Origin of the sequence: Arthrobacter sp. AK01 (genome assembly GCF_021109375.1) — a bacterium.
In the GTDB taxonomy this organism is placed as follows: domain Bacteria; phylum Actinomycetota; class Actinomycetes; order Actinomycetales; family Micrococcaceae; genus Arthrobacter.
On record NZ_JAJOHP010000012.1, the window covers coordinates 1 to 57,318 of the forward strand.

Consider the following 57,318-nt stretch of genomic DNA (forward strand, 5'->3'; position numbering starts at 1 on the left):
CGGGGGGGCGCCGCCCCCCGGGCGGGGGCCGGCCCCGCGGGGCGGCCCCGGGGGGGGGGGCCTCCCCCCCCCCCCACACCCCCGCCCCGGCCCCCCGGGGGCCCCCCCCCCCCCCCCCCCCTCTTCCCATACCTGCCGAAGGAATCAGGCCTTCAGCTTCGGCTTCACGTCCTTGGTGTAGATGCCCTCGAGGGTCTTCTTCAACTCGGTCATGGTTGCTTGGACGTCGCCCCGCTGCGTCAGGATCTTGGCTGCGGCCTTGGCCATTTCCTGGTCGGCGCCCGGCAGGAACACGCGTGCGTTGTCCTGGACCTTGGTGACTGAGAGTTGGTCCATGGCGGTCTTGATCTGCGGTGTGGCGGCGAGAACGGCCGACATATCGGCTGACAGCCGTGTTGGCATGTATCCAGTTGCGGCGGAGAACGCGGCCGTGTTCTCCGGCTCCGTCATGAATTTCAGGAACGTTGCCGCTGCCAGCTGTTCCTCCTTGGTGATGCCGCTGGGGATGCCGAGGCCGGCGCCGCCGGTGGGGCAGACTCCGCTGGGCGCCTCGGGACCGCCCGGAAGGAAGCCAACGCCCACATTGAACGTGGCCGCCTTCAGGACACCGAGCAGCGAGCCGGTTGAGGAGATGGTGGACGAGGTGATGCCGGCGGCAAAGTCATCGGCTGCTTCCTTGGAGGAAACACCTGCCCAGGCGTCCTTGTAGATGGAATCCTGTGCCCATTGGAGTGCCGCAACGGACTCTTTGGAATCGCACGTGATGTCCCAGTCCTTGGACCAGCTGCCGCCCCAGCCCCACAGGTTGTTCTGCAGGGTCCAGCCCGCGTAGCCAGCGAGGGCGGGGTAGATGTACGCGTACTGGGCGCCGGACGTGGCCTTCAGCTTCGGGGCCCAGTCGGCGAATTCCTGCCAGGTTGCCGGCGCACGATCCGGAAGGCCGGCTGCCTTGAAGTGATCCTTGTTGTAATAGAACAACGGTGTGGAGCGGCCATAGGGGAGTGCCCACTGCTTGTCGTCGTACTTGTAGTCGTCAACCAGTGACTTCTGGAAATCGTCGATCTTGATGTCCAACTGCTTTACCAAACCATCGATGGGGATGATGCTGCCGTTGGAGAAGTAGCGGAACCACCACACGTCCGAGAGGACCACCAGGCCCGGCAGGCCGGTCTTGGCTGCCTGGGATGTCTGGAACTTCTGGGCAATTTCCTCGTAGTTGGCGCCGGCCGTGACGAGCTTGACCTTGATGTCCGGGAACTTGGCGTGGAACTTCTCAATGATCGCCTTCTCAACGTCCTGGGACTTGCCCGGGTGGTTCGTCCAGAAATCGATGGACGCAGCGGGTTTCACTCCGGTGAAGTCGATGGTTGCAGTGTCGACGGCGTCTGCCGTGCCCGCCGTCGAGGGCCCGCCACAGGCGGCCAGGGCCGCTGCTCCGGCTCCAAGGCCTGCCAGCCCCAGGAAATGGCGGCGGTCAAGGTTGGTACGCATGGTGCTTCCTCTCAATAAGTTACTTCGATGCGAATAGTGCGGGTGGAGAAAATCAGCCGGTGACGCTGCCCTGGGTCAGCCCGGCAACGATGTAACGCTGGAGTGCGGCGAACACCAGCAGGATGGGGACGATCACCAGAACGGCTCCGGCCATGAGGATTCCCCAGCCTGCCCCGTTGCCCTCGGAGTTCTGCAGCAACGTCAGGCCCACGGGGAGCGTCATGGTTTCAGGGCGGTCCGTGATGATGAGCGGCCAAATGTAGTCGTTCCACTCGCTGACCACCGTTACCAAAGCGACCGTGGCAATCGACGGAACAGACACCGGCACGATGATCTGCCACAGGCGCCGCCAATGGCCGGCGCCATCGATTTCGGCCGCTTCAAGGATGGCCGGCGGCAGTGTAAGGAAGTGCTGCCGCAGCAGGAAGGTCCCAAACGCCGTGCCGAGGCCCGGGAGGATGATGCCCCACAACGTGTTTTTCCCGCCCATTCCAGCGATGAGGATGTAGTTGGGAAGGATGGAAACCTGTGCCGGAACCATGAGCGCCACCAGGATCAGCACGAAGATCACGTTCTTGAACGGGAAGCGCACGAACACCAACGCGTATGCCGTCAAGATGGCCAGGATGACCTTGATGGAAGATCCCACCACGGTGACGATCAGGCTGTTGGCGAAGAACTGCGCAAACGGGACGGTGGTCATCGCTGTGGCGTAATTCTCCAGGTTCAGGGACTCCGGCAGAATCTTCAGATCCATGGTGACGATTTCCCCAGGCTGCTTGAAGGAACTCAGCAACATCCAGAGCAGGGGCAGGAACACCACCAGCGTGGCGATGATCAACGGGACGTAGCCGGTGGCCACGGTCTGGAGCAGGTTGGCACTGGAGAAAGGGCGCGGAGGCTCGTGCTGTTCGCTCTCCTGCGAAGAAACCACGACGGCGGCTGGTGACGGTGCGCTCATGAATAGTGGACCTTTCGCTCAACGAACCGCAGTTGGATAACCGTCATGATCAGCAGGATGGCGAAAAGGATCACCGAGATCGCAGCCGAGTAGCCTGCCCGGTTATAGGCGCCGAAGGCTTGAAGATACGCCTCGTAAATCAGCGTGCTGGTGCCATTGCCCAGCGGAGTCATGATCCTGATGAGGTCGAAGGCCTGCAGCGAACTGAGCATGGTGGTGATCAACAGGAAGAACGTGGTGGGGGATAGCAGCGGCAGGGAGATGTTGAGGAACCGGCGTACTCCGTTTGCCCCGTCCAGCGCCGCAGCCTCCATGACGTCGCGGGGAAGGGACTGCAGGCCGGCCAAGTAAACCACCGCGCAATAGCCGAGGTTCTTCCAGATGTACACAATGATCACCATCACCAAGGAGAGCTGTGGATCGTTGATCCACTGCGGGCTCTGCTGGCCCAACCCACGCAGGATCCAGGCAAGGACTCCGTATCCGGGATCGAAAATGAAGAGCCACACCAGTCCGACTCCTACTCCCGACAGCACATATGGCGCGAACACTGCAGACCTCGCGAACGTGGTGCCGCGAACCTTGGAGTTCAGCGCCAGGGCAACCAGCAGGCCGAGCACCATGGAACCGCCAACGGTCACCAGCGTGAAGATGGCAGTGGTCCCCAGAACCTTTGGCGCATCCTCGCCGGTGAAGAAGATGACGTAATTCTGGAGCCCGACAACTGTGGCCGAGGCCGAACCCAGCGTCCAATCCAACGTGGAGTAATAGATGTTGTTGATCAACGGCCAATACGTAAAGGTGCCGATCAGCACCAGGTTGGGCAAAGCCATGGCAAGGAAGACCAGGAAGTCCTTCCGGCTGCGGCCGGACCAGCGCCGTCTCTCCGGCTGGGGCTGTTCTGCCGCGGCTGGCGGGACCGGCGGCGCGGGGTCCGGCATGCCTGCAGGGGCGGTGCTGCTGTGAATCTGTCGGGTAGTCATGGGTCACTTACGGTTTCGGGCGAACGTGAGGTGCCAGCTCCCGGACCGGGGCGGCGAAGACAGGCCTAGCTCACCACACCCAATGTCCCTGTTCGGGCCAAAACAGTGCCCCGTAGCGATAGTTGTCTTACACTTCCGAACCCGTTTACTCGGCGTTACTCGCTTGTTCGTATTTGAGGCTCGGCTCCCACTTTGCCTCGGTCTGCGCACCGGCGGGCCTGCCGGCACGCCGCGACCCTCGGCGCGCTCGGTCGTGCCTCCCTTAGACGCGCGCTGCCGGGTCCCGGCGCACCGCCAGTTCGATCGGCTCCCGGCGGGGCGGGTGGAGAATGGAGCCATGAATTCGATCACCGATGTTGCCGGCATGCGGGTTGGGCATGTGCAGAGGGTAGGGGAGGGGTGGCTGTCCGGGGTGACTGTCGTCCTTCCTCCGGTGGGGACCGTGGGGTCTGTGGATGTGCGTGGGGGAGGCCCAGGGACGCATGAGACCGACGCACTGGATCCGACCACCCTGGTATCAACCGTGGATGCCGTGGTGCTGACGGGTGGAAGCGCGTTTGGCTTGGCCTCGGCTGGCGGGGCCCAGCTGTGGTGCGAGGAGCAGGGCAGGGGGTTCGCTGTTCCGGGGACCGTGGTGCCGATTGTTCCCGCTGCGGCCATCTTCGACCTCGGGCGGGGTGGCGACGTCAAAGCTCGGCCCGGCGCCGACATGGGTTACCAGGCGGCCGCCGCAGCGTTCACCTCAGGCGACCATGCCGCCGTCGAGCGTGGAAATGTCGGGGCCGGCGCTGGTGCCGTCATAGCGCGCGGGCATTTCAAGGGCGGGATCGGTACCTCGTCGATCACTCTCGAGGGCGGGGTGGTTGTTGGTGCGCTGGCGGTAGTGAACGCACTCGGGGCGCCGGTGTTTGGCCGGGTAGACCTGAGGCCCGCTGCGCGTTCGGCCGTTCCTCCGCAGGGGCTCAATACAACGCTCGTAGTGATTGCGACGAATGCCGTGCTGGATGTGGCCGAGTGCAAGCGGACTGCTTCTGCCGGACATGCCGGATTGGCCCGGGCTTTGGATCCGTCCCATACTTTGGCCGACGGCGATACCGTGTTCGCGTTGGCGACGGGCGCCGTCGTGCTTGACCGCAGTACTGAACAAGCGCGGCAAGTCTCTCTGATCACGCTGCAAAGCGCCGCGGCGGAAGTGGTCCGCCTGGCGATTCTGGACGGTGTGACATCTGCTGAAAGCGTCACCACAACGGCCGGTGAATTCCCTGCCTTCCAGCCGGCGGGGGAGTGACGGCGGCGGACGCTTGCGCTACCATGGACGGATTTAACTTTCCGGCCTCATTGGCGTAGAGTTATTTGTTGGTTGTCTGTGCAGCCACGCCCTTTTTAGTGTCGTGGTTCAAGAGAGCCAAGCAAACAAAAAACGTCCGCTGGATCTTCGGTGCCTAACTGAAGGACGGTGGCAAACAACAGTTAGCGGAGGATATGGCCAAGAAGGACGGGGTCATTGAGATCGAGGGCGTTGTGACTGAGGCGCTGCCCAATGCGATGTTTCGTGTTGAGCTCACCAATAAGCACGTCGTTCTCGCACACATCTCTGGGAAGATGCGACAGCACTACATTCGAATCCTCCCCGAGGACCGGGTAGTGGTGGAGCTGAGCCCATACGACCTCACACGTGGTCGTATCGTCTACCGCTACAAGTAAATTGCTGGGCGGCAAGGCAATAGTGCCTAAGCCGCTCCAGCAGATCAACTGCAAAACACGCAAAGGAACGCCATGAAGGTCAAGCCGAGCGTCAAGCAGATCTGCGACAAGTGCAAAGTGATCCGCCGTAACGGCCGGGTCATGGTGATCTGCGAGAACCCGCGCCACAAGCAGCGCCAGGGCTAATTCCCCTTTCGGGAATCAGCGCCCGCAAGGGCAAACCTGGGCTGCTAGCCCACGCAAGTAAATAAAGGCAGCACAAGCTGTGCCAGGACTGCACTACAGAGCCTGGTCAGCGAACCCCCGGTCGGAGGCTGGGGCCACACTGAACGTGTGGGTGTACTGCCTACGACCTCCGGTTTATTCAAGGAGTACTGCCACTATGGCTCGTCTCGCTGGCGTAGACATTCCCCGCGAAAAGCGGTTGGAAATTGCGCTTACTTACATCTACGGCGTGGGCAAGACCCGTGCACACGAAACCCTGGCTGCCACCGGCATCAGCGCTGACGTTCGCGTCAAGGACCTGACTGACGCCGAGCTGGTCCAGCTGCGTGACTACATTGAAGGCAACTACAAGGTTGAGGGTGACCTTCGCCGCGAGGTAGCCGCCGACATCCGCCGCAAGGTAGAAATCGGCAGCTACGAAGGCCTGCGCCACCGCAAGGGCCTGCCCGTACGCGGACAGCGTACGAAGACCAACGCTCGTACCCGCAAGGGCCCGAAGCGCACCGTCGCCGGCAAGAAGAAGGCCGGACGTTAATCCCTCGGGATTGATCCGGTTTTCCCCCGATAACTTTCTGTAGGAGAAACAATGCCCCCGAAGACTCGTGGAGCGGTTCGTAAGCCGCGTCGCAAGGATAAGAAGAATATCGCGCTTGGCCAGGCGCACATCAAGAGCACCTTTAACAACACCATCGTGTCCATCACGGACCCGAACGGTGCTGTCATCTCATGGGCTTCCGCCGGTGAGGTTGGCTTCAAGGGCTCCCGTAAGTCCACTCCCTTCGCCGCCCAGATGGCTGCTGAAGCCGCTGCAAAGCGCGCTCAGGAGCACGGTCTGCGCAAGGTTGACGTATTCGTCAAGGGCCCGGGATCCGGACGCGAAACCGCAATCCGTTCGCTTCAGGCCGCTGGCCTCGAGGTTGGCTCCATCCAGGACGTCACCCCCAGCGCCCACAACGGTTGCCGCCCGCCGAAGCGCCGCCGCGTCTAATTAGGTCTTCCCTGCCTGACCGGCCGGGCCTGCTATGGATGGTTCTGCCCTCCATCAGCATGGCCCGGCTGGTCAGGCTGGAAACCGAAGCCGATTTCCACCACCTGTGTTGCGTCATATAGCGGATGCTCGCCGAAAGGAAACCTAAGTGCTCATTGCACAGCGCCCCACCCTGTCCGAAGAAGTTGTATCCGAGAACCGCTCCCGTTTCATCATTGAACCGCTGGAGCCGGGCTTCGGTTACACCCTCGGAAACTCCCTCCGCCGTACCCTGCTCTCCTCCATCCCCGGTGCCGCTGTAACCAGCATCCGGATCGATGGCGTGCTGCACGAGTTCACCACGGTTCCGGGTGTCAAGGAAGATGTCACCGAGATCATCCTGAACATCAAGAACCTTTCGGTTTCCTCCGAGCACGATGAGCCGGTTGTTGCGTACCTGCGCAAGCAGGGCCCCGGAGTCGTCACCGCCGCGGACATCGCTCCGCCGGCTGGCGTCGAATTCCACAACCCGGATCTGCACATTGCCACTCTGAACTCGAAGGGCAAGTTCGAACTCGAACTGACCATCGAGCGCGGCCGTGGCTACGTTTCGGCAGCTCAGAACAAGTCCGGCGACTCCGAGATCGGCCGTATTCCGGTTGACTCGATCTACTCGCCGGTCATGAAGGTAACTTTCCGCGTGGAAGCTACCCGTGTTGAGCAGCGCACCGACTTCGACAAGCTCATTGTCGACGTCGAGACCAAGCAGGCAATCGCCCCGCGCGATGCTGTTGCTTCCGCAGGCACCACCTTGGTGGAACTGTTCGGTCTGGCTCGTGAGCTGAACACCGCAGCTGAAGGTATCGAGATTGGCCCGTCGCCGACGGACGCTGCCCTGGCAGCTGACATGGCTCTGCCGATCGAGGATCTGGACCTCACCGTCCGTTCCTACAACTGCCTCAAGCGTGAGGGCATCCACACCGTGGGTGAACTCGTTGCCCGCTCCGAGGCTGACCTGATGGACATTCGTAACTTCGGTGCGAAGTCCATTGACGAGGTCAAGGCAAAGCTCGTGGAACTGGGTCTGTCCCTCAAGGACTCCCCTCCCGGTTTCGATCTCGCAGCCCGCGCCGCAGCCATCGAAGAGGACGACGCCGCGTTCAGCGACGACGAGCTCTAAACAGCAGATCTTGGCCGCCGGGTCCAGCGATGGACCTGACCGGCTTACATAACAGGAGAAATAACTATGCCTACCCCCACTAAGGGTCCGCGCCTCGGAGGCGGCCCGGCTCACGAGCGCCTGATGCTCGCGAACCTGGCAGCTGCTCTGTTTGAGCACAAGCGCATCACCACCACGGTCACCAAGGCCAAGCGCCTTAAGCCGTACGCAGAGCGTCTGGTCACCTTCGCCAAGCGTGGCGACCTCGCTTCCCGCCGCCGCGTTCTCGGCCTGATCAGCGACAAGGGCGTTGTCCACGAGCTGTTCACCGACATCGCCGGCGCCGTTGCCAACCGCGATGGTGGCTACACCCGCATCACCAAGATCGGCAACCGCAAGGGCGACAACGCTCCCATGGCTGTCATCGAGCTCGTTCTCGAGCCGGTTTCCGCAAAGCAGGCCGTTGTTGCTGAAGCAACTGCTGCCGCTGCCAAGGCTGCTCCGGCTGCCGAGGAAGAGGTCGTTGAGACCGAAGCCGTAGAAACCGAAGCTGCTGAAACCGAAGAGGCTCCGGCCGCTGAGGCAGAAGCTACTGAAGCTGAAGCTGCTGAAACCGAAGAGGCTCCGGCCGCTGAGGACAAGAAGTAATTCACTGAATTCTTCACAGTAGACTTAAGTCTATGAACGAACGAAAACCCGCTGCCCCCGTTATGGGGGGCGGCGGGTTTTTGCGTGTCCGGCTTGATCTTTCGTACGACGGCGGCCCGTTCAGCGGGTGGGCTCTTCAGCCTGGTCTCCGAACCGTCCAGGGTTCATTGGAAGAAGCGCTGGCGCTCCTGTTGCAACGGCCGGTCCGCGTGACGGTTGCCGGCCGGACTGATGCCGGCGTCCACGCCCGCGGGCAGGTAGTTCACCTGGACCTGACGGAAGCTGAGTGGCTCTCATTGCCGCGCGGGCACGAACTCGACCCCGGCGTCGCGCTCTTGCGGCGTCTCCGTGGCGCTTTGAGCCGGATACTCGGTGACCTCACCGGGTCGGTGGAAGTGCACGACGCCGGTCTGGCGCCGGAAGGATTCGACGCCCGCTTTTCAGCGTTGTGGCGCAGGTACAGTTACCGGATTGCCGACGGCCCGGAACGGTGGGATCCCGTTCTGCGGGGAATCACTTTGTGGCACAAGGCGGACCTGGATGTTGCGCTGATGAACGAGGGCGCTTCTTCCCTTCTGGGTCTCCAGGACTTCCGCTCCTACTGCAAGCCCCGGGAAGGTGCCACCACCATCCGTGAGCTGCAGAAGTTCTCGTTTGAACGAGGTAGCGACGGGGTCATTGTTGCCACCGTGCAGGCTGATGCTTTCTGCCACAACATGGTGCGGTCCTTGGTGGGATCTGCACTGCGTGTGGGGGAGGAGCTGGAGTCCCCGGGCTGGCTGCACTCGCGCCTCCTGGAGCGTAAGCGGGATGCCAAATCCGTGCTCGCTGCACCGCACCCGTTGGTGTTGGAGGAAGTCGCGTATCCGTCGGATGCCGAGCTGCTGGCCCGCGCTGAGCTGACGCGGGCGCGGCGGGCTTAGTCTCGCCGACTTGTGCGGACGTGGGAGGACCCCCTCCCGGCTCTGGGTACCGGAAGGGGGCCGTTGTGGCACTTCGTGGTCTGGGATCCGCGAAGTGCCGGTCTATCTCCTGGGGGAATATCAGCTGAAAGCCTCCATGATCCTGATGCCCGCCGGGCCCAGAAGGATGATGAAGAGCACGGGAAAGATGCAGAAGAGCAGTGGAAATAGCACCTTCACGGGGAGCTTCATTGCTTTCTCCTCCGCGTTCTGACGGCGTTTGACGCGTGCTTGTTTGGCCTGGGCCCGGAGTACGCTCGCGATGCCGATGCCATACTTGTCAGCTTGAATCACGGCGAGCACAAAGCTTCGGACATCGGTCACGGTGGACCGCTCTGCCAGGGCCTCATAGGCATCCTGGCGTGGCCTTCCCACCTGGATGTCTTGAAGCGTACGCACGAGTTCCTGGGCCAAAGGACCCGTACCTTGAGCCGAAGCCCGTTCCATTGCCGACTCGAAGCCGAGGCCAGCCTCTACGGAAATCAGCATTTGATCGAGCGTGTTGGGGAATTCGATCTTGATTGCTTCCTGCCTTTTGGCCCCTTGGTTGTAAACCAACAGGTCGGGGATGAAGTACAGAAAAACGGTGAGAAAGAGCCCGAGGGCCACAACTGTAGGGCCGGGATTGCTCGCGAACAGAAGGATGCCGAACAGGGCACCGGATGCTGCCAGGATGGGCTTGATGGCAATGAGTTTGGTGAGCGGCATTGACCTCGGGCGGCCGGCCAGGGCCAGCCACTGGTCGAGCTTGGCTTCGTAGGTGCCGGGCATCAATTTCCTGGCGACGCCGAGCAATAGGGGAGCGCGTTGGATGGTGACACCGGCACCTTGCGCGAACCCGGAGCCAAGATTGCTATGAATAGCCACCATGCCTTTACGGTCAATAGTGGCAATGGACCAAACGAAATAGACCAGCGGAAGTACAATCGTGGCGATGATTAGCCATACAAAGGGACTCATGACCCATAGCTCCTAGAACTTGATCTTTACGGTGCGGTTCATCCAGAAACCTCCAACGATGAAGAGGACAAGACTCAAGACCGTCAAAGCAATCCCGACTGGATGGCTAATGAAAACCCGCAAGTAGCCCGGGTTGATGATCCCGAGCACCATACCTACTCCGACCGGCAATGCCATGAGGATTACTGCTGACATCCTGCCTTCTGCGCTCAGGGACCGAACATGGCCTTTGATTTCACTACGTTCACGGATGGTGCCGGCTACTTGCTCAAGAACCTCAGCCAAGTCTCCGCCGACCTCGCGGTTTATTTGGATCGCTTGGCCAATCCACCGAAAATCCTCGCTGTCCATGCGAATCGCGCAGTCTTCGATTGCCTGACGGGCGTCTTTGCCGATCCTCACTTCGTTGACGATCCTGGCAAGTTCTTCCGAGGTAGGCTCCTGGGATTCCTGGGCGGCCGCTTCAAGTGATCGCATGATGCTGTGGCCTACCCGGAGCCCGCCTATGAGCATCTGGATGGTATCGGTCAACTGCCCTTCGAATTTGGATCGACGCTTTTCGGTTCGAAACACCAGAACCACCTTTGCCGCGAACGGTGTTGCCACAGCGACCAAAATGCCGATCATTGGATTAGCCAGCAATATGCCAAGGATTCCCAGGAGCACTGTGGCAATTGCCACCAGGACTGTGAAGTCGGCTGGCGACTGTTTGACGCCGGCGTTGTAGAGAACGTCGCGGTTGAAGGGCCCGCCGGATCGGCCGAGGGCAGAATCGACTACCTGGACAGCCGATTGGGATACCCGTCCCAGCGCCGACTCGTCGGGGGTGAATCCAAAGCGGCGCCTTTCCAACGGAATACTGCTGCTACGAGGTTTCAGCACAACCAGAACGAGAATCAGCAAGGCGGCAGCACAGGCGCCAACAGCTAGAAAGAACCACACAGGCGTATCCATGGCTATCGCCTCACTGACGGGACGGGGGCGGCTCCAAAAACGGAAGGAGGAACGCTGATGCCAAGTTCGGTGAAACGGTCCAGAAACCGGGGGCGTATTCCCGTAGGAAGTGCTTTGCCCAGAAAACGGCCTTCGGCGTCAAGGCCGGCCCCGTAGTCGAAGAGAAAAGCATCTTGGAGCGTCACCACGTCGCCTTCCATCCCTTGTACTTCGGTGACGTGCGTTATGCGCCTGCTTCCGTCGCGTAGGCGGGTGACCTGGACGATGAGGTCGACTGCTGAGGACACTTGTTCCCGGACTGCGCGAAGCGGCAGGTCCATGCCGGCCATCAGCACCAACGTTTCCAGACGGGCGATCGCGTCTCGGGGAGAGTTCGCGTGCACCGTCGACAAAGACCCGTCGTGCCCTGTATTCATCGCCTGGAGCATGTCGAGTGACTCGCCACCACGTACTTCTCCGACAATGATCCGATCGGGCCGCATACGGAGTGAGTTGCGCACCAAGTCCCTAATGGTGACGGCACCCTTACCCTCGATGTTCGGCGGGCGACTCTCCAACCTGACCACATGGCGTTGCTGCAGTTGGAGTTCCACAGCGTCCTCGATGGTGACGATGCGGTCGGATTCCGGGATGAAAGAGGACAGTACGTTCAAGAGCGTCGTCTTGCCGGTTCCTGTTCCACCAGAGACGATGACGTTCAACCGGGCGCGCACACAGGCACTGAGCAGTTCAGCCATTTCATGGCTCATTGATCCCCATTCGATGAGATTTCGAACCGTCAAGGGAACATGACTGAATTTCCTGATGGTGAGCGACGGACCGTTCACGGCCAGCGGGGGAATGATCGCATTGACTCGCGAACCGTCCTCCAGTCGCGCGTCCACCAGCGGGGATGATTCATCAATGCGACGCCCCACTTTGGAAACGATCCGTTCGATGACCTTCCTGAGGTGGTTATCTGAGCTGAATTGAAGATCAGTAAATGCCAGATGTCCGTGTCGCTCGACGTAAATCTGGTCGAAGCGATTGACCATGACTTCTGTTACCGACGGGTCCTCCAACAGCCGTTGAAGCGGACCGAACCCCATCACTTCGTCGGCAATTTCGCGTATCAAGCGTCGGCGCTCTTCCGGCGTGAGGGGAACTTGTTCGTCATCAATCACGGCTGAAAGTTCCTCAACAGCGAAGGACCGCAGTTCCTCTTCAGATGAGGAAGTATCGCCAATCCTGCTGCCCATGCGTTCAAAAAGTGCCGATGCAGCCCGTTGCTTCAAGCCAGCCAGGGCATCGACGGCCGGCGTAGACGGCGTGCCTCCCAGCATGGGTGCGCTGGTGGGCGTAACGGCCTGTGCCGGTGTTGCTTCATCGGCTGCGTCCGGGCCTCCGACATCGCGGGCCATGACTTCAGCTATGACGTCGGGGTTCTTTTTCGAGAGCCGTTCGGAAAGCTTCACGACACCACCACCCTTCGGTGCAGTTTGTTTTGCGGGGTTGATTCCAGTCGAGGATCGAAGCGGCCAACGAGCTTCCTTAGACCCTTAGCGGCCGAATCGCGTGTGGTCCCTTGGAGGACCGGTACTCCGCGGTTTGTTGAGAACGGAAGGTTTCGTGAACGCGGAATCACAGTATCGATGGGCACCCCAATGGTGGCTTCCACATCCTGGACCGATATGCCACTTTTCCTGTCCGCAAAATTCAGCACGGTATGCCGGTTCTGCGGCAGGAGCTGAAGCTCCCGGAGGACGCTGAAGCATTTCCTCAGGCCGCGGATGCTTGGCACATCCATCCCGCAGACCCAGACACCATCTGTCGCGAGCTCCAGCGTGGCGAGGCAGTGCTCGCCCAAACCAGGAGCGGTGTCGACCACCACATACTTGAATTCTGTGGCAAGTTGGTTGATCAACCTTGTGACATGGTCGGCGGTAATGTAGTCAGACTCTGACGGTTTCTTGGGGGCGCAGAGAGCGTAAATACCTGAAGGATGTACGGTAAGGAAGGCCTTGAGGACCATGGAGTCCTGGGCGGCAGAGCCATGGACTGCCTCGGTAATGGAATGCTCAGGCTCCAGCAGGAGTCCAGACGCCACATCGCCAAATTGCAGGTCAAGGTCAACAATGACGACTCCCATGGGTGCAACCGCACCAAGCCCGACGGCAAGATTCGTGGCCACGGTTGTCTTACCAACTCCGCCCTTGGGCGACATTACGGCTATGACGCGTCCCCTTTCCTGGCCGGATTCGGAAACGGATTGCATTCCACGACGCCTGCTGGCCGCGGCCAAGCAGGCTCTTTCCATGAGTACCCGCAGTTCGTTGATGTCGATCTCGGGCGTCACGACATCCCTGATGCCGGCGTGCATTGCCCGGAGGATGATGTCCGGGCTGGGTTCTGCAACCAGGAGGAGACTGATCTCCGGAAATTGGAGATCGAACACAGTTGCAAGTTTCAGGGCATCATCCGGGTTCACGCCCGGTCCCAGAATCATGACTTCCGGCGGGGCACCCGTCAGTTGCTTGAAGACGTCATCTGTTCCTGCCTGCAGGACGTCGGGCGAGAGCGTTTGCAGGTCACCATGCAAGGCTCCCGAAATCGCTTGACGAACCCGACCTTCAAAGTCGCGGACGGCAGTGATGGCTACGAAGCGGCTCATTGGACCAGCCCTCCAAAATTGGTAGTGGGAGGATCAGTCTTCACGGTCTTGTCGGTCTGCTTGGAGAGCCAGAGCGTGCCGAACTCAGCGCCAAAGACCATCTTTGCGGCGTTCGCATCGCTGAGGGCGACGGTGACATAGGCGGAACCATTCGGCAGCGCTACGCCTTTGTCTGATCCCGCCGACTTCTCGGCATCAGGTGCGGCCTGTTGGACTGCTGTCACCAAGACATCGTGATAAAGGAGCTCCGTGAAGTCTTTCCACCCTGTCATACCGGCCGGGAGGTTGGCTCCTGCCGGCACGGCCTCATCCAACTTGAACGATGCGAAAACTGTGACAGTGTCGCCGGCTTCAATTCTTCCGCCGAGGATTCTCTCGGGGGCAAGGACAAAGGTAGCTTCCTGCAGACCTTCAGGCACGGGCACGGTCCCAGGCGCCAGCTCCTTCGGATCCACGAGCTTGACGCCCAACAACTGCTCGCCGGGCTGAAGGTCGGCCGAAGTGACCTTCCCCTTCTGGTCATTGAGCGCCTTGATGGTGCCAGGCGCTACTGCTGTCTGCGGAAGGGTTTCCACCCGAACCTTTGATTCAAGCTCCTCTACCTTGGTACCGGCTGGAACACGTTCTTTGATGACCAGAACGTTTATGGGATCGAGCCCTTGCTGCGCCCGCTTGTCTGCTCCCTGAACGTAGGTGACCAGTAGAACGGTGCCAATGACTGCCAAAAGCAGTGCTGCAATGCCTCCCAGTAGGCGTGTCTTCACTTTTAACTCCTTTCGAGTTTTTGGTGATTCTTTGTGTGATGCTGTGCGCAGTTAATCGGTCAGTGTGACCACGGACGCTCCGTAGTTGGGAACTGTGCCGCTTATCTGCGATCCCTCTTCGAGTGATACGAAGCGGGAGAAGTACCCCTGAAGTCCCCGGCAGTTTCCATTGCAGCTAGGGGCAAGAGGGTCAAGGACCGCTCCTGACCCGCTGAACTTATAGCCGGTGACCTGAAAGGCTGCGAAGCCAATCAGTGTGTACTTTGCATTGCTTCCGTTGCCGGCAGCGGTCTTGAAAAGTGGAATGAGAGCGGGCTCATCCATGATGGTGGAAAGAACAGCGTCACAAGCCGCTGCGTTGGGGAAATGGTTGCCGGGTTGCCCGTTGACAGTCGCATCGAGCGATATGTTCGTGGAGCAACCTGTATTGGTGACGAGCCATCCAAAACCACCAGGCTGGTAGCCGTTTTGTGTAGCGCAACCCGGAACGGTGGGAGCATTCTCGTCGTAGCGCAGCAGGATGTGTGTCGGAGTCGGGTCGCCTGAGAAGTTGCCGGTGGAGTTGAGCGATGCCAGCTGCGTAGGTGAAAGGTACTTTCTGAAAACGCACTCACTCACCGTCCAAGGCAAGGTTGTCGCCGCCGCCGGGGCACCCCATTGTGCTTCTGCGGCCGCTTCCACGGTCGCGGTGTCCATACCCAGAACCCTCGCGAAGTATAGGGAAAAGCTGTTCGCCCCTGAATCCCCATCGCGTGCATTCGTAACAACACGGACGGTAGTGGAAGCTGGAAAAGACACTGCAGAGCCGCTGGAACCATCATTCGCGTTGCTATTGGCGAAGCTGTTTGCCGTTGCGGTGCTGTCTCCGCAGTTACCATTGGCGCAATCGGTGGCGATCGCCAGGGCTGCGGCGTCGGCGCCGTTCTGCAGCTGGGCCTTCTCGGCATACAGGGCTCCGACATCGATGGCAAGGGCCGCAAAGCCCAAAAGCACGACCATCAGCCCTGCGACGACTATGGTTGCCGCCCCTCGTTCGTGGGACTCGACGCGATTGACTTCGCGCCTGACCCAGAGTTGCCTCAGCCGCCGCATCTCATCACCCCAACCCCGGTCATGCTGAGTGGGAAGATGCCCGGTGCTCCGAAGAAGCCGGCATCCAGGAAGCCTGACATGGACGGCAGCGAAACGCTGGTGGTGACTTCGACATTGGAGCCAGGAGCGCAACTGGAAGCGTTGTCGCTAACACTTACACCCAGGCCCTCCAATGAAGGCGCTGCGGACAACGCTGTGCCGGCCACGTCCAAACCACCATCTTGATAGTGAACTGCGGCGTAGCGTGCGCCCTCCCGAGCCGCTTGCGTCAGTGATACTTGGACGTTGAGCACTCGACCAAACTCGATGATTCCAATGAGGACGAGAAGCAGCAGTGGCAAAAGGATCGCCATTTCGATTGCAACCGCGCCTCGTTCTTTCCGATCCATGTCGATTCCCCGACTTTCCCAGATAGGGCTGAAAATGAAACTATTCGGAAAGCAGTTTGGCTCCGGTGGAACGACGCCACCAGAGCCAAACTGCGTTTGGGGTGATGATGCCTAGATGGCGGCGTCCACACGAGTGAAGAGGTTTGCGATCTGCGGCCCAAGAAGGGTAACGGCCGCAAGCACCAGGAGGGCGATGAAGGCGACCATGATGCCGTATTCAACCATCGTCGCTCCCTTCTCGTCCTTGGTGAAGCGGTCCTTGACGCCGGCAATGTACGAGGTAATGGTGAAAATAAAAGCAGACATTGGAATTTCCTTCCCAGAAAAAGCATTTGCGAATTGGGTTATAGGTCCAGCAAATTATCGGAATTTGCTTCGACTCCCGAACTACCCCCATGGTGCCTTTAGCGGTCCGGAATTCGATGAGATAAGAATTCACCCTGGAAAGCGGCTGCGACAATGCGTAGCCGTACTCGACTTGGGGAGGGGGGTGCTACTCGCCGGCGCGAGCGGAGGGCAGGAAGTACTCGGTTTCCGATGAAAAGGGGGTCGAAACTACTTGGTTTCGAAAGCTGCCTTATTAATTGGGGAACGTGTGCCGGGGGAGGTAAGTGCGTACTAAGCCGGACTAGCTCATGACCAGGACGACGCCAAGGGCGGCGATGACCATTGCCGGGCCATGGGCCGTTTCCGCAGGCTTTTCCGCGCGTCGCAGGCGCAACATCACTACCGTGAGCACCCCGCCCACCACAAATCCCAGTAGTCCCCCGAAGAGTACTTGCTGCCAACCCAAGTACCCCAAGTACATGCCAACGGGTGCTGCGAGCTTCACGTCGCCCATTCCGATGCTGCCAGGCGAAAAAAGTCCGAGAATCAGGTAGCCAAGGAAGAGGATTGCCCCTGCGGCGAGGGCCCGGAAGAGCTCGGGCCACCCGGGGGCGAGGACGGCGGGCAGCGCCAGGAGCAGCAAGCCGCCGCCAAGCAGTACGGCAATAAGGGCATTAGGCAGTAGATGCAGCGTGAAATCGATCCGCGAAAGCTGTACGCCAATTAGTGCCAGTAAAAGAAATGCCGGCAGTTCCAAAGAGATGCCGAACCGCCACGCGAGCAAGCCAAACAGCAGCGCGGTGACTGCCGCCGTCGTGATGCGGACCTTGGGGGAGGGAAGCCCGCCAAATAGCGGCAGCCGCCACGAGATGAGCCACTCTGCGGCCGGGCTCAGCAGGAGGCCGGCCAGGGCGACGATGAGCGGAAAGGCGGGCCCGTCGGACATGTACTCTCCCTCAATCAGTGCGCGACCCCCGGGGGCGGATACCCCATTTTGACCCGGACGCCCCGTTGGCGGTATTGTTTAGAGTCGTTGTGCGTGTCCTATCTCGATGACACATGCCTTGCGGGGGATCCAGTTGCAGGATCGCTAACTCCTGAGGCATTTCGAGATCTTGGGATGACTGGTACATAGAGCCCTCACCTCTGCTCCGGTAGCGCATACATAGTAGGTACACGCCTTATTGCGTGTCGCCTAAAACATGAACGCCAGAACAAGAACGAGGCAAAACCGTGCGTACGTACACCCCGAAGCCCGGCGATATCAACCGCCAGTGGCACGTCATTGACGCCACCGACGTTGTCCTTGGTCGTCTTGCCAGCCAGACCGCAACACTGCTGCGCGGAAAGCACAAGCCGACCTTTGCGTCCCACATGGACATGGGCGACTTCGTCATCATCATCAACGCTGAAAAGGTTGCCCTCACCGGCGCCAAGCTGGAGCAGAAGCGGGCATACCGCCACTCCGGTTACCCGGGCGGCCTGACCTCCGTCAACTACGCCGAGCTGTTGGAATCCAACCCGGTTCGCGCTGTTGAGAAGGCCATCAAGGGCATGCTCCCCAAGAACTCCCTCGCCGCTCAGCAGCTGGGCAAGCTCAAGGTCTACGCAGGCCCGGAGCACCCCCACGCTGCACAGCAGCCGAAGACTTTCGAAATCACCCAGGTCGCCCAGTAGTCCTGGCCACCAACCAACTTTTCATTACAAGGAGAACCGTGGCTCAGAACGAAGAACTGACCGCCGAAGCCGTCGAGGCCGAGGAAACCCTCACCAGCTACACCTCGGAAAGCACGTCTGCTGAAGACGCGCCGAAGAAGGAGCGCCCGGCGCTGACCGTTGCAGGCGCAGCAGTTGGCCGCCGCAAGGAAGCCGTTGCACGCGTTCGCGTTGTTCCGGGTTCCGGCAAGTGGACCATCAACGGCCGCACGCTGGACAACTACTTCCCGAACAAGCTGCACCAGCAGGACGTCAACGAGCCCTTCAAGATCCTTGATCTTGAAGGCGCCTACGACGTCATCGCCCGTATCCACGGCGGTGGCATCTCCGGCCAGGCCGGTGCGCTGCGCCTCGGCGTTGCTCGCTCGCTGAACGAGATCGACGTCGACAACAACCGCGCCACCCTCAAGAAGGCCGGCTACCTCAGCCGTGACGCCCGCGTCATCGAGCGTAAGAAGGCCGGTCTCAAGAAGGCTCGCAAGGCTCAGCAGTACTCCAAGCGTTAATTCGCTTCACCCCAAATCGCTGGGGTATCGAAAGCCCGTTCCGCCGTTTCGGCGGGGCGGGCTTTCGTCGTTAACGCCGAGGGTCAACAGCGCCGGGAATGGCTCGCATGTGACGCTCCGACACGCCCCCTGAACTGCTGGTGTCCTGTCGTCGTCTAAACTTGAGCCGATGTCTAGATTATTTGGAACAGATGGCGTGCGCGGTCTCGCGAATGGATTGCTCACCGCAGAGCTGGCTATGCAGCTCGCCCAGGCCGCCGCCGTCGTACTCGGCCATGACCGCACAACCAACGGCAAGCGGCCGCGCGCCGTCGTCGCCAGGGACCCCAGGGCGAGTGGTGAGTTCCTTGCCGCCGCCGTGGAAGCGGGGCTTTCCAGCTCCGGCATCGACGTCTATGACGCCGGTGTTCTTCCCACACCTGCGGCCGCCTACCTGGTGGCAGATCTCGACGCCGATTTCGGCGTTATGTTGTCGGCCTCGCACAACCCCGCTCCGGACAACGGCATCAAGTTCTTCGCCCGGGGCGGCCAGAAGCTCCCGGACCACGTCGAGGACGCCATCGAGGCGCAGCTGGGCAAAGAGCCGCAGCGCCCGATTGGAGCGGACGTTGGACGCATCCAGCGGTTCTCCGACGCTGAAGACCGCTACATCGTGCACCTGCTGGGCACGCTTCCCAAGCGCCTGGATGGCCTGAAGGTAGTCCTCGACTGCGCCCACGGCGCGGCGAGCGGTTGTTCACCCCAGGTATTCAAGGATGCCGGCGCGGACGTCGTCGTTATCGGCGCCGAACCGGACGGCCTGAACATCAACGAGGGCGTGGGCTCCACCCACTTGGGCCCGTTGAAGGAAGCTGTGCTTCAGCACAGCGCAGACCTTGGCGTGGCCCACGACGGCGACGCCGACCGCTGCCTTGCCGTGGACCACGAGGGCAACGAAGTGGATGGCGACCAGATCATGGCCATCCTGGCATTGGCTCTCAACGACGCCGGAAAGCTCAAGGACAGCGTCCTTGTTGCGACCGTCATGAGCAACCTCGGGCTCAAGATCGCCCTTAAGGGTGCCGGTATCACCATCCGCGAAACCGGGGTGGGCGACCGCTACGTGCTCGAAGAAATGCGCGACGGCGGCTACAACCTCGGTGGCGAACAGTCGGGCCACGTGATCTTCTCCGACTACGCAACCACAGGCGATGGCGTCCTGACCGGTTTGCAGCTCGCAGCCCAGGTAGCCCTGACCGGCCGCAGCCTCAAGGATCTTGCGACGGCGATGACTAAACTCCCGCAGCTGATGATCAACGTCAAGGGCGTGGACAAGGCCCGTGCCGGTACTGATGAAGGCGTTGCCGCTGCTGTGGCTGCAGCGGAACTCGAATTGGGCGAGACCGGCCGCGTGCTCCTCCGCCCCTCCGGTACCGAGGCATTGGTCCGCGTCATGGTGGAAGCCGCTGACATGGAGACGGCTGAGCGAATCTGCAGTGGTCTTGCTGCAGTGGTCAAGGAGCGTTTGGGCGCTTCCAGCGAGATGGCTGTCTAAGAAGTCTGAAAATGGCTTGGGGGGGGGCCCCCCCCCCCCGGCCGGGGGGGGGGGGGGCGCGGGGGTGGGGGGGTGGAGTGGGGGGGGGGGCGGGGGGGGCCGCGGGGGGAGGAACCCCCCCGGGGGGGGGGGGGCCCCGAAGCCGTTTAAGGGCTAAAGGTAGTCGGGTGCCGCTTCGAGCCCGAAGTACTCTTCCAGCGTCGCGATGCCGCGCGCCGACATATCGGTGGCAGCCTCCACACCGATGTAACGCAGGTGCCAGGACTCATAGAAATAGCCCGTGGTGTCATGGAACATCCACGGATAGCGGACCACGAAGCCAAACTTGTGCGCGTTGGCTTTCGCCCACACTGCTGCGGGCTGTTCGGCAAAGCATGGCTGGAAGCTGCATGCCCCTCCGCCGTCTCCGATGTCGAAGGACCAGCCCGTCTGGTGTTCGGAATGCCCCGGGCGGGCTGAGGCGCGGTCTGCTGCCGCTTGACCCGTGCTGGCCACGTACCCGCCATACGTGGCCACTTGGGTGGAGTAGGAGCGGTAGCCCGAAGCCAACGTCATGATGACGCCCCCCGCCGCAGCGGCCGCGAAGAGCTTTTCTGCGGCAGCCGCCGTCGTGCTGTTCAGCAACGCAGCTTCGCCGCTGACCGCGAGGCGGATGTTTGGCTGGACCAAATCTGCCGGGACGAAGTCCTGGGGGTTGAGTGGGCGGTGTTTGTTGACAATGACCCAGGGGCTGGTGGGGTCCGTCAGCGAATGCTGCGGTGCAACGGCGCTGGAGGGGGCAGAACTGGAAGGCGCGGCACTGGGTGATGGCGTAACAGCGTCCGGGGGTACCGTCGCCGGAGCCGTAGTAGAGGCGCTGGAAGCGATCCCAGAGGGCACGGCAGGGGTTGAAGCAGCCCCGCTTGCGGCATTGGCGGCGACGGGGGAGGGGACAGCGTTCTCGGGCGTGCACGCAGCCAGGGCGGCCATTCCCGCGCCGGCCGTCAGCATGGCCGCGAAGGTACGTCGGCTGGGCAGCGGCGTCGGATCGGCCACGCTAGACCTTCCTCAGCAGCATGCGGCGGATGGAGTGGTCGGCGTCCTTGGTGAGGACCAGTTGCGCCCGGCCGCGGGTAGGCAGCACGTTTTCCTCGAGGTTGGGTTCGTTGATGCGCTTCCAAATGCCGCGGGCGGTCGATTCGGCGTCGTCATCGGACAGCGTGGCATAACGGTGGAAGTAGGACTCCGGCTGCGCGAAGGCTGTGGTCCGCAGCTTCCGGAAGCGGTCCACGTACCACTCCTCGATGTAGGAGGTCTTGGCGTCCACATAAATGGAGAAGTCGAAGAAGTCACTGACAGCCAGTCCTTGCTTGCCGTCCATGCGGGGGCGGGCGGGCGCGAGGACGTTCAGGCCCTCCACGATCAGGACATCGGGACGCCGAACCACCACTTCCTTGCCCGGAACAATGTCGTACGTTACGTGGGAATACCAAGGTGCCCGAACCTCTTCGGCGCCACCTTTGACTTCCGAGACGAAGCGAAGGAGCCCGCGGCGGTCATATGACTCGGGAAATCCCTTGCGTTCGAGCAGGTGCCGGCGTTTGAGCTCGGCCAAAGGATAGAGGAAGCCATCCGTGGTGATGAGTTCCACGTTGGGGGTCCCGGGCCAGCGTCGGAGCATTTCCCGGAGCACGCGGGCGATGGTGGATTTGCCGACAGCGACGGAGCCTGCGACGCCGATGACGAACGGCGTGCGTTGGGTTTGTTCGCCCAGGAAGGTGGTTGTTGCCGCGTGGAGCTGGTGCGATGCCTGGACATACAGGTGCAGGAGCCGTGAAAGCGGAAGGTAGACCTCCCGGACTTCCTTCATGTCCAGGGGATCGCCGAGGCCGCGGAGACGGAAGATGTCCTCTTCGTTGAGGGGCTGCTCCATCTGCGCTGCAAGCCTGGACCACGTTTGGCGGTCCAGCTCTACAAACGGGGAAGCGCCGTCGCCATTAGCTTCGGTGCGTTGCAAAGTCACGCTCATGATTCTGCCCTCCACGCGGCGGATCAGGAAATGCGCGACGACGGGAGGGTGAATTGTGAGGGTTGGACATCATACTGGCAAGAGGAGGAGCTGGGATGTCCCACGTCAGTTGTTTGCGCTAGCCGTTAGGCTTGTACCCATGTGTGGAATCGTAGGCTATGTTGGCAATTCGTCTCGCAAGGCAGCTGGTCACAGCGCCCTTGACGTCGTCGTGGAAGGGCTGCGCCGTCTTGAGTACCGCGGCTATGACTCCGCAGGCGTCGCAGTGGTGGCTGACGGGGCAATCTCGTCCCGTAAAAAGTCCGGCAAGCTGAGCAACCTGATCAGTGAACTGGAAGCAAATCCAGTCCCTGAATCCCTGACCGGCATCGGCCATACCCGTTGGGCCACCCACGGCGGCCCCACCGACCGCAACGCGCACCCGCACCTCTCTGACGGCGGCCGCCTTGCACTTATTCACAACGGCATCATCGAAAACTTCGCCGAACTCAAGCAGGAGCTGCTCGCCAAGGGCGTTACCTTCGAGTCCGAAACCGACACTGAAGTTGCAGCCGCCCTGGTTGGCGACATCTTCCGCACCGAGCTCAATGGCGACGGCGGCAACCTCACCGAGGCAATGCGCCTGGCTTGCCAGCGACTCGAAGGCGCTTTCACCCTTCTTGCAGTGCACGCAGACCAGCCCGACGTCGTCGTTGCTGCCCGCCGTAACTCTCCGCTGGTAGTGGGCCTGGGCGATGGCGAAAACTTCCTCGGCTCCGACGTCTCCGGCTTCATTGACTACACCCGTCGTGCCGTGGAACTGGGCCAGGACCAGATCGTCACCATCACCGCGGACTCCGTGGAAATCACCGACTTCTTCGGCGCTCCGGCCGAAGGCAAGGAATACCACGTCGACTGGGACCCGGCATCTGCCGAAAAGGGTGGCTTCAACTCCTTCATGGAGAAGGAAATCCACGACCAGCCGGACGCCGTTGCGCAGACCCTCCTGGGCCGCTCGGATCTTGACGGCAAGCTGACCCTGGACGAGCTCCGTATCGACCCGGAGCTCCTCAAGCAGGTAGACAAGATCATCGTGCTGGCTTGCGGTACCGCGGCCTACGCCGGCCTGGTTGCCAAGTACGCCATCGAGAACTGGTGCCGTATCCCCACGGAGGTGGAACTCGCGCACGAGTTCCGCTACCGCGATCCGATCGTCGACTCCAACACGCTGGTGGTTTCCATCAGCCAGTCGGGCGAGACCATGGATACGCTGATGGCCGTCCGTTACGCCCGCGAACAGGGCGCCAAGACGATCTCCATCTGCAACACCAATGGTTCCACCATCCCGCGTGAATCCGACGCCGTGCTCTACACGCACGCCGGACCGGAAATCGCAGTTGCTTCAACCAAGGCTTTCCTGGCGCAGATCACCGCCGCCTACCTGCTGGGCCTGTACCTGGCGCAGCTGCGCGGCAACATCTTCTCCGGCCAGATCAAGGACGTCCTCGCGGACCTCAACAAGATCCCGGCCAAGATCCAGCACATCCTGGACAACGCAGGACCCCTGCGTGAGCTCGCCCGCAGCATGAAGGACGAGAAGTCCGTGCTGTTCCTGGGCCGCCACGTTGGCTACCCGGTTGCCCTCGAAGGCGCCTTGAAGCTCAAGGAAATCGCGTACATCCACGCTGAAGGCTTCGCCGCCGGTGAGCTCAAGCACGGTCCGATCGCCTTGATCGACGACGGCCAGCCGGTCTTCGTCGTGGTGCCGTCCCCGCGTGGCCGCGACTCCCTGCACTCCAAGGTGGTCAGCAACATCCAGGAAGTGCGTGCACGTGGTGCCCGTACCTTGGTGATCGCTGAAGAAGGCGACGAGTCGGTCAAGGACTACGCAGAGCACGTGTTCTACGTTCCCGAGACGCCCACGCTGCTGATGCCGCTGCTCACCACCGTTCCGCTGCAGATCTTCGCTGCTGAACTGGCCGGCGCCAAGGGCTACGACGTAGACCAGCCGCGTAACCTCGCCAAGAGCGTGACCGTAGAATAACGCCATGATTGTTGGCATTGGCGTAGACGTCGTAGACATCGAGCGGTTCGGCCGGCAGTTGGAACGGACGCCCGGACTCCGGGACCGCCTGTTTGTTCCTGCCGAACGGGAGCTCAACACCCGGTCCTTGGCTGCCCGATTCGCAGCCAAGGAAGCCGTGGCCAAGGTTTTGGGCGCTCCGGCGGGCATGAACTGGCAGGACTGCTGGATCGGCCTCGACCAGAATGGCCCTACGGTCCAGGTCAAAGGAACCGTGCTTGCCGTGGCCGAGGCCAAGGGCGTCAAGCGCTGGCACCTGTCCATAAGCCACGACGGCGGCATCGCTACGGCGACTGTCCTCGCCGAGGGCTGAACGGACCCTCAACAGCAATGATCAGCGCCTTCACCGGACAACAGATCAGGGATGCGGAACAACCGCTCCTGGACTCCGGTGAGGGCGCTGTTCTTATGCAACGGGCAGCTTATGGCCTTGCCCAAACCGTGGTTCGCGAGGTCAAGCGCCGGCGCAGGCTCACCGGTGCCGGCGTCACGGTCCTTGTGGGCAAAGGCAATAACGGTGGGGATGGCCTCTTTGCCGCGGCCTTTCTTGCGGGCCGGGGAATGCGCGCGACGGCGGTACTCGCCGCTGCCGAGGTCCATCCTGAGGCGCTGGCTGCTTTTGTTTCGTCCGGTGGTCGGGCACTGCGCTTGGAACCCGGGAACGCTGAAGAGCTCGCCGTCCTATGCGCCGGCGACGACGTGATCATTGATGCGTTGCTGGGCACAGGGGGCCGTGGGGGCTTACGCGGCGCCTCTGCGGAACTGGTTGCGTCCCTGCAGGAACTGCGTCCGCGGTTGGTAGTGGCGTGCGATGTCCCCAGCGGGCTCGATGCCAACACCGGAGAAGTGCACTGGCCGGTGCTGGACGCCGACGTCACGGTGACTTTCGGTGGCATCAAGGCCGGGCTGATGACGGATCCGGGCGAAGGATGTTGCGGACGTATCGAACTCGTACGAATCGGTATTGAGGAGTCGCTGCCACCCGAAGACGCTGAGTTGCGCCGCCTCACTTCCTCGGAGTTGGGCGCGCTGCTGCCCATGCCCGGCCGGCGTGCCCACAAGTATTCCCGCGGTGTCCTTGGCGTTGTGGCAGGTTCTGTGCGTTTCGCCGGTGCCGCTGTCCTGGGAGTCCATGCAGCGGCCCTTGCTGGCGCGGGGATGGTGCGGTACCTCGGCCCCCAAACCGTCGCGCAGCTAGTGCTGGCCCAAACCCCGGAAGCGTTGTGGGAATCCGCTGAGGCTGGCCGTGTCCAAGCGTGGTTGCTGGGTTCCGGTGTTGACGGCGAGGAACAATTGGAACGCGCCAAGGACACCGCTGCGGCGGCTTTCGCGGCTGATTTGCCTGTGGTTGCAGATGCCGGCGCACTGAGCCTTCTGCCGGAACGCTGCCCACCCCACTGGATCCTGACCCCACATGCAGGCGAACTCGCCACCTTGCTGGCATCCCTTCCTTCCACGGGCGAGGTCGCCGTGACGCGGGACGACGTCGAATCCCGGCCGTTGCACTTCGTACGGCAGGCCGCTGAACAGACCGGCGCAACCGTGCTCCTGAAGGGCGCAACCACCCTGGTGGCCTCGCCGTCGGGCGTTGTTTTCAGCCAGTCCGAGGGCACCGCGTGGATGGCGACTGCAGGCAGCGGCGATGTTCTGGGCGGCGTGGTGGGCGCCTTGCTGGCGCAGTGTGCAGAATCGATCACGAACGACGACGGCGCGTACGCCCGCTTGGGCTTGGACGTTGCCGACCGCTGGGCTGCCTTGGCTGCCGTTGCCGCGAGCGTCCACGGCCGGGCAGGATCGGCGGCATCCGCAGAATTGGATGGCGGCCCCATTACAGCGTCGGCGATCATGGCCGCGGTACCGCGCGTCATTGGTTCGCTCAACGCGGAATGCGACCGTACAAGACCGTAAGGTTACTGTCCGTGTCATGGGTCATGAGTAGGCTTGCAGCAGTTGTTCGCATCATCAAGAGGAGAACGCATGGAAGTCTGGCCTGGATCGGCTTATCCGCTGGGTGCCACCTTTGACGGCACCGGCACCAACTTTGCGCTGTTTAGCGAGAAGGCCGAGAAAGTGGAACTGTGCCTCTTCGACGACGACGGCGGGGAAGTCCGCGTTGACGTCACCGAGGTGGATGGTTACGTGTGGCATTGCTACCTCCCGCAAGCCCAGCCGGGGCAGAAATACGGCTACAGGGTCCATGGCCCCTACGACCCCGATGCGGGTCAGCGCTTCAACCCCAACAAGCTGCTGCTGGATCCTTACGCCAAGGCCATCCACCGGCAGATTGACTGGGACCCGTCCCTGTTCTCGTACAACATGGGCGATCCGGAATCCCGGAATGATGAGGATTCAGCGCCGCACATGATGCTGGGCGTAGTCATCAACCCGTTCTTCGACTGGGACGGCGACAAGCTCCTGCGGATTCCGTACCACAAATCGGTCATCTACGAGGCCCACGTCAAGGGCCTGACCCAGATGCATCCTGAGGTTCCCGAGGAACAGCGCGGCACATATGCCGGTGTCGCGCATCCTGCGGTGATTTCCCACCTGCAGAAGCTTGGCATTACTGCCATCGAGCTGATGCCGGTCCACCAGTTCGTCAACGACGGCATCCTGCAGGACAAGGGCCTGAACAATTACTGGGGCTACAACACCATTGGCTTCTTTGCGCCCCACAACAGCTACAGCTCCAAGGGCGATACCGGCCAGCAGGTCCAGGACTTCAAGGCCATGGTGCGCGCGCTGCACACCGCGGGCATCGAAGTCATCCTGGACGTGGTGTACAACCACACGGCAGAGGGCAACCACCTGGGACCCACGTTGTCCTTCAAGGGCATCGACAACTCTGCGTACTACCGCCTGGTGGAAGACGACCAGAAGTACTACATGGACTACACCGGCACGGGAAACTCGCTGAATGTCCGGAGCCCGCACTCCCTTCAACTGCTCATGGACTCCCTGCGCTACTGGGTGACCGAGATGCACGTGGATGGTTTCCGCTTTGACCTCGCTTCCACGCTGGCCCGCGAGTTCTACGACGTCGACAAACTCTCCACCTTCTTCGAACTCATCCAGCAGGATCCGGTGGTTTCCCAGGTGAAGCTCATAGCCGAGCCGTGGGACGTTGGTCCCGGCGGCTACCAGGTGGGGAACTTCCCGCCGCAGTGGACTGAATGGAACGGCCAGTACCGCGATACTGTCCGCGACTTCTGGCGCGGGGAACCGTCCACCTTGGGTGAATTCGCGTCACGGTTGACCGGCTCCGCAGATCTTTATGAGCACTCGGGCCGCCGACCGGTGGCATCGATCAACTTCGTCACTGCCCATGATGGCTTCACCCTGGCTGACCTCGTTTCCTACAACGAGAAACATAATGAGGCCAACGGCGAAGACAACAACGACGGCGAATCCCACAACCGCTCTTGGAACTGCGGCACCGAAGGACCCACCGAGGACCCCACAGTCCTGGGCCTGAGGGCGCGCCAACAGCGCAACTTCATCGCCACGCTTTTCCTCTCGCAAGGCGTCCCCATGCTGCTCCACGGCGACGAGCTCGGCAGGACACAGCGCGGCAACAACAACGGCTACTGCCAGGACTCTGAACTGACGTGGATCAACTGGGAGAACGTGGACCAGCCGCTCATCGAGTTCACCGCTGCCGTGTGCGCCCTGCGTGCCAAGCACCCCAGCTTGCGCCGCAGCCGGTTCTTTGACGGACGTCCGGTGTTGCGTGGTGAAGGGGAACGCCTCCCGGACATCGTATGGTTGGACGCTGACGCGAGCACCATGAGTCCCTCGGATTGGGATGAAGCACTGGGACGCTCCGTTGGTGTGTTCCTGAACGGCGATGGCATTCACGGCCGCGATAACCAGGGCCGGCGCATTACCGACGTCAACTTCCTCCTCTACTTCAACGCGGATCAGGACGAGGTAGGCTTCCGGATTCCTTCGGACGAGTACGCACCCGCATGGGATGTCATGATCGACACCGCCGGAGAAGGAGCCGAGGCAGGTGTCGTCAAGCCGGACCAGATCCTCATGGTCGGCGCCAAGTCCCTGGTAGTGCTGCGTGCGCACAGCACACCCGAAGTGGAGCCCGACCACTCTGTGGCAGCGTCGCTGGCGGCGCTGACCCAGACGAGCACTCCGGAAACGGCGTCCATCACGGCTCCTGCTGTGACGTCGCTGCCCTTCGACTACAAGGGAGACGCCCCTGCCGACGAGGAGTCCGGAACAACGAAGAAAGCGGACTCATGAGGACTCCCGTCTCGACGTACCGGCTCCAGATCCGGCCAAGCTTCACGCTCCAGGACGCTGCCGAGGTCACTGGCTACCTTCGGTCCCTTGGAGCTGACTGGGTCTATGTCTCGCCGATCCTTACGGCGGAGGAGGGCTCGGACCATGGCTACGACGTCACCGATCCCTCCACCGTGGATCCCGCACGCGGCGGTCCGGAGGGGCTCGCTGCCCTGTCCCAGGCCGCCCGTGAGCAGGGTCTGGGCATTCTTGCCGACATAGTGCCCAACCACATGGGCGTTGCCTCTCCCGGGCAGAACGCCTGGTGGTGGGACTTGTTGAAGGAGGGGCGCGCGTCCAAGTACGCCGAGGCCTTTGACGTCGACTGGGACTTCGGGGGCGGGAAAATCCGCATCCCCATCCTGGGCAGCGACGACGACCTTGACCAGCTCACAATCGTGGACGGTGAGCTGCACTATTATGATCACCGGCTCCCGCTGGCCGAGGGCACTTACAGCGACGGGGAGAGCCCACGGGATGTCCATGCGCGGCAGCACTACGAGTTGGTGGGTTGGCGCCGGGCCGATGCGGAACTGAACTACCGCCGGTTCTTCGCAGTGAACACCTTGGCCGGCGTACGCGTGGAGATCCCCTGGGTCTTTGACGAGTCCCATGAAGAGATCGTCCGCTGGTTCCGTGAGGGGCTGGTGGACGGCCTCAGGATCGACCACCCGGACGGCCTGGCGGATCCTGAGGGTTACCTCACCAGGCTCCGCGAGGCAACGGGTGGGGCCTACCTTCTTGTCGAGAAGATCCTGGAACCGGGGGAGGCACTGCCGGATACCTTCGACTGTGAAGGCACCACCGGCTACGACGCACTCGCTGACGTGGACCGCCTGTTTGTGGACCCGGCTGCGGAGGAATACCTCGACTCCTTGGATGCCAGATTGCGGGATGCGGAGGCTCCGGCGGACTACGAAGCCATGATCCATGGGACCAAGCGCCGTATTGCGGACGGCATCCTGCGCTCGGAAATCCTTCGGCTCGCGCGTCTTGTGCCGGAGGCCGCCCAATTGTCTCCGGAGATGGCAGCTGACGCCATCGCGGAAGTCATCTGCTGCTTCCCCATCTACCGAACGTATCTCCCGTATGGGCAGGAGATCCTTCTGGAGTCCATCAACCGTGCGGCGGAGAGCCGCGAAGACCTGAAGGCGGTGCTGGAAGACCTGACGCCGTACCTCTTGGACACTGGGGGCGAGCTCGCCCGGCGTTTCCAGCAGACGTCCGGCATGGTGATGGCCAAGGGCGTGGAGGACACGGCGTTCTTCCGCTACACACGGCTGGGGACACTCACCGAGGTGGGTGCAGACCCCACCGAGTTTGCTTTGTCCACCCAGGACTTCCACGAACGCATGGCGCGTCGCCACGCTGAACTGCCGCTGTCCATGACTACCTTGAGCACGCACGATACCAAGCGCAGCGAGGACGCCCGGGCACGGATCTCTGTCATTTCCGAGGCTGTCCCGGAATGGGAATTGTTCCTCGGGACGGTCCAGGAGCTGGCCCCTATCCCGGATGGACCCTTGGCTGCACTCGTGTGGCAGTCGATCGTTGGCGCGTGGCCGGCTGATCGTAGCCGGCTCCAGTCGTACGCGTTGAAAGCGGCCCGTGAGGCCGGCAATTCCACCAACTGGACCGACCCCAACCAGGAGTTCGAACGCCACCTGGCTGCCGCCGTCGACGCCGCGTTTGATGCGCCGGAAGTTGCGGCAGCCATCGCGAACTTCGTGGCTGAGCTCGAACCGTACGGCACCTCCAACTCGCTGTCCGCCAAGCTCATCCAGCTGACCATGCCCGGTGTCCCGGATGTTTACCAAGGCACTGAATTCAGGGATGGTTCGCTGACCGATCCTGACAACCGGCGCCCCGTGGATTTCCAGGCCCGCATCGCAGCATTGGCAGATGTGGACAAGGGGGCGAAGCCCGCTTACACCGAGGAAGCCGCCAAGCTCCTTGTTGTCTCCCGGGCCTTGAGGCTACGCCGTGACCGCCCCGAATTGTTTGGGGGCTACCGCGCCGTGGATGTTCATGGCGAAGCGGCGGCCCACGTGGTTGCCTTCGACCGGGGATCGGATGCCCCGGGTGCTGTCGCCGTTGGCACTCGCCTGCCCAAACGCCTGGCAGCCGATGGCGGCTGGCGCGGTACGGCCATCGAACTGGCAACGAACGTCCGGGACGAACTCACCGGAGCTACGTACAGTGCCGGTGCCGTCCCGGTGGCCACTCTCCTGGGGCAGTACCCGGTGGCCCTTTTGGTGCCCACCGACTGATTCCGAACCACCCTCACCGTCACCGCAACGCACGCTTGAATATGTACAGGGGAGCATGATGCTGGAGCACGCCGCTGGAAAGAACCGTTACGACGTCTGGGCGCCGAATGCTGATTCGGTCCGGCTGCTTGCCGGCGGGCACGAGTACGCCATGGAACATCATCACGACGGCGCCGCCACTGGGTGGTGGCGGGCGCCGGCTGATGCGGTGGCCCAGTCAGGTGACAATGTGCCCTACGGGTACGTCGTGGACGGCGAGGGACCGTTCCCGGATCCGCGTTCGCGGAGGCAGCCTGAGGGTGTGCACGGGTTGTCCGTCACCTTTGATCCCTCCGCCCATGAATGGCAGGACTCCGGTTGGCAAGGGCGGACCCTCCAGGGTTCGGTCATCTACGAGCTCCACCTCGGTACGTTCACCCCGGAGGGGACCTTGGATGCTGCCGCGGAGAAACTGGACTACCTGGTGGACCTTGGCGTGGATTTCATCGAGTTGCTGCCGGTCAACGGTTTCAACGGTGTGCACAACTGGGGCTACGACGGCGTCCTTTGGTATGCAGTCCACGAGCCCTACGGTGGACCGGCGGCCTACCAGCGGTTTGTCGATGCTGCCCATGCTGCCGGCTTGGGTGTCATCCAGGATGTCGTTTACAACCACCTTGGGCCAAGTGGAAACTATCTTCCCAAGTTCGGGCCGTACCTGAAATCGGGGGAAGGGAATACCTGGGGGGACTCCGTAAACCTGGATGGCCCGGGCTCGGACGACGTTCGGCGCTACATCCTGGAAAACGCGGCGATGTGGCTCCGGGACTACCACGTGGACGGACTCCGACTCGATGCCGTCCATGCCCTGCGCGACGAACGGGCAGTGCACATCCTGGAAGACTTTGGAGCCTTGGGCGATCAGATCGAGGCCGAGACAGGAATTCCCAGGACCCTGATCGCGGAGTCGGATCTGAACAATCCGCGGCTTATCTATCCCCGCAAGGACAACGGCTACGGACTCGAAGGCCAGTGGAGTGACGACTTCCACCACGCCGTGCACGTCAACCTCAGCGGGGAAACCACCGGCTACTACGCGGACTTCGATTCGTTGGCCGTCCTGGCGAAGGTTCTGGAACACGGATTCCTCCACGACGGAAGCTACTCCAGCTTCCGCGGCCGGCACCACGGCAGGCCCATTCGGCGGGATCTGGCCCACCCGTCGGCGCTGGTGGTCTGCCTTCAGAACCACGACCAAATCGGCAACCGCGCCATCGGAGATCGACTCACCGCCTCGCTGGGCTACGGGAAGTTGGCAGTTGGCGCCGTGCTGACCATGACATCCCCCTTCACGCCCATGCTGTTCATGGGTGAGGAGTTCGGTGCGTCCACGCCGTGGCAGTTCTTCACCTCCCACCCGGAGCCCGAGCTCGGCAAAGCTACGGCCGAGGGAAGGATCAAGGAATTCGAACGCATGGGATGGGATCCCGCGGTTGTTCCTGATCCCCAGGACCCGCAAACCTTCCTGCGGTCCAAACTCACGTGGGAAGAAGCCAGCGAAGGGGACCATGCGCGCCTGCTTCAGCTGTACAAGGATTTAGCACAGCTGCGCCGGAACACCCCGGAGTTGGTGGAGGGCGGCTTCGGCAGCACGGTGGTGGAGTATGACGACGACGAACAATGGCTGCAGATGTCCCGCGGCACCGTCCGTGTGGTGTGCAACTTTGGCGACGAAGCACTCGGAACACCCCTGAGCGGCTCCATCCTGCTGGCCACTGACCGTGAAGCAGCCCTGGACGAAGGAACTCTGACGCTTCCCGGGGCCAGCGCCGCCGTCGTTCGTCTCCACTAAACCCGACCCACGCCGAGGGTGACGGCGCCCACATGGCGGACAGCGCCGTCGCCCCGGTTTGTGCAGTGGCAGGATGGTACGTATGACTTATTCGGCTGCGGAAAACCGCTACGAAACCATGCCCTACCGCCGCGTCGGACGCAGCGGACTCAAGCTGCCGGCCATCTCGCTGGGCCTCTGGCACAACTTTGGCGATGACAAGCGGTTCGATGAACAGCGTGCCATCCTGCGCCGGGCGTTTGACCTGGGCGTTACCCACTTCGATCTCGCCAACAACTACGGCCCGCCGGACGGATCAGCCGAAACGAACTTCGGCCGCCACCTGACGGACGACTTCAAGCCGTACCGTGACGAACTGGTGATCTCCACAAAAGCCGGCTACTACATGTGGCCCGGCCCGTACGGCGAGTGGGGATCCCGGAAGAACCTGATCTCCAGCCTCGACCAGTCCTTGGAGCGCATGGGCCTGGACTATGTGGACATTTTCTACAGCCACCGCCCGGACCCGGAGACGCCGCTTGAAGAGACCATGGGCGCGCTGGACTACGCCGTCCGCTCCGGCAAGGCCCTGTATGCCGGCATCTCCTCCTACACGCCGGAACAGACACTGGAAGCTGCCCGGATCCTGAAAGAACTCGGCACCCCACTGCTCATCCACCAACCCAGTTACTCGATGCTGAACCGGTGGACCGAGGACGGCTCGCCCAACCTGTACGAGGCACTGGACCAGGTGGGCGCCGGTTCGATCGCCTTCTCCCCGCTCGCCCAAGGCATGCTCACCAACCGCTACCTCAACGGGGTGCCGGCGGACTCCCGTGCTGCCAAGGAGCGGTTCCTGTCTGAATCCCAGCTGACCGAGGACAAGCTGGACCGTGTGCGGGGACTGAACGCGATCGCGGAGGGCCGGGGCCAGACCCTGGCCCAGATGGCCATTGCCTGGATCCTGCGCGACCAACCGAAGGGCTCGCCGGTGACGTCCGCACTGGTCGGTGCGTCCAGCGTGGCCCAGCTGGAGGACACCCTCAGCGCGATCAACAACCTGGCGTTTACAACCGATGAGCTCACTGCCATTGACGAGTTCGCAGTGGAATCTGACATCAACCGGTGGGCGCAGAAGTAGCCTCCGGAGTTACGAGATAAAACAGCAGGGGCCTGCCGGGAACAAAGCAGGCCCCTGCTGTGTTGGTTACAATGCAAGAGTGCGCCGAATGGCGCCGTGCCAATCAGTCGTGCCCTGGACTCAGTCAGGGCTGCGCCTGGCGCATGAGGTTATTTTCTCAAAAGGAGTTCCGTGTCTTCACATCCGATTCGTGTTGCCATTGTCGGTGTAGGTAACTGCGCCGCATCGCTGGTCCAAGGTGTTCAGTACTATCGCGACGCTGACCCCAAGGCCACGATCCCGGGTCTGATGCACGTGGAGTTCGGCCAGTACCACGTCAACGACGTACAGTTCGTTGCTGCCTTCGACGTTGACGGCAAGAAGGTTGGCCTGGACCTGGCAGATGCCATCGGCGCCAGCGAAAACAACACCATCAAGATCGCCGACGTTCCCGCAACGGGCGTTAAAGTCCAGCGTGGCCACACGCTCGATGGCCTTGGCAAGTACTACCGCGAGACCATCGTTGAGGCACCCGAAGAAGCTGTCGACATCGTCGCAGCGCTCCGCGAAGCCAAGGCCGATGTCATGGTCTGCTACCTGCCTGTCGGTTCGGACAAGGCTGCCAAGTTCTACGCGCAGTGCGCCATTGATGCCGGCGTGGCTTTCGTCAACGCCCTGCCTGTCTTCATTGCCGGTACCAAGGAGTGGGCTGACAAGTTCACCGAAGCCGGTGTCCCGATCGTGGGCGACGACATCAAGAGCCAGATCGGTGCCACCATCACGCACCGTGTCATGGCCAAGCTGTTCGAAGACCGCGGTGTCACGCTTGACCGCACGTACCAGCTTAATGTTGGCGGCAACATGGACTTCAAGAACATGCTTGAGCGCGACCGGCTTGAGTCCAAGAAGATCTCCAAGACCCAGGCCGTCACCTCCAACGTCGAGGCTGAACTGCACGCCGACGACGTCCACATCGGCCCGTCGGACTACGTTGCCTGGCTCGATGACCGTAAGTGGGCCTTCGTCCGCCTTGAAGGCCGCAACTTCGGTGACGCCCCGGTGTCACTTGAGTACAAGCTCGAGGTGTGGGACTCCCCGAACTCCGCCGGCGTCATCATCGACGCCATCCGCGCCGCCAAGATCGGCCTGGACCGCGGTATCGGCGGCCCGTTGCTCTCTGCTTCCAGCTACTTCATGAAGTCGCCGCCGGAGCAGTTCAACGACGACCTCGCCCGCGACAAGGTTGAGGCCTTCATCCGCGGTGACATCGAGCGCTAAACCCCTGTTACATCAAACGCCCCCGTATCCGATACGGGGGCGTTTGTCGTTTCCCGACGCTCTCTCACGTCCTGTCGCCTGTCGGCGCATCCTCGCTCACTTTCTTCAAGAGAGTGAGAGAGGAACGGGTGGAATGGCTTGAAAGGTGAGAGTGTCCCTATGTTTTTCGTCAAGCGGTTTTGGGTGTTGGGGGTTGGTAGAGGGTGCCGTCGCGGAGCATGGCGTAGAGGGTGTCGCAGCGTCGTCGTGCGAGGGCGATGAGTGCTTGGTTGTGGCGTTTTCCTTCGGCTCGTTTGCGTTCGTAGTATGCCCGGGACGGTGGGTCGTGGAGCGCAGCGAATGCGGAGAGGAACAGGGTTCGTTTGAGGACTTTGTTGCCTTTTCTTGAGGAATGGTCGCCGCGGATGGAGGACCCGGATCGCCAGGTGACGGGGGCCAGCCCGGCGTAAGAGGCCAGGTGCCCGGCGGTGGGGAACTCTTTCCCGGCGACTTCGGTGAGGATTCGTGCGGCGGTCCTGATGCCCACGGCCGGCAGAGACATCAGGACCGGGTGAAGAGGGTGGGCCTCCACGAGAGCTTCGACCTGGGTGAGGACCGTGGCGCGGCTTTCGTGGAGCCCGGCGAGCATGGCCGCGAGCTGGGGCAGCACGATGGTCGCGGCGTTCGTTCCCACGACAGTGACTGTTTGCCGGCCCAAGGCCTCGATGATGTCATCGGCAAGACGTTCACCCATCCGCGGCGCGAGTTTGCTCAGCCGGGTCCCGATCCGGCGCCGGCCCGCGTGACGGAGCGCTTCAGGGGTAGGCCAGGTCCGCAGCAGGTCATGCACCGCCGGGTGGTCCATGTAGGGTCCCAGCACCCTTTCCAGAGCTGGGTGGATCTGGGTGAGCAGCCCGCGGATCCGGTTCGAAGTCGCCGTGGCCTGCTTGGCCAGATCCTCGTCGAACCCGCAAAGCATGCTCAGCTCAGCGAGCTGCTCATCGACCAACTGAACCGAGCGCAGGGCATGCGGCATGGTCCTGGCGGCCTCGGCGATGATGAACGCGTCCCGGGCATCGGTCTTCGCCTCTCCGGGGTGAAGATCCGCGATCCGGCGCATCGCCAGCCCCGGCAGGTAGCCGACCAGCACCCCGGCGGCCTGGGCAACGGCTACCGGCAACGCGCCGATAGTCGCTGGCTGGTCAACGACCAGCAACACACGTCCGGCGTCCACAAGTTCGGCGATGATTTCCCGGATTTTGGCTTCATCGTTGGGCAGCGCCCGGTCCAGTAATTTCCTGCCGGCCCGATCCACGGCAACGGCATGATGGACGCCCTTGCCAACATCCAGCCCAATAAACACCTCGACACCGTCGTGGTTCGTGATCATCTGGCACCTCCAGTCGTAGTCAACTACCTCCACTGGCCCACCATCGGTGTCAGGACCCGGCACCCACGTTACGCACGACGTTCCCGAACTGTCCTGCCCCTATCAGCGGTCTCCCGGCACCTACCAACCCCGGTGACAACACTCTCAAGATCATCGACTGACAGAGCGTCACAATCATGCCGGGATCAGCAGGCCAGCACACCCATATCCTGCACCAGGAAACAGGCTACGAAAAAGGTAACGAGCGTCAGAAGAGTCCGGTGGGCTGTCCTTCAGCGTCCACGTCCATGCGCATCGCCGCCGGTTCCTTTGGCAGGCCTGGCATGGTCATGACGGCCCCGGTCAACGCGACAATGAACCCTGCCCCGGTCTTGGGGATCAGTTCGCGGACATGGACCCTGAATCCCTTGGGTGCGCCGAGCCTGGAGGCATCGTCCGTAAACGAATACTGTGTCTTGGCCATGCAGACGGGGAGGCCGGACCACCCGTTCTTGTCGATCTCGGCGAGGCGTTTCAAGGCCGGAACCGAGAATTCGACGCCCTCGGCACCGTAGATCTCCTGCACAATCGTTCGGATCTTGTCCTCGACGCTGAGTTCCAGGGGGTAGAGGTGATGGAAGGTGGACGGTGAGTCCAGGGCCGCTGCGACCTTGGCGGCCAACTCGTCACCGCCGTCGCCTCCACCTCCGTGGCCCCAAACATCAGCGACGGCGGCCTCCACGCCTTCCGCGGCGCACCAAGCCAAGAGCCACTGAAGTTCCTCGGGGGTGTCGGTGCCGAACTTATTGATGGCGACAACAGGGGTGATGCCGAACTTGGCGACGTTCCCGACGTGCCTCTTCAGGTTCTCCACCCCCGCGGCCACGGCCTCGACGTTGGGTTGGCTGAGTTGGTCCTTGGGAACCCCGCCCTGCATCTTGAGGGCACGGATGGTTGCTACGACCACGACGGCGGATGGCGCCACCTCGGCGATGCGCGCCTTGATGTCCATATACTTTTCGGCACCGAGGTCGGCTCCGAACCCGGCCTCGGTGACCACGATGTCGGCCAGTTGCATTGCGGTGGTGGTGGCGATCAAGGAATTGCAGCCATGGGCAATATTGGCGAACGGTCCACCATGCACCAACGCCGGCGTTCCGGCGATGGTCTGGACGAGGTTGGGTTTGATGGCGTCCTTCAAGAGCATGGTCAGGGCACCCTCCACACCAAGGTCAGCCACAGTGACCGGCACACGATCAAAGGTGTAGCCGAAAGTAATCCGTCCAAGACGTGCCCGAAGGTCGTAGAGGTCCGTGGCGAGACAGAAGACTGCCATGATCTCGGAAGCGACCGTGATGTCGAAGCCGTCCTGCCGTGGCACTCCCTGCATGGGCCCGCCGAGGCCGATGACGACTTCGCGCAGTGAGCGGTCGTTCATGTCCAGCACGCGTTTGAAGGTCATGCGGCGAGGATCGATTCCAAGTTCGTTTCCTTGGAAGATGTGGTTGTCCACCAGCGCCATGAGCGCGTTGTTCGCAGATGTGATGGCGTGGAAGTCGCCGGTGAAATGCAGGTTGATGTCGTCCATGGGCAACACCTGGGAGTAGCCGCCACCTGTGGCGCCGCCCTTCATTCCCAGGATGGGACCCAGGGAGGGCTCGCGCAGAGCGATCATCACCTTGTGTCCTGCACGGGCCAGGGAGTCCGCAAGTCCCACTGTGGTGGTGGATTTGCCTTCGCCGGCAGGAGTGGGCGACATGGCCGATACAAGCACCACCTTGCCGTTGGGTTTCCCGGCCGGGAGGACCAGCTTGGCCGGATTGATTTTGGCCTTGTATGGCCCGTACAGCTCCAGGGCATCCACGTTGATGCCCGCGCGTTCGGCGATGTCCTCGATGGGCAGCATGGTGGCGTTGTGGGCAATTTCAAGATCAGTCATGACCTTTTCAGACATCGTTGTCCTTCGGCTGAGTGTCCCTGCAGCGTGGATGGTGCTGCAGGCTTTCATACGCTGTGCGCGACAATCTACCAGCCCAGGAGCGGGATCCGGGCGAAGACTCAGCGCCGCGGGACCAGCAGGCCTCCTACAGCTTCGCGGTAGCTCTCCAACGTGATGGCTGCCGTCCGTTGCCATCCGAAGGACTCGGCGTGGGTGGCGGCCAGCCGGCCCATGTCTTCCCGCGTCTGGGCATCGTCATACAGGTCTTCGAGGGCGTCTGCCCAGTCGGAGGGGTCGTGACCGTCCACCAGCATTCCGGTCCTTCCGTCCGAGATGGCGCGGGACAGGCCGCCTACATTTGTAGCCACCACGGGTGTGCCGCACGCCTGTGCTTCCAAGGCGACCAAACCGAAGGATTCGCTGAAGGAGGGCATCACCACGACGTCTGCCGAACGGAACCAACTGGCCAGTTCAGGAGCCACCACCGGCGGGCGGTGCGTGACGACGTCAGCCAGCCCGGCGTCTTCGATGATGTGCTGGAGGTTGAAGTCCTTGGCCCCACTGAGTGACCCCAGGATGGTCATCTCAAGATCAATGTCCGGCCGGCGCTTGCGCAGGATACCGGCCGCCTTGACGAACACCTGGGGGCCCTTGAGTCGCTGGATTCTCCCTGCGAAGAGGATATGGAAACTGTCCGGCCTGACATCCCGCAAGGAACGCGATTTCCGCCGGAAGGACGGCGTGAATACTTTGAGGTCCACCCCGGGCGGCGCGACATCGATCCTGTCAAGGTCTGCACCGTAGTGGGAAACCAGTTCTTCAGCTTCGGCGGGAGTGTTGGCCACCAGCCGGGCAGCACCATCGACGATCCGTTGTTCGCCTTCTTCGCGGCGGCGCGGCTCAGGACGCTCCCCGGATTCGAGGACGAGGTTCTTGACCTTGGCCATGGTGTGCATGGTGTGCACCAGTGGAACACCCCACAGCTCGGACAACTCAAGCCCGGCCACCCCGGAAACCCAGTAGTGCGAATGGATGGCATCGTAGCGGCCGTGCAGCTGGCTGCCGCGGATCCTGTCGATTTCCTCCACCATCTGATGCAGGAGCGCCGGCAGTTCTTCCTTGGGCAGTTTCCGGCGCGGTCCGGCCATGACGTTGTGGACGCAGACGCCGGGCCCGGGATGCTCGACGGCGGGTTGGCCCGCCTTGGTGGAACGGGTGAAGATCTCCACCTCCACACCGGACTCCGCCAGCGCCATCGCCAATGCCCGAACGTAGACATTCATCCCGCCGGCATCCCCGGCCCCGGGCTGCTCCATGGGGGAGGTATGCAACGACAGGAACGCCACCCGACGGATCAACGGCACCGCATTCCTCCTGACATTCACAGCAAACAGCAAAACCATGTTTGCCCTGCAGAAAACACTACTCCTGCCCTCCAACTGCATTTGGGGACAACCCCGCAGTGTCCAAGGCTGCTAGCGTGGCCGCTGTGAGCCAAGAACAGACTTTCGACATCCGCACAGCAACCCTTATGGACTGGCCCGGTATCTGGTCCATCCTTGAACCGGTAATCCGCGACGGCGAAACCTTCACCTGGGACCGCGACACCACTGAGGAAGTCGCCCGCAGCAAATGGATCAAAGATGCTCCGGGTCAGACATTCGTGGCTGTCCACAAGGACACGGGCGAGGTACTGGGCACGGGGGAGTTCCACGCCAACCAAGCAGGTGGAGGGAGCCACGTAGCCAACGCCGGGTACATGGTAGGGGCCAACAACTCGGGCCAGGGAATCGCCCGGGCTTTGTGCGCCTACTCCCTCAGCGAGGCCAAAGCCGCCGGGTTCTACGCGATGCAGTACAACGCGGTGGTGGAGAGCAACGTCCGCGCGGTGTGGTTATGGCAGTCCATGGGCTTCCGGATCCTCGCCACCGTGCCTGAGGCTTTTGACCACCCGGAGATTGGTTACGTCGGCCTGCACGTCATGTACCGGAAGCTTTAGGGCCCCACAACTGCGCCAGTTCCGGAAAAGCCGCCTCATAGCCTGCAAGGAGCTGGTCACCCAACTCCGCCGAGCCAATCAGCGGGTGCGCCGCGAATGCGCCAATGGCGGCGTTGCGCTCGCCGGAAGCGACTGCGCGGATCGTCAGCCGCTCCACCTCCTTGACGTGCTGCATCAGGGTGAGGAACTGCCCGCCCGGCCGTTCCTGCGCAAGCGGCAACGCGCCGTCGGGAGTCACTTCGCACGGAACCTCGACGACGGCGTCCCCCGGCAGTCCGGGTACGGCCACTTCCGTCGGGGCCCTGCCGCCTGCAGTCGACACCGGAGCGTTGGGCACATTCAAGATCAGCTGGGCAGCCCCGCCGCCTGAGAGTGCACGCATGACGGACAACGCCACGCGTTCGTAACCGCCTCCGGCCAGGTCTTCCTCGTCCCGTTGCTCTCCATGCGTCCGTGCCTCGGCCAAGTAGCCTTCTTCGCGGGACCGTCGGGCGGCGTCCCACAGCTCAAACGGGTGGGCGGCATGGACCAATGCCGGGTAGAGGGAACTCTGCTGCTGGTGAATTGACGCCCCACGGGTTTGAGGTTGCCGGCGGATGGCAGCCGTTGCGTGCGCCGTTTGGTAGTAGTAGTAAAGGTATTCGTTGGGCAGGCAGCCCAGCTGCAGCAGGGTGTGCTGCCCAAATAACCTGCCCTCCTCCATGGACTCCAGCGCCGCATGGTCAGACAACAGTCCCGGCAACAGATCCCGGCCGCCCGGTGCCAAACGGTAGAGCCAACCGAGGTGGTTCAGCCCGAAGTAGCCCACGCCGTCGAGAGTTCCTTCTTTCAACGGCGCGCCAACAGCCCGGGCCGCCCGCTGGACCAGGCCTCCGGCCGAATCGCAGATGCCGATGACCTTGCGGCCCAAAACAGGTACCAGCGCCTCCGTCACCATGCCGGCGGGATTGGTGAAATTGATGAGCCACGCATCGGGGCAGTGACGCCGCATCGCCTCGGCGAGTTCAAGCATGCGGGGAATGGTTCGTAGCGCATAGGCGATCCCGCCGGCGCCCGTGGTTTCCTGGCCCAGCAGGCCGAGCTCAAGTGCCACGCGTTCGTCGGCGATCCTCCCGGCAGTGCCGCCTGGGCGCATGGCGGCAAAAACCATGTCTGTCCCGGTGAGGGCCGCCCCAAGGTCAGTGGAGACCACGATGGCGGGAGCGGAACCATCAGTGGCGGGCATGTCCCGGACAACTGCTTCGATGGCTGAGAGCCGCGAGGCGTCCACGTCGTAGAGCACCAGTTCGTCCACCAGCCCGGCGAAGGGACCCGCGCCTAAAGCCCGGTAGACAAGGGGAACCCGGAAGCCGCCGCCACCGGCGATCATGAGCCGCATGGTCCGAGTCTATGCAGCGCCGCAAGTCTATGCAGCCCTGCAGGTGCAGCGTAGTCTGCGGTGCATGGACGCTATGCCCCAGCGACGTTTTGACCCCCTTGCTGCCGTGCGCCCTGATGGGGACAACCACTGCGATCTTCTCCTGACGGGAACAGTTTTCCAGGACATCATCTTCACGGGACTCCCTCACGCGCCCGAACCCGGCACGGAGGTCTGGAGCGAGGGCATGGGAAGTTGCCCCGGCGGCGTGGCCAACCAAGCCATCGCTGCTGCCCGGTTGGGCCTGCGGACCAACCTCGCCGCGACCTTCGGCGACGATGGCTACGGGGACTACAACTGGCAGATCCTCGAAACCCAGGAGCACGTTGATCTCTCGTTGTCGCGGACGGTTCCGGGCTGGCACTCGCCGGTCACTGTTTCCATGTGCGTCAACCAGGACAGATCCATGGTCACCCACGGCCATCCCGCTCCCATCAGTTCCTCCGAGCTGATAGGGCAGCCGCCCAAGGCGCTCGCCGCCGTCGCTGACCTGGGCGAGGAGTTGGAGCCGTGGATGCTGGCAGCCAAGGAGTCCGGTACCAAACTGTTCGGCGTGGTGGGGTGGGACCCTACCGGGGAGTGGTCCGAGCGCCGGCTTGACTTGCTGGAGAACTTCCACGCCTTCCTGCCCAACGCGCCCGAAGCCATGGCCTTCACCGGTAAGGCGGACCCCTGGGCTGCACTCTATTCCTTGGCTGACCGCGTTCCCGTAGCCGTCGTGACGCTCGGGCCACAGGGGGCCGTGGCCGTGGACTCCGAGACCGGCGAGGAAGAATGGGTGCCTTCCCTGCCTGTATCCGCCTACGACCCCACTGGTGCGGGCGACTGCTTCGGGGCAGCGTTCATTGTGGGGAGCCTGGCGGGATGGAGGCTGGGGGACCGGCTCCGGTTCGCCAACCTGTGCGCCTCGCTTGCAGTCCAGGAAGTGGGTGGCTCCCTGGCTGCGCCCGGGTGGGGCGACATCGCCGACTGGTGGCAACGGGCGAACGCGAGAAAGGAACGCCAGTCCAGCCAGTGGCTGCGGCGCTTCGCGTTCCTGGAACCGATCGTGAAGGACATCCCTGCGGAGGCCCAACGACGCGCCCGGGCAACGATCGCGCATTTGTCGGATGCACAGTAGCGGAACGCCGGCGCCGCAGTTAACCCGAATTCACCGGCACTACTAGAATCTCTAGGGTGACTTACGAAGCAGCTGCAGAAATCGGTATCGGGTCGAAAGCCTCCATAGCAAAGTCGGCGGTGCTGGAACGCTCCGCCGTGATTGACCTTGAAGCCGTGCGGCACAATGTTCGACAGTTCGTCGCCATCGCATCGCCCGCCGCGGTCATGGCGGTGGTTAAGGCGGACGCCTATGGCCACGGAGCCGTCCAGGTGGCCCGGGCAGCCCTCGACGCCGGAGCCGCCTGGCTCGGCGTCGCGCACATTTCGGAGGCACTTGCCTTGCGCGCAGCCGGCGTGGATGCCCCCTTGCTTGCTTGGTTGCACACCCGTGAAAGCAACTTCCAAGCGGCGGTGGCCGCCGGAATCGACGTCGGAATTTCAGGCTGGGAGCTGGATGCCGTGGTCGCGGCAGCCCGCGAACAGGAACGGCCCGCGCGGGTCCACCTGAAGGTGGACACAGGCCTGGGCCGTAACGGTTGCACCATTGCGGACCTGGACCAGCTGTTGGGCCAGGCCATGGAATACCAGGACCAGGGCCTGTTGCGGGTGGTTGGTATTTTCTCGCACCTCGCTGTTGCCGATGAACCCCACCGCCCGGAAACCGATGAGCAGCTCGCAATCTTCCGCGAGGCAATCGCCATGGCTGAGGACGCCGGCGTGGACACGGAAGTCCGCCACATTGCCAACACGCCCGCCGCCTTGTCCCGCCCGGACTCACACTTCGACCTTGTCCGCGTCGGACTCGGCATCTACGGCCTCTCACCATTCGAAGGCGCCACGTCCGCCGAGCTTGGCCTGCATCCGGCAATGACTGTCCGAACACTTCTGTCCAACTGCAAGAAGGTGCCGCAGGGGCAGGGCGTCTCCTACGGTCTGAACTACCGCACCAGTGAGGAGAGCACACTCGGCCTGGTTCCACTGGGATATGCCGACGGCGTTCCCCGTATCGCAACTGGCGGGCCGGTCCGCGTTAACGGCGTCAATTACCCGGTGGTGGGCCGGATCGCGATGGACCAAATGGTCATCGACCTCGGACCACTGACGACTGAAGCGGCGGCTGCCTTCAAGGGCGCTGAAGCCGTCATGCTCGGCAACGGTGCCGACGGCGGCCCCACCGCAGACGATTGGGCGGCAGCCGCGGGAACCAACAACTACGAAATCGTCACCCGGATCAGTCCCCGCGTACCACGCAGCTATATCAACGAGATGCCCGGCCAGCCGGAAGCCCACACGGCTGCACGCCAGGCACCGGAAGCGGCGGCGCTGTGAGCGATCCCCAATGGGAGCGCACGCTGAAGGTCGCGACGGCGGAACAGACCCACGCGCTCGCAGCCGCTTTGGGTGAGGTGCTTGAAGCCGGGGACCTCCTGGTCCTGACCGGGGAGCTGGGTGCGGGCAAGACGACGTTCACCCAGGGGCTCGGCGAGGGTCTGGGAGTCCGTGCCGGCATCATTTCACCCACCTTTGTGTTGGTCCGTATCCACCCCAATCTTGCCGATGGTCCGCGGCCCGGCGGCCCGGACCTGGTTCATGTGGATGCGTACCGGCTGGAATCGGCGGCAGAGATCGACGACATCGATCTGGAGAACACGATGGACACTTCAGTCACCGTTGTGGAATGGGGCCGGGACCGCGTGGAGCATCTCTCGGAAAGCCGCCTTGAGATTGACCTGTACCGGGCAGTTGGCATGCCATCGCCAGAGGACGATGTCCTGGACTTCGATATCGATGACGCCGACGAACCCCGCACCCTTGTTGTCCGGGGGTATGGTCCCCGCTGGGCCGAGGCTCCGCGACTTCTTGAAACCATGTCACCAGAGGAAGGCAACTGATGCTGATCCTGGCCATAGACACCTCCGCGGTGGCAAGCGCCGCCTTGATCTCGGACGATGCCATGGAAAGCGTGGTGGATTCCTTCGCTACAGAGGACACCCGCAGCCACGCTGAAGTCCTGGCCCCCGGCATCGAAAAGCTCCTGGCAGGAGCAGGCGTCACGGGCGCGGACATTGATGCGATCGTCACGGGGGTAGGGCCGGGCCCCTTCACGGGCCTGCGTTCCGGCATTGCAACGGCGCGAACATTGGCCTTCGTGTGGAACAAGCCGCTGTACGGCCTGATGAGCCTGGACGCGATCGCCCTTGAGGTGGCCGGGTCCACCTCGGCCGCGCCTGAGTTCCTGGTGGCCACAGATGCCCGGCGCAAAGAGGTTTACTGGGCGCGATACACACTGGTCGACAGCCAACTTCCCGTGCTCGTGGACGGCCCGCATGTGGGCTTCGCCTCCGGACTTCCGGACCTGCCGGTATTCGGCGCCGGCGCAGGCTTGTACGCCGACGTCCTCAGGGCGGATGGCGACTTCGCCCGGACCCAGCCCGATGCAGCGTCGCTGGGCCAGTTCGCCTTGGCCAAGCTCACGGCCGGGCAGGCGTTGCTCGACTCCACACCCCTGTACTTGCGGGAATCGGATGCCCAGGTTCCCGGGCCCCGGAAGCGTGCTCTGTGATGGGACGGAACCTGTGAAACTCTCACCCAAGCTTGAGCTCGCCGGGGTATCCCTGCGGGACATGACGGAGGCCGACATCCCGGCGGTGGAGGCCTTGGAGCGTCGGCTGTTCCCCGTGGACGCCTGGCCACTGCAGATGTTCTTCGACGAATTGGCCCAGCCCGGGACCCGTCGCTATGTGGTGGCCGAGGTTGCGGGGGAGATCGTGGCCTACGCCGGGTTGATGTGCATCGAGCCGATCGCGGACGTCCAGACGATCGCCGTCGTGCCTGAATTCGAAGGCAGGGGAATCGGCTCCGCTGTCCTGACCGAATTGATCGATGAAGCGCGGCGCCGCCGTGCGGCGGACGTGCTGTTGGAAGTCCGCGCGGACAATCCCCGCGCGCAGCAACTGTACTTGCGCTTCGGGTTCGAGCAGATCCACGTCCGTCCCCGCTACTACCGCGACGGCACTGACGCCCTGATCATGCGGCTTGAATTGAACAAACCCCACGAAGGAGCCACAGCGTGAGCGGGCCTTATCCGGAACAGCCCCGGCAGCCATTGGTGCTCGGTATCGAGTCTTCCTGCGACGAGACCGGCGTCGGCATCGTGCGGGGTACCACCCTGCTCACCAATACGGTGTCCTCATCCATGGACGAGCACGTGCGATTCGGCGGTGTCATCCCTGAGATCGCGTCGCGTGCGCACCTGGACGCTTTCGTTCCGACACTCCAGGAATCGCTCCACGAAGCGGGAGTGACCTTGGACGACATCGACGCCATTGCCGTCACTTCCGGTCCGGGCCTGGCCGGAGCCCTGATGGTGGGTGTTTGTGCTGCGAAGGCGTTGGCCGTGGCTACGGGCAAACCGTTGTACGCGATTAATCACTTGGTGGCGCATGTCGGTGTGGGGCTGCTGGATGGGCGTCGCAGGACTGACGGACAGCACGACGCCGGTGCTGCCGCCGGCCTGGGAGCCGGAAAGCTGCCCGGGAACCTCGGAGCTCTGCTGGTATCAGGTGGGCATACCGAAATCCTGCGCATCAGGAGCATCACTGACGACGTTGAGCTGCTTGGCTCAACCATCGACGATGCCGCCGGTGAGGCCTATGACAAAGTTGCCCGCATCCTTGGCCTCGGTTACCCGGGTGGGCCTGCCATCGACAAACTGGCGCGTCAGGGCAACCCCAAGTCCATCCGGTTCCCGCGCGGCCTTACCCAGCCCAAGTACATGGGGACCGCCGAGGACAAGGGCCCGCACCGCTACGACTGGTCGTTCAGCGGCTTGAAGACAGCCGTGGCCCGGTGCGTGGAACAGTTCGAGGCCCGTGGCGAGGAAGTGCCGGTGGCCGACATCGCAGCGGCTTTCCAGGAAGCCGTGGTTGACGTCATCAGTTCAAAGGCCGTCCTGGCCTGCAAGGAAAACGGCATCACCGACGTCCTCCTTGGCGGGGGAGTGGCAGCCAACTCGCGGCTCCGGGAACTGACCGGGCAGCGCTGTACCTCAGCTGGAATCACGCTGCATGTGCCGCCGCTGGACCTCTGTACGGACAACGGGGCCATGGTGGCGGCCCTCGGTGCCCAGCTGATCATGGCAGGCATCGGCCCGAGCGGTGTCTCTTTCGCGCCCGATTCCTCGATGCCGGTGACTACTGTGTCGGTGCCCGCCCAGGCTTTTCCTGCCCGGGAAGGCACCCAACCGGCGACTTAGGCGTCGGGACCCTTGCGCATTTGCTGGACGAGGTCCATGACCACTGCCTGCAGGTCTCCGTTGTGCTCAGCGGCAACCCGCCGCTGGCGCTGGTAGCTGGCTCCGCGTTCGACAATCTTCAAGACGTCGGCCAGTTCTTCGGAGCAGCCGAGCTTTGCTGCCACCGGACCCAGCCGCTCGACGGTTTCCGCAAGGTGCTCCGTGACAAGCTGCTCGTTGCCCTCGGCGTCGAGGATGATGATGGCTTCCAGGCCGTACCGTGCGGCACGCCACTTGTTCTCCTGCACATGCCACGGAGGCATGGTGGGGATGGTGCCGCCGGCGTCCAGGATGGAGGAGAACTCGTCCACCAGGCACTGGGTCAGCGCAGCAATGGCACCCACTTCTTCAAGCGTGGCAAGGCCATCGCAGATGCGCATCTCAATGGTGCCCAGGTTGGAAACGGGCCGGATGTCCCAGCGGATTTCGGACGTGGAGTCGATGACGCCAGTGGTGAACATGTCCTGGACGTAGGACTCGTATGCCTCCCACGTGTCGAACTGGAAGGGCAGCCCTGCAGTGGGTAGCTGCTGGAACATGAGGGCTCGCTGGGACGCGTAGCCGGTTTCTTCCCCGGCCCAGTAGGGGCTGGATGCGGACAACGCCTGGAAATGGGGGAAGTAGTTGACCAGGCCGTCCAGAATGGGGAGCACTTTGTCGCGGCGGTCGATGCCCACGTGCACGTGAACGCCGTAGATCACCATTTGGCGGCCCCACCATTGGGTCCGCTCAATCAGTTTGGCGTAGCGCTCTTTGTCCGTCACGGGCTGGAGCAAGGGCGGGCTGAAGGGGTGGCTTCCAGCGCAAAACACTTCAACACCCATGGGGTCAGTGACTTCGCGGACAGCGGCGAGGGAGCGGCTGAGGTCTTCCTTGGCGTCCTTGACCGTTTCGCAGATCCCCGTGACGAGTTCAACGGTGTTGAGGAGCAGCTCGCGCTTGATGTGGGGGTGTTCGTCGTCCTCGTTGAGGTCGGGGTGGTTGGCGGAAACGCCTTTGAGGACATCGTTCGCGACGGATACCAGTTCCCCGGTGCGTGCATTGACGAGCGCCAACTCCCATTCCACACCCAGTGTCGATTGCCTGGATGGCGCAAAATCAATCTGCACGTAGTCCCCTCATTGTGTTCTCCCACCCGGGCGCGGTTCCCCGCTGCGGGGCCGCCAGCGGTCGGATCAAGTCTAATGCAGCCGGAACACCGGTGATATCGGCAGATTGGTGGGGCAAAGGAGCCGTCATTTGCTAATAATAATGATTCTCATTAGAGTCGACGCATGCACCTCACAGTCGTCAGTTCCCTGGACAGCCAATGCCGTGAGGCCACCACTGAACGGCTCGGCCGGACCCACGCCAATTCCGTCGTGGTCCTCCATGACCTCCTGGATGGCTCGTTGGTCCTGCGGCGGGTGTACCGTGGCGGCCAGTTGTTTGAACGCGAAACCACAGTCCTGGAACATGGCTGCCTCAGCTGCACAGTCAGGTTGGATGTAGTCCCGACGGCGGAACGCCTCGCCGCCTGCGGTTTCGACCACGTGGTCCTCGGCTTGCCACCCGGAGTCGCGGCCGGAATGGCCGTAGCAGAGCTTCGCCGCGGCCTCAGCCGGCCCGCCGTCATAGACAACGCCGTGCTCGCCTTGGACCCCGTGGACCTGGACGACCACATCTGGGACCGTCACACCCTGTTCGAATCCGGGTTCACCTCCATGCCACAGGACGAGCGCACCAGCGGCGAATTCCTGATCGGGGAGTTTGGGCAGGTGGACACCGTGATGGTTCGACCCGGCTTGGGCGCAGTATTGACCGGGGAACCGCGCGAGGGGTCGGCGGCATGGCTGCTGGGACTGGAACTTCTTGGCCAGTTGGCCCCCCATGCAAACGTGGTTGGTTCGGCAGGGGACTTCCGGCCGGGATGCTTCGACGACGCCGAAGCAGCGGCCCGTAACCGGCCCGGCGTCGTACGTGTTCCCGTTAGCGAAACGTCAGGTTCCTTCCGGACGGTGCTCCACAAAGCAGGCCGTCCGTTGCATCCGGGGCGCTTCCGTGATGCGCTGCCCCAACTGGCCGTAGGCACCCATTGGATGCGTGGCCGCCTGTGGATTGCGTCTGCTCCCGCCACCCGCATCGCGGTCCAGGGAATCGGGCCGAGGGTCTGGCTCGAAAGTACGGGGAGGTGGCTGGCCGACTCGGCTGCTGCCGCACCTGGACAGGCCCACGCCGGAAAGCCGGGCGCCGACGTCGACGCTTTCCTGGACTGGCATCCGCATCATGGCGACCGCGGCACGGTCCTGGCCATCACCGGGCGCTGCGAGGACATCGACGCGGGGGAGATCCGCGGGCTCCTGGACGGCTGCCAACTCACCGAGGCGGAGATGGAACTGGGCTTCGAGGTCTGGGACGACCCCCTGGAGCTCAGCGACGCCCTCTAAGCCCATGCCAACCCAACACGCCAACCCACCCCAATAGAAGGAGAAACACCATGAAGGTCAGGAACTCGCTGCGAGCCCTCAAGAAGATTCCCGGGGCACAGATCGTCCGGCGTCGTGGACGCACATTCGTGATCAACAAGAACAACCCTCGGATGAAGGCGCGGCAAGGCTAAGCGGCAGGGTTAATGGGCGTTGTTTAATGGGGGAATGCCAATCCTGAACAAAGACATGTCCCTGTGCATTTCGCTCGCGGCCCGGCCCAGCAACATCGGTACCCGGTTCCACAACTATTTGTACGATCTGCTCGGCTTGAACTTTGTCTACAAGGCGTTCGCCCCGGCGGACATCACGCTCGCAGTGGCTGGCATCCGCGGCCTCCCGATTCGGGGCGCCGCGGTGTCCATGCCCTACAAGGAGGCCGTCATCCCCCTGGTTGACGTGATGGACCCATCGGCCAAGGCCATTGATTCGGTGAACACCATCGTGAACAATGACGGCGTGCTCACGGCCTACAACACGGACTACATCGCTATCGCAAGGCTTTTGAAGGACCACCAGGTTCCCCAGAGCCACACTGTTCTGCTACGCGGTGCCGGCGGCATGGCCAAAGCCATGGCCGCAGCCCTCCGTGACGCGGGATTCACCGCCGTCACCATCGTTGCCCGCAACGAAACCACTGGCCGTGCCCTTGCGGACCTGTACGGATTTGGGTGGCAGGACGACGTCAATGGTTCAACTGCGGACCTCATCATCAACGTCACACCGCTCGGAATGGCAGGTGAAGATGAGACCGCACAGTCCTTCGACGACGCTGCGATTGCCGCTGCCCAGGCAGTGTTCGACGTCGTTGCGCTGCCCTCGGAGACTCCGCTCATCACTGCGGCCCGGAACGCCGGCAAGAAGGTGATCACCGGGGCCGAGGTCATCGCCATCCAGGCAGAAGAACAGTTCGTGTTGTACACAGGCGTGCGCCCCGGTGCTGCCCAGGTCCGCGAAGCTTCGGAGTTCTCGCGCCGCTGACCCGGGCTAGACCGAGACCGGCTCCACCACAACAGCCACTCTCTCCTCGCCGATCCTGGTGAGGACCAGGGTGGCTGTTTTCGCGTCCTTGCCCTTGGATGGCTTGGCGGGGAGCAACTGCTTCCGTAGCTCCTCCGGGGTCACTGCCGTGCCGCGCTTCTTGATGTCCAGCACGGTGATGCCATTGTTTTTCACCCAGGCTTTGAGGGCCTTGACGTTGTAGGGCATCACTTCGAGCACCTTGTAGGCGCGGGCAAATGGAGTGTCATGCAGTTCGGGTGCGCAGATGTAGGCGATGTGCTCATCCACCAGGTGCCCGCCGAGCCGCTCAGCGACGTCGGCCACCAGGCCTGCGCGGATCACCGCACCATCGGGCTCGTACAAGAAACCTTCAACGGGCCCGACGGCGGCCACCGGACCGCCGTCGAAATCCTCGCCGCTGGTGATTTCGGCTGCGCCCTGGCTGCCAATGACCAGGGCGGCCCGACGCACGCCTGGGCGGGCCACTGCGTTGAACCACAAGGTGACTTCGGTGACGTCGCCGCCCACCGAGACCCACTGGGCTTCGCAGCCCGATGGCACGGAGTCGTGGGGGATGCCCGGACCCATTTTGACGCCGATGGCGCGGCCGGTGGCCGCCAGGCGCTCCACGAACGACAGCGGCGGGGAGAACGCTTCCGGGTCCCAGATCCGCTTTGTCCCCGATGTGGAGGTGGTGCGCCGGGCCGGATCCAGCCACACGCCGTCGATCCCGTCCAGTTCCACGGACGTGGCATCGGAGTGCACCACGGTGGCGTGCGGGAAAGGCATGAGGTTGATGGTGGCGCACGCAGCTGTGGTTTCATCCATTTCCACGGCCGTGACGGCAATGTCCATGGAGGCCATCGCCATCGAATCGGCACCGAGCCCGCATCCAAGGTCTGCCACGTGGGTGATGCCGGCCTTGGCGAAACGTTCGGCGTGCCGGGCAGCGACGTTCAACCGGGTGGCCTGTTCCAAGCCGGCCTGGGTGAACAGCATCTGGCGCGCGAACTCGCCAAACTTGGCTTCCGCACGGGTCCTCAACCGTGATTGGGTCAGGACCGCCGCCACGAGTTCAGGGGAGTGGCCTGCCTTCCGGAGATCGGCGTTGACGCTGAATGCCTCGGACTCCCGGTAAGGCCCCAAGGAGGCAAGAAGTTCCCATCCTTCGGTGGTCAGCAAGGGTGCGATCTGTTCCTGCGGTGCGTGAGGCATGGGATCAAGCCTAACGGCGCGGCACTTGACAACGTGACTTGCGAATCAGCCAGATAGGGTTGTTTTCATGGACGACAACGCAGCCCCGCAACCCTCCACCATCACAAAGTTTGCCCGACCCGCCCTCATCGCGGGGGCCGTGATCGCGGTGGTTTGCATCGGCCTGCTGATCATTATCTTCGCGCTGGATTCTTTTAATGCGGCCACGTATTCGGTGGCCGGGAAAAGCGTCAACGACGCCACCGACGAGGCACGCGACATTCGCGAGCTCTACAGCGGCGCCCGGACCGGTGGCATTATCACCCTGGTGATTGCCGGCGTCGTCGCTGTTGCTTCTGCCGTGCTGCTGTACCTGAACCGCGGCAATGCACCGCTTGATGAGGACGACGACGGCGAAGACTACGATCTGGACGACCTCACCGGCCGTTGATGGACGTTCACCCATGACGAAATGCTGGCACTCACCTTGACCGAGTGCTAACCACTTACATAGAGTCTTGTTAGCACTCTCCCCCGGAGGGTGCTAATCACGCCAAGCGTCTTCCGGCACCGCGACGACGGTTGTACGCTCCGGCACCCTAGTTCTTAGTCCATGAATCAGCTCATGAAAAGGAGAGTCCGAGTGTCGGTCTCGATTAAGCCTCTTGAGGATCGTATTGTTGTTCGCCCGCTCGAAGCAGAGCAGACCACGGCTTCCGGCCTGGTAATTCCGGACTCCGCACAGGAGAAGCCGCAGGAAGGCGAAGTTGTTGCAATCGGCCCCGGCCGCTTCGATGACAACGGTAACCGCGTACCGGTTGACGTAGCTGTTGGCGACGTCGTCATCTACTCCAAGTACGGTGGAACCGAAGTCAAGACCGGCGGCAACGAGTACCTCGTTCTGTCCGCCCGCGACGTCCTTGCGATCGTCGTAAAGTAACTTCCCGGAGCCCCGCACCGCCGCCGAGTTGGAATCATTCCGACCGTCAGCGGTGCGGGTTTTCTGTCTTGAAAGGACACAACCATGGCAAAGCAGCTTGCTTTTAACGATGCTGCCCGCCGGTCTCTTGAGGCCGGTATCGACAAGCTCGCCAACACTGTCAAGGTGACGCTTGGCCCGCGCGGCCGCAACGTCGTGCTGGACAAGAAGTGGGGCGCTCCCACGATCACCAACGACGGCGTCACCATCGCCCGCGAAGTTGAGCTTGACGACCCCTACGAGAACCTTGGCGCCCAGCTGGCCAAGGAAGTAGCCACCAAGACCAACGATGTCGCCGGCGACGGCACCACCACAGCCACCGTGCTTGCCCAGGCCCTGGTCAAGGAAGGCCTGCGCAACGTTGCTGCCGGCGCCGCTCCGGGCGAGATCAAGCGCGGCATCGAGGTTTCCGTTGAAGCCATCGCCGCCCGCCTCCTGGAGAACGCCCGCGAAGTCGAAGGCACCCAGGTTGCCAGCGTTGCAGCCATCTCCGCGCAGAGCGACGAGGTCGGCGAGCTCCTTGCCGAAGCGTTCGGCAAGGTTGGCAAGGACGGTGTCATCACCATTGAAGAGTCCTCCACCACGCAGACCGAGCTGGTTCTGACCGAAGGCATGCAGTTCGACAAGGGCTACCTGTCCCCGTACTTCGTCACCGACGCAGAGCGCCAGGAAGCCGTCCTCGAAGACGCCCTCATCCTGATCAACCAGGGCAAAATCTCCTCGCTGCAGGACTTCCTGCCGCTTCTGGAGAAGGCCCTGCAGGCCAACAAGCCGCTCTTCATCATTGCTGAAGACATCGAAGGCGAAGCCCTTTCCACGCTGATCGTCAACCGCATCCGCGGCACGCTCAACGTTGTTGCCGTCAAGGCTCCGGGCTTCGGCGACCGCCGCAAGGCCATGCTCCAGGACATCGCCACGCTTACGGGAGCCCAGGTTGTTTCCCCGGACCTCGGCCTGACACTGGACACCGTTGGCCTCGAAGTACTCGGTACCGCGCGCCGCATCACGGTAACCAAGGACAACACCACCATCGTGGACGGAGCCGGTACGGCCCAGGACGTCGCCGACCGCGTAGCACAGCTGCGTGCTGAGCTCACCCGGACGGACTCCGACTGGGACAAGGAAAAGCTGCAGGAACGCCTGGCCAAGCTGGCCGGCGGCATCGGCGTGATCAAGGTTGGCGCAGCCACCGAGGTTGAGCTGAAGGAAAAGAAGCACCGCATCGAGGACGCTGTTTCCTCCACGCGCGCAGCCCTCGAAGAAGGCATCGTCTCCGGCGGCGGTTCCGCCCTCATCCACGCCCTCAAGGCACTGGACGAGTCCCCGGCCGTCAAGGCACTGGAAGGTGACGCAGCAGCAGCTGTGGGCATCGTCCGCCGCGCCCTGATCCAGCCGCTGCGTTGGATCGCCCAGAACGCCGGCTTCGACGGCTTCGTGGTTGTTGCCAAGGTTTCCGAGCTGGAAGCCAACCACGGTTTCAACGCCAAGTCCGGCGAGTACGAGGACCTGATCGCCGCTGGCGTGATCGACCCCGTCAAGGTCACCCGTTCCGCTCTCCGCAACGCCGCTTCCATCGCTGCCTTGGTTCTCACCACCGAGACCCTGGTTGTCGAGAAGCCGGCTGAGGAAGAAGACGCACACGCAGGCCACAGCCACTAGCAGCCTGTCCAAGGAACCCCGGTCACGTTGGTGACCGGGGTTTTTTGTCGTCACCTGCGGCGCGGCGACGCTATTGTCGGCGTTCGACGGCGGCGGTAACCTGACGCTAAACGCTGCGGCTTGGGTACCAACCGGGCCGCCACCACCCGCAGGGTGAGCCATGACAGCTCCGGATACAGACTTGGACCTGGGACGCTCGGCATACTCCGAACGCCGCTGGAGTGATGCCCTTGATTGCCTTGTCCGCGCGGACGCCGAAGGCGGACTGCCTCCCCAGGACATCGAACTGGTTGCTTCGGTGGCCATGCTGCTCGGACTGAACACGGAGAGTGTGCAGTATCTGACCCGGGCGCACGACGAATACCTGACCATGGGGGACGCGAACAGTGCAGCGCGATGCGCCGCTTGGCTGGTCATGTTCCTCATGGACATGGGCGAGCAGGCACTCGGACAAGGATGGTTGGCCCGCGCGAAGCATTTGCTTGAGGGCCTGGCCGGCCCCAGTTCCGCGGAAGGCTACCTCCTCATTCCTGCCGGACTGGGTTTGTTGAGGGCGGGCGACCCTGAAGCCGGGCACGGTGTGTTCGGCAGGGCATTGGAGATTGGCACCCTCCTCCATGACCGCGATCTCCAAGCGATGGGAATGCTCGGAGTGGGCACCTCACGGGTTTCACTTGGACGCATGGATGAGGGGCTGGAACTCCTTGACGAGGTCATGGTGTCGGTGACTTCCGGAGAAGTCTCTCCCATACCTGCGGGAATCATCTACTGCGCCGTTCTGGGAAGTTGCCGCCTGGCCCAGGACGTCCACAGGGCCCAGGAGTGGACGGCCGCACTGGAACGGTGGTGCGGCGAACGTCCGGACATGGTGATGTTCAGTGGCCAGTGCCAGGCAAACCGTGCAGAGTTGCTCATCCTCCATGGTGCCTGGGACGAAGCCCTGTCCGTTGCACGGGCGGCCGAGGGGCGGATCAGGAAGGGTGACCCGGATGCCACCTTCGGCAGCTGGTACCAGCAGGGCGAAGTTCTTCGTCTGACGGGGTGGTTGGACGACGCAGGTCGTGCCTATGCAAAGGCTGCAGAGACAGGCTTCGAACCCGTCCCGGGAATCGCGTACCTCCACCTGGTCCAGCACAAAACGGCACAGGCGAAAAACACCATGCGCCGGGCGTTGTCCGGCGCGGATCCGGCCAACCGTCGCCGGCTGCTCCCCGCCGTCGTGGACATCGAGCTTGCCGCAGGAGACGTGGCCGCCGCAAGGGCCGCCTCAGATGAGTTGTCTGCACCGTTGCACAGTGAAAGCCGGCCCTTGGAGTTGGCGTTTGCTTCCCTGGCCTCAGCCCATGTGCTGCTTGCCGAGGGCGATCCCGCGGGCTCGCTTCAAGCATCGAGGAGGGCTTGGCGGATTTGGTACAGCTTGGAAGCCCCCTATCAGGCTGCACGATGCCGGGTCCTTGCCGGCCGGGCGTGCGCAGCATTGGGCGATGTGGACTCGGCGGCCATGGAGTACGAGGCGGCCACAGCTGAATTCGCTGATCTGGGGGCAACCCCGGCAGCGGCCGAAGTCTTGGAACTTGCCGGTCACAAACCCAAGGACCCGTCCTCACTGACGGTGCGGGAAGTGGAAGTCCTGCGGCTCGTCGCCGGTGGCCTGGCGAACAAAGCGATTGCACGCGAGCTGTATCTCAGCGAGAAAACCGTGGCCCGGCACCTGAGCAATATCTTTTCCAAGCTCGCTGTGCCGTCCAGGGCGGCTGCCACCAGCTACGCCTTTGAGCACGGCCTGATTCGCTGAATTTCCCTCAGTTGGTGGGTAGGAATACCCATGCCCCGGCTCCTGGTATGCGCAATTCGGCCGACGCGGTGGCGGAGTCCGCAGCAATATCTTGGCTGTATCAGCACCCAGGCAGCACCACAGATGGAAGGGGAACAGCCATGGAAGCGCATCAGGACACAGAAATGGACACCGTGATCGTGGGAGGTGGCCAGGCCGGGCTCGCGCTCGGGTTCTGGCTGGCCCGGGAAGGGCGGGACTTCCTGATCCTGGATCAATACAAGAGGCCGGGGGAGGCCTGGCGGCAGCGGTGGGACTCCCTCAAACTCTTCACACCCGCCAAGTATGACGGCCTTCCGGGCAGTCCATTCCCCGGCGACCGCCTGGCTTTCCCAACCAAGGATCAGTTGGCCGATTACTTGGAGGACTATGTACGCCGCTTCGACCTACCCTTCGTTGCAAGCACCCGTGTGGACGAAATCGTAGCCGACGGTGATGTTTTCGCAGTCCGGGCAGGGGACCGCACCTGGCACGCCCGCAACGTGGTGATTGCCACGGGCGGACACCGTATTCCGAAGCAGCCACCCTTCGCGGGAGAGCTGGATCAAGCGATTGTCCAGCTGCATTCACAGGACTACAAGAACCCGGGTCAACTGCAGGCTGGAACTGTGCTGGTGGTCGGCCTGGGAAACTCCGGGGCGGAGATCGCGTTTGAGCTCGGGCGATCCCATCACACTGTGCTTGCCGGCAAGCCCAGTGGCGAGATGCCGATGCGCCACGGCCGGACAGCGGCGCGTTTTGCCTTGCCGGTCGTCAAATTCCTTGGTGTCCATGTCCTCACGCTCAACACGCCCATCGGACGAAAGGCAGCTCCGGGTTTTAAGAGCATGGCTGCCCCGCTGATCAGGACAAAGACCAAGGACTTGGCGGCCGCCGGAGTCCAGCTTGGCCCCAGATTGGAGGGGGTTTCACACGGTTTGCCGGTCTTGGATGATGGGACACGGGTCGAGGCCGCAAACGTTATCTGGTGCACGGGCTATCACGAGGATTACTCGTGGGTGAAGCTGCCGGTGTTCGACGATCGAGGTGAGCCGAGGCAGACCAGGGGAGTGGCCAACGACGTTCCAGGCGTGTACTTCATCGGCCAGGAGTTCCTGTTCGCTGCCGCGTCGGCAACACTTCCCGGAGTTACCCGCGATGCCCGCTACCTGGCCCGCCGGTTGGCAAAGGAGCGTCGGCCCATGTCAGCGCGTCGTCCTGAGGCGGATGGTCGCCGGGCCAGGGAGACCCGCTTGCCGACGAGCCGGTAGA

General features: G+C 62.7%; 55 protein-coding genes (1 of these 55 only partly in view). 34 read left to right on the plus strand and 21 right to left on the minus strand.

Annotated features, from left to right (window positions below):
- Positions 1-144: 144 nt before the first annotated feature.
- Genes LN996_RS05830 through LN996_RS05840 form a run of 3 tightly spaced genes read right to left on the minus strand, consistent with a single transcriptional unit; the run spans position 145 to position 3,435 of the window.
- Entirely contained in the window at positions 145-1,491 is a 1,347-nt protein-coding gene (locus LN996_RS05830; protein WP_231339500.1) for an ABC transporter substrate-binding protein, read from the minus strand.
- A gap of 52 nt (positions 1,492-1,543) precedes the next feature.
- Positions 1,544-2,452: a carbohydrate ABC transporter permease gene (locus LN996_RS05835; protein ID WP_231339501.1), complete on the minus strand. Its 909-nt coding sequence runs from the start codon at positions 2,450-2,452 to the stop codon at positions 1,544-1,546.
- Entirely contained in the window at positions 2,449-3,435 is a 987-nt protein-coding gene (locus tag LN996_RS05840) for a carbohydrate ABC transporter permease (RefSeq protein ID WP_231339502.1), read from the minus strand. The genes LN996_RS05835 and LN996_RS05840 overlap by 4 nt, the downstream gene beginning before the upstream one ends.
- 337 nt (positions 3,436-3,772) lie before the next feature.
- Between LN996_RS05840 and LN996_RS05845 the strand changes: the two genes are divergently transcribed.
- The 8 genes from LN996_RS05845 to truA all read left to right on the plus strand — a co-directional run bounded on the left by LN996_RS05845 (position 3,773) and on the right by truA (position 9,061).
- Positions 3,773-4,723 carry a P1 family peptidase gene (locus LN996_RS05845; RefSeq protein ID WP_231339503.1) on the plus strand — a complete coding sequence of 317 codons (951 nt, stop codon included), beginning with the start codon at positions 3,773-3,775 and terminating at the stop codon, positions 4,721-4,723.
- Positions 4,724-4,917: 194 nt separating this feature from the next.
- Positions 4,918-5,139 (plus strand): translation initiation factor IF-1, encoded by a 222-nt coding sequence (gene infA / locus LN996_RS05850; RefSeq protein WP_011775571.1) that lies wholly within the window; start codon positions 4,918-4,920, stop codon positions 5,137-5,139.
- A gap of 72 nt (positions 5,140-5,211) precedes the next feature.
- Entirely contained in the window at positions 5,212-5,325 is a 114-nt protein-coding gene (gene rpmJ / locus LN996_RS05855; RefSeq protein WP_011775570.1) for a 50S ribosomal protein L36, read from the plus strand.
- Positions 5,326-5,521: 196 nt separating this feature from the next.
- The gene (rpsM, locus tag LN996_RS05860) at positions 5,522-5,899 is read left to right on the plus strand and encodes a 30S ribosomal protein S13 (RefSeq protein ID WP_011775569.1); all 378 of its coding nucleotides are present in this window, start codon (positions 5,522-5,524) and stop codon (positions 5,897-5,899) included.
- 51 nt (positions 5,900-5,950) lie between these two features.
- Positions 5,951-6,352 carry a 30S ribosomal protein S11 gene (gene rpsK / locus LN996_RS05865; RefSeq protein ID WP_014922380.1) on the plus strand — a complete coding sequence of 134 codons (402 nt, stop codon included), beginning with the start codon at positions 5,951-5,953 and terminating at the stop codon, positions 6,350-6,352.
- Between the two features lie 148 nt (positions 6,353-6,500).
- The gene (locus LN996_RS05870; RefSeq protein WP_011775567.1) at positions 6,501-7,511 is read left to right on the plus strand and encodes a DNA-directed RNA polymerase subunit alpha; all 1,011 of its coding nucleotides are present in this window, start codon (positions 6,501-6,503) and stop codon (positions 7,509-7,511) included.
- Between the two features lie 66 nt (positions 7,512-7,577).
- A complete protein-coding gene (gene rplQ / locus LN996_RS05875) occupies positions 7,578-8,138 on the plus strand; it encodes a 50S ribosomal protein L17 (RefSeq protein ID WP_231339504.1) in 561 nt (186 codons plus the stop codon).
- Positions 8,139-8,170: 32 nt separating this feature from the next.
- Positions 8,171-9,061: a tRNA pseudouridine(38-40) synthase TruA gene (gene truA, locus LN996_RS05880; RefSeq protein ID WP_231339505.1), complete on the plus strand. Its 891-nt coding sequence runs from the start codon at positions 8,171-8,173 to the stop codon at positions 9,059-9,061.
- A gap of 120 nt (positions 9,062-9,181) precedes the next feature.
- Here the strand turns inward: truA and LN996_RS05885 are convergent, their stop codons facing one another.
- The 9 genes from LN996_RS05885 to LN996_RS05925 all read right to left on the minus strand — a co-directional run bounded on the left by LN996_RS05885 (position 9,182) and on the right by LN996_RS05925 (position 17,182).
- Entirely contained in the window at positions 9,182-10,060 is an 879-nt protein-coding gene (locus tag LN996_RS05885; protein WP_231339506.1) for a type II secretion system F family protein, read from the minus strand.
- Between the two features lie 12 nt (positions 10,061-10,072).
- Positions 10,073-11,014: a type II secretion system F family protein gene (locus tag LN996_RS05890; RefSeq protein ID WP_231339507.1), complete on the minus strand. Its 942-nt coding sequence runs from the start codon at positions 11,012-11,014 to the stop codon at positions 10,073-10,075.
- A gap of 2 nt (positions 11,015-11,016) precedes the next feature.
- The gene (locus LN996_RS05895; protein ID WP_231339559.1) at positions 11,017-12,336 is read right to left on the minus strand and encodes a CpaF family protein; all 1,320 of its coding nucleotides are present in this window, start codon (positions 12,334-12,336) and stop codon (positions 11,017-11,019) included.
- A 128-nt stretch (positions 12,337-12,464) separates the two neighbouring features.
- On the minus strand, positions 12,465-13,664 hold the full coding sequence (locus tag LN996_RS05900; RefSeq protein WP_231339508.1) for an AAA family ATPase: 1,200 nt from the start codon (positions 13,662-13,664) through the stop codon (positions 12,465-12,467).
- Complete coding sequence (locus tag LN996_RS05905; protein WP_231339509.1) at positions 13,661-14,428, minus strand: RcpC/CpaB family pilus assembly protein; 768 nt, start codon at positions 14,426-14,428, stop codon at positions 13,661-13,663. The genes LN996_RS05900 and LN996_RS05905 overlap by 4 nt, the downstream gene beginning before the upstream one ends.
- Before the next feature lie 51 nt (positions 14,429-14,479).
- A complete protein-coding gene (locus tag LN996_RS05910) occupies positions 14,480-15,520 on the minus strand; it encodes a TadE/TadG family type IV pilus assembly protein (protein ID WP_253468676.1) in 1,041 nt (346 codons plus the stop codon).
- Entirely contained in the window at positions 15,508-15,909 is a 402-nt protein-coding gene (locus LN996_RS05915) for a TadE/TadG family type IV pilus assembly protein (protein WP_231339511.1), read from the minus strand. The genes LN996_RS05910 and LN996_RS05915 overlap by 13 nt, the downstream gene beginning before the upstream one ends.
- Positions 15,910-16,020: 111 nt before the next feature.
- A complete protein-coding gene (locus tag LN996_RS05920) occupies positions 16,021-16,215 on the minus strand; it encodes a Flp family type IVb pilin (RefSeq protein ID WP_231339512.1) in 195 nt (64 codons plus the stop codon).
- Positions 16,216-16,537: 322 nt separating this feature from the next.
- Positions 16,538-17,182, minus strand: a complete 645-nt coding sequence (locus LN996_RS05925; RefSeq protein WP_231339513.1) for a prepilin peptidase — start codon at positions 17,180-17,182, stop codon at positions 16,538-16,540.
- A gap of 287 nt (positions 17,183-17,469) precedes the next feature.
- Here LN996_RS05925 and rplM point away from each other — a divergent pair, with 287 nt between their 5' ends.
- From rplM to glmM, 3 genes are all read left to right on the plus strand, one after another.
- Positions 17,470-17,913 (plus strand): 50S ribosomal protein L13, encoded by a 444-nt coding sequence (gene rplM / locus LN996_RS05930; RefSeq protein ID WP_011775554.1) that lies wholly within the window; start codon positions 17,470-17,472, stop codon positions 17,911-17,913.
- Positions 17,914-17,951: 38 nt separating this feature from the next.
- The gene (gene rpsI / locus LN996_RS05935) at positions 17,952-18,458 is read left to right on the plus strand and encodes a 30S ribosomal protein S9 (RefSeq protein WP_011775553.1); all 507 of its coding nucleotides are present in this window, start codon (positions 17,952-17,954) and stop codon (positions 18,456-18,458) included.
- A 169-nt stretch (positions 18,459-18,627) separates the two neighbouring features.
- A complete protein-coding gene (gene glmM, locus LN996_RS05940) occupies positions 18,628-19,992 on the plus strand; it encodes a phosphoglucosamine mutase (protein ID WP_231339514.1) in 1,365 nt (454 codons plus the stop codon).
- A 153-nt stretch (positions 19,993-20,145) separates the two neighbouring features.
- On the opposite strand, the gene LN996_RS05945 is transcribed toward glmM, so the two are convergent.
- Positions 20,146-20,961, minus strand: a complete 816-nt coding sequence (locus LN996_RS05945) for a D-alanyl-D-alanine carboxypeptidase family protein (RefSeq protein WP_231339560.1) — start codon at positions 20,959-20,961, stop codon at positions 20,146-20,148.
- A gap of 67 nt (positions 20,962-21,028) precedes the next feature.
- A complete protein-coding gene (gene coaA / locus LN996_RS05950) occupies positions 21,029-22,000 on the minus strand; it encodes a type I pantothenate kinase (RefSeq protein WP_026539842.1) in 972 nt (323 codons plus the stop codon).
- 139 nt (positions 22,001-22,139) lie between these two features.
- Here coaA and glmS point away from each other — a divergent pair, with 139 nt between their 5' ends.
- From glmS to LN996_RS05990, 8 genes are all read left to right on the plus strand, one after another.
- Positions 22,140-24,023, plus strand: a complete 1,884-nt coding sequence (glmS, locus tag LN996_RS05955) for a glutamine--fructose-6-phosphate transaminase (isomerizing) (RefSeq protein ID WP_231339515.1) — start codon at positions 22,140-22,142, stop codon at positions 24,021-24,023.
- Positions 24,024-24,027: 4 nt separating this feature from the next.
- Complete coding sequence (locus LN996_RS05960) at positions 24,028-24,375, plus strand: holo-ACP synthase (protein WP_018760400.1); 348 nt, start codon at positions 24,028-24,030, stop codon at positions 24,373-24,375.
- A 17-nt stretch (positions 24,376-24,392) separates the two neighbouring features.
- Entirely contained in the window at positions 24,393-25,970 is a 1,578-nt protein-coding gene (locus LN996_RS05965) for an NAD(P)H-hydrate epimerase (protein ID WP_231339516.1), read from the plus strand.
- Between the two features lie 69 nt (positions 25,971-26,039).
- A complete protein-coding gene (gene glgX / locus LN996_RS05970; RefSeq protein WP_231339517.1) occupies positions 26,040-28,319 on the plus strand; it encodes a glycogen debranching protein GlgX in 2,280 nt (759 codons plus the stop codon).
- Complete coding sequence (treY, locus tag LN996_RS05975; RefSeq protein WP_231339518.1) at positions 28,316-30,628, plus strand: malto-oligosyltrehalose synthase; 2,313 nt, start codon at positions 28,316-28,318, stop codon at positions 30,626-30,628. Before glgX ends, treY begins: the two co-directional genes overlap by 4 nt.
- A 58-nt stretch (positions 30,629-30,686) precedes the next feature.
- Positions 30,687-32,459, plus strand: a complete 1,773-nt coding sequence (gene treZ, locus LN996_RS05980) for a malto-oligosyltrehalose trehalohydrolase (protein WP_231339561.1) — start codon at positions 30,687-30,689, stop codon at positions 32,457-32,459.
- 82 nt (positions 32,460-32,541) lie between these two features.
- Positions 32,542-33,579, plus strand: a complete 1,038-nt coding sequence (gene mgrA, locus LN996_RS05985; RefSeq protein WP_231339519.1) for an L-glyceraldehyde 3-phosphate reductase — start codon at positions 32,542-32,544, stop codon at positions 33,577-33,579.
- Positions 33,580-33,750: 171 nt separating this feature from the next.
- Positions 33,751-34,836 (plus strand): inositol-3-phosphate synthase, encoded by a 1,086-nt coding sequence (locus LN996_RS05990; protein ID WP_231339520.1) that lies wholly within the window; start codon positions 33,751-33,753, stop codon positions 34,834-34,836.
- Between the two features lie 169 nt (positions 34,837-35,005).
- Here the strand turns inward: LN996_RS05990 and LN996_RS05995 are convergent, their stop codons facing one another.
- From LN996_RS05995 to mshA, 3 genes are all read right to left on the minus strand, one after another.
- Complete coding sequence (locus LN996_RS05995; protein ID WP_231339521.1) at positions 35,006-36,205, minus strand: IS110 family transposase; 1,200 nt, start codon at positions 36,203-36,205, stop codon at positions 35,006-35,008.
- 247 nt (positions 36,206-36,452) lie between these two features.
- Positions 36,453-38,138 carry a formate--tetrahydrofolate ligase gene (locus tag LN996_RS06000; protein WP_231339522.1) on the minus strand — a complete coding sequence of 562 codons (1,686 nt, stop codon included), beginning with the start codon at positions 38,136-38,138 and terminating at the stop codon, positions 36,453-36,455.
- 104 nt (positions 38,139-38,242) lie between these two features.
- On the minus strand, positions 38,243-39,487 hold the full coding sequence (mshA, locus tag LN996_RS06005) for a D-inositol-3-phosphate glycosyltransferase (protein WP_231339523.1): 1,245 nt from the start codon (positions 39,485-39,487) through the stop codon (positions 38,243-38,245).
- A 116-nt stretch (positions 39,488-39,603) separates the two neighbouring features.
- On the opposite strand from mshA, the gene LN996_RS06010 reads away from it, so the two are divergent.
- Entirely contained in the window at positions 39,604-40,122 is a 519-nt protein-coding gene (locus tag LN996_RS06010) for a GNAT family N-acetyltransferase (protein WP_231339524.1), read from the plus strand.
- Here LN996_RS06010 and LN996_RS06015 read toward each other — a convergent pair.
- Positions 40,103-41,500: a 6-phospho-beta-glucosidase gene (locus LN996_RS06015; RefSeq protein WP_231339525.1), complete on the minus strand. Its 1,398-nt coding sequence runs from the start codon at positions 41,498-41,500 to the stop codon at positions 40,103-40,105. The two genes, LN996_RS06010 and LN996_RS06015, sit on opposite strands and share 20 nt — an antisense overlap.
- Positions 41,501-41,564: 64 nt before the next feature.
- Between LN996_RS06015 and LN996_RS06020 the strand changes: the two genes are divergently transcribed.
- The 6 genes from LN996_RS06020 to tsaD are packed head-to-tail and all read left to right on the plus strand — an operon-like array spanning position 41,565 to position 46,895.
- Entirely contained in the window at positions 41,565-42,659 is a 1,095-nt protein-coding gene (locus LN996_RS06020; protein ID WP_231339526.1) for a carbohydrate kinase family protein, read from the plus strand.
- A 56-nt stretch (positions 42,660-42,715) separates the two neighbouring features.
- The gene (alr, locus tag LN996_RS06025) at positions 42,716-43,969 is read left to right on the plus strand and encodes an alanine racemase (RefSeq protein ID WP_231339527.1); all 1,254 of its coding nucleotides are present in this window, start codon (positions 42,716-42,718) and stop codon (positions 43,967-43,969) included.
- The gene (gene tsaE / locus LN996_RS06030; RefSeq protein WP_231339528.1) at positions 43,966-44,532 is read left to right on the plus strand and encodes a tRNA (adenosine(37)-N6)-threonylcarbamoyltransferase complex ATPase subunit type 1 TsaE; all 567 of its coding nucleotides are present in this window, start codon (positions 43,966-43,968) and stop codon (positions 44,530-44,532) included. The genes alr and tsaE overlap by 4 nt, the downstream gene beginning before the upstream one ends.
- A complete protein-coding gene (tsaB, locus tag LN996_RS06035; protein ID WP_231339529.1) occupies positions 44,532-45,203 on the plus strand; it encodes a tRNA (adenosine(37)-N6)-threonylcarbamoyltransferase complex dimerization subunit type 1 TsaB in 672 nt (223 codons plus the stop codon). Before tsaE ends, tsaB begins: the two co-directional genes overlap by 1 nt.
- A 13-nt stretch (positions 45,204-45,216) precedes the next feature.
- The gene (gene rimI, locus LN996_RS06040) at positions 45,217-45,714 is read left to right on the plus strand and encodes a ribosomal protein S18-alanine N-acetyltransferase (protein WP_231339530.1); all 498 of its coding nucleotides are present in this window, start codon (positions 45,217-45,219) and stop codon (positions 45,712-45,714) included.
- Entirely contained in the window at positions 45,711-46,895 is a 1,185-nt protein-coding gene (gene tsaD, locus LN996_RS06045) for a tRNA (adenosine(37)-N6)-threonylcarbamoyltransferase complex transferase subunit TsaD (protein WP_231339531.1), read from the plus strand. The genes rimI and tsaD overlap by 4 nt, the downstream gene beginning before the upstream one ends.
- Here the strand turns inward: tsaD and LN996_RS06050 are convergent.
- Complete coding sequence (locus LN996_RS06050; RefSeq protein ID WP_231339532.1) at positions 46,892-48,043, minus strand: glutamate--cysteine ligase; 1,152 nt, start codon at positions 48,041-48,043, stop codon at positions 46,892-46,894. The two genes, tsaD and LN996_RS06050, sit on opposite strands and share 4 nt — an antisense overlap.
- A 165-nt stretch (positions 48,044-48,208) precedes the next feature.
- Here LN996_RS06050 and LN996_RS06055 point away from each other — a divergent pair, with 165 nt between their 5' ends.
- Genes LN996_RS06055 through LN996_RS06065 form a run of 3 tightly spaced genes read left to right on the plus strand, consistent with a single transcriptional unit; the run spans position 48,209 to position 50,380 of the window.
- Entirely contained in the window at positions 48,209-49,360 is a 1,152-nt protein-coding gene (locus LN996_RS06055) for a GTP-binding protein (RefSeq protein WP_231339533.1), read from the plus strand.
- Between the two features lie 50 nt (positions 49,361-49,410).
- On the plus strand, positions 49,411-49,533 hold the full coding sequence (gene ykgO, locus LN996_RS06060; protein ID WP_011775528.1) for a type B 50S ribosomal protein L36: 123 nt from the start codon (positions 49,411-49,413) through the stop codon (positions 49,531-49,533).
- 34 nt (positions 49,534-49,567) lie between these two features.
- Positions 49,568-50,380 (plus strand): shikimate 5-dehydrogenase, encoded by an 813-nt coding sequence (locus LN996_RS06065; protein WP_231339534.1) that lies wholly within the window; start codon positions 49,568-49,570, stop codon positions 50,378-50,380.
- 6 nt (positions 50,381-50,386) lie between these two features.
- Here LN996_RS06065 and LN996_RS06070 read toward each other — a convergent pair whose 3' ends face one another.
- Positions 50,387-51,616 carry a class I SAM-dependent methyltransferase gene (locus tag LN996_RS06070; RefSeq protein ID WP_231339535.1) on the minus strand — a complete coding sequence of 410 codons (1,230 nt, stop codon included), beginning with the start codon at positions 51,614-51,616 and terminating at the stop codon, positions 50,387-50,389.
- Positions 51,617-51,683: 67 nt separating this feature from the next.
- Between LN996_RS06070 and LN996_RS06075 the strand changes: the two genes are divergently transcribed.
- From LN996_RS06075 to LN996_RS06095, 5 genes are all read left to right on the plus strand, one after another.
- The gene (locus tag LN996_RS06075) at positions 51,684-52,046 is read left to right on the plus strand and encodes a hypothetical protein (RefSeq protein WP_231339536.1); all 363 of its coding nucleotides are present in this window, start codon (positions 51,684-51,686) and stop codon (positions 52,044-52,046) included.
- A gap of 192 nt (positions 52,047-52,238) precedes the next feature.
- Positions 52,239-52,535 carry a co-chaperone GroES gene (groES, locus tag LN996_RS06080; protein WP_011775524.1) on the plus strand — a complete coding sequence of 99 codons (297 nt, stop codon included), beginning with the start codon at positions 52,239-52,241 and terminating at the stop codon, positions 52,533-52,535.
- An 84-nt stretch (positions 52,536-52,619) separates the two neighbouring features.
- A complete protein-coding gene (gene groL / locus LN996_RS06085; RefSeq protein WP_231339537.1) occupies positions 52,620-54,233 on the plus strand; it encodes a chaperonin GroEL in 1,614 nt (537 codons plus the stop codon).
- Between the two features lie 160 nt (positions 54,234-54,393).
- A complete protein-coding gene (locus LN996_RS06090; RefSeq protein ID WP_231339538.1) occupies positions 54,394-56,028 on the plus strand; it encodes a response regulator transcription factor in 1,635 nt (544 codons plus the stop codon).
- 140 nt (positions 56,029-56,168) lie between these two features.
- Entirely contained in the window at positions 56,169-57,317 is a 1,149-nt protein-coding gene (locus LN996_RS06095; RefSeq protein ID WP_231339539.1) for an NAD(P)/FAD-dependent oxidoreductase, read from the plus strand.
- On the opposite strand, the gene LN996_RS06100 is transcribed toward LN996_RS06095, so the two are convergent.
- Positions 57,212-57,318: the 3' portion of a DUF389 domain-containing protein gene (locus LN996_RS06100; RefSeq protein ID WP_231339540.1), read on the minus strand. Its footprint extends 889 nt past the window's final position; only the last 107 of its 996 coding nucleotides appear in the window; its start codon lies off the right edge, out of view; the stop codon is at positions 57,212-57,214. The two genes, LN996_RS06095 and LN996_RS06100, sit on opposite strands and share 106 nt — an antisense overlap.

Bases quoted from the DNA above. Each gene is read 5' to 3' on its own strand.
- LN996_RS05830 (WP_231339500.1), bottom strand. From the start codon at position 1,491: ATGCGTACCAACCTTGACCGCCGCCATTTCCTGGGGCTGGCAGGCCTT.
- LN996_RS05920 (WP_231339512.1), bottom strand. From the start codon at position 16,215: ATGTCTGCTTTTATTTTCACCATTACCTCGTACATTGCCGGCGTCAAG.
- LN996_RS05965 (WP_231339516.1), top strand. From the start codon at position 24,393: ATGATCAGCGCCTTCACCGGACAACAGATCAGGGATGCGGAACAACCG.
- treY (WP_231339518.1), top strand. From the start codon at position 28,316: ATGAGGACTCCCGTCTCGACGTACCGGCTCCAGATCCGGCCAAGCTTC.
- truA (WP_231339505.1), top strand. From the start codon at position 8,171: ATGAACGAACGAAAACCCGCTGCCCCCGTTATGGGGGGCGGCGGGTTT.
- LN996_RS05885 (WP_231339506.1), bottom strand. From the start codon at position 10,060: ATGAGTCCCTTTGTATGGCTAATCATCGCCACGATTGTACTTCCGCTG.
- glmM (WP_231339514.1), top strand. From the start codon at position 18,628: ATGTCTAGATTATTTGGAACAGATGGCGTGCGCGGTCTCGCGAATGGA.
- LN996_RS05840 (WP_231339502.1), bottom strand. From the start codon at position 3,435: ATGACTACCCGACAGATTCACAGCAGCACCGCCCCTGCAGGCATGCCG.
- LN996_RS05900 (WP_231339508.1), bottom strand. From the start codon at position 13,664: ATGAGCCGCTTCGTAGCCATCACTGCCGTCCGCGACTTTGAAGGTCGG.
- LN996_RS06000 (WP_231339522.1), bottom strand. From the start codon at position 38,138: ATGTCTGAAAAGGTCATGACTGATCTTGAAATTGCCCACAACGCCACC.
- LN996_RS06065 (WP_231339534.1), top strand. From the start codon at position 49,568: ATGCCAATCCTGAACAAAGACATGTCCCTGTGCATTTCGCTCGCGGCC.
- groL (WP_231339537.1), top strand. From the start codon at position 52,620: ATGGCAAAGCAGCTTGCTTTTAACGATGCTGCCCGCCGGTCTCTTGAG.
- LN996_RS05915 (WP_231339511.1), bottom strand. From the start codon at position 15,909: ATGGATCGGAAAGAACGAGGCGCGGTTGCAATCGAAATGGCGATCCTT.
- coaA (WP_026539842.1), bottom strand. From the start codon at position 22,000: ATGAGCGTGACTTTGCAACGCACCGAAGCTAATGGCGACGGCGCTTCC.
- tsaB (WP_231339529.1), top strand. From the start codon at position 44,532: ATGCTGATCCTGGCCATAGACACCTCCGCGGTGGCAAGCGCCGCCTTG.
- LN996_RS05845 (WP_231339503.1), top strand. From the start codon at position 3,773: ATGAATTCGATCACCGATGTTGCCGGCATGCGGGTTGGGCATGTGCAG.
- LN996_RS06095 (WP_231339539.1), top strand. From the start codon at position 56,169: ATGGAAGCGCATCAGGACACAGAAATGGACACCGTGATCGTGGGAGGT.
- glgX (WP_231339517.1), top strand. From the start codon at position 26,040: ATGGAAGTCTGGCCTGGATCGGCTTATCCGCTGGGTGCCACCTTTGAC.
- LN996_RS05890 (WP_231339507.1), bottom strand. From the start codon at position 11,014: ATGGATACGCCTGTGTGGTTCTTTCTAGCTGTTGGCGCCTGTGCTGCC.
- rpsK (WP_014922380.1), top strand. From the start codon at position 5,951: ATGCCCCCGAAGACTCGTGGAGCGGTTCGTAAGCCGCGTCGCAAGGAT.
- LN996_RS05960 (WP_018760400.1), top strand. From the start codon at position 24,028: ATGATTGTTGGCATTGGCGTAGACGTCGTAGACATCGAGCGGTTCGGC.
- LN996_RS06075 (WP_231339536.1), top strand. From the start codon at position 51,684: ATGGACGACAACGCAGCCCCGCAACCCTCCACCATCACAAAGTTTGCC.
- LN996_RS06070 (WP_231339535.1), bottom strand. From the start codon at position 51,616: ATGCCTCACGCACCGCAGGAACAGATCGCACCCTTGCTGACCACCGAA.
- rpsM (WP_011775569.1), top strand. From the start codon at position 5,522: ATGGCTCGTCTCGCTGGCGTAGACATTCCCCGCGAAAAGCGGTTGGAA.
- infA (WP_011775571.1), top strand. From the start codon at position 4,918: ATGGCCAAGAAGGACGGGGTCATTGAGATCGAGGGCGTTGTGACTGAG.
- LN996_RS05835 (WP_231339501.1), bottom strand. From the start codon at position 2,452: ATGAGCGCACCGTCACCAGCCGCCGTCGTGGTTTCTTCGCAGGAGAGC.
- LN996_RS05895 (WP_231339559.1), bottom strand. From the start codon at position 12,336: ATGCTGGGAGGCACGCCGTCTACGCCGGCCGTCGATGCCCTGGCTGGC.
- LN996_RS06055 (WP_231339533.1), top strand. From the start codon at position 48,209: ATGCACCTCACAGTCGTCAGTTCCCTGGACAGCCAATGCCGTGAGGCC.
- ykgO (WP_011775528.1), top strand. From the start codon at position 49,411: ATGAAGGTCAGGAACTCGCTGCGAGCCCTCAAGAAGATTCCCGGGGCA.
- LN996_RS05910 (WP_253468676.1), bottom strand. From the start codon at position 15,520: ATGCGGCGGCTGAGGCAACTCTGGGTCAGGCGCGAAGTCAATCGCGTC.
- mgrA (WP_231339519.1), top strand. From the start codon at position 32,542: ATGACTTATTCGGCTGCGGAAAACCGCTACGAAACCATGCCCTACCGC.
- treZ (WP_231339561.1), top strand. From the start codon at position 30,687: ATGCTGGAGCACGCCGCTGGAAAGAACCGTTACGACGTCTGGGCGCCG.
- rplQ (WP_231339504.1), top strand. From the start codon at position 7,578: ATGCCTACCCCCACTAAGGGTCCGCGCCTCGGAGGCGGCCCGGCTCAC.
- LN996_RS06015 (WP_231339525.1), bottom strand. From the start codon at position 41,500: ATGCGGCTCATGATCGCCGGTGGCGGCGGCTTCCGGGTTCCCCTTGTC.
- LN996_RS05925 (WP_231339513.1), bottom strand. From the start codon at position 17,182: ATGTCCGACGGGCCCGCCTTTCCGCTCATCGTCGCCCTGGCCGGCCTC.
- rpmJ (WP_011775570.1), top strand. From the start codon at position 5,212: ATGAAGGTCAAGCCGAGCGTCAAGCAGATCTGCGACAAGTGCAAAGTG.
- LN996_RS05945 (WP_231339560.1), bottom strand. From the start codon at position 20,961: ATGGCCGCCCTGGCTGCGTGCACGCCCGAGAACGCTGTCCCCTCCCCC.
- glmS (WP_231339515.1), top strand. From the start codon at position 22,140: ATGTGTGGAATCGTAGGCTATGTTGGCAATTCGTCTCGCAAGGCAGCT.
- LN996_RS05995 (WP_231339521.1), bottom strand. From the start codon at position 36,205: ATGATCACGAACCACGACGGTGTCGAGGTGTTTATTGGGCTGGATGTT.
- LN996_RS06020 (WP_231339526.1), top strand. From the start codon at position 41,565: ATGGACGCTATGCCCCAGCGACGTTTTGACCCCCTTGCTGCCGTGCGC.
- LN996_RS06090 (WP_231339538.1), top strand. From the start codon at position 54,394: ATGACAGCTCCGGATACAGACTTGGACCTGGGACGCTCGGCATACTCC.